Origin of the sequence: Streptomyces tauricus (genome assembly GCF_014650955.1) — a bacterium.
Taxonomy (GTDB): domain Bacteria; phylum Actinomycetota; class Actinomycetes; order Streptomycetales; family Streptomycetaceae; genus Streptomyces; species Streptomyces tauricus.
In genome coordinates this window covers 115,344-171,678 of record NZ_BMVY01000011.1, presented here as the reverse complement: position 1 = coordinate 171,678, position 56,335 = coordinate 115,344, and the positions used below count along the sequence as shown (strand labels likewise).

General features: G+C 72.0%; 54 protein-coding genes (2 of these 54 only partly in view). 26 read left to right on the top strand and 28 right to left on the bottom strand.

Going from position 1 to position 56,335, the window contains the following annotated elements:
• Positions 1-109, top strand: partial view of an MFS transporter gene (locus tag IE278_RS19435; protein ID WP_189773977.1) — the end only. Its footprint begins 1,403 nt before the window's first position; the window shows 109 of its 1,512 coding nt (coding positions 1,404-1,512); its start codon lies beyond the left edge, outside the window; the stop codon is at positions 107-109.
• A gap of 101 nt (positions 110-210) precedes the next feature.
• A complete protein-coding gene (locus IE278_RS19430) occupies positions 211-495 on the top strand; it encodes a DUF6332 family protein (protein ID WP_189773975.1) in 285 nt (94 codons plus the stop codon).
• Here IE278_RS19430 and IE278_RS19425 read toward each other — a convergent pair.
• From IE278_RS19425 to IE278_RS19415, 3 genes are all read right to left on the bottom strand, one after another.
• Complete coding sequence (locus IE278_RS19425; protein WP_189773973.1) at positions 456-1,121, bottom strand: response regulator; 666 nt, start codon at positions 1,119-1,121, stop codon at positions 456-458. The genes IE278_RS19430 and IE278_RS19425 overlap by 40 nt on opposite strands.
• The gene (locus tag IE278_RS19420) at positions 1,118-2,401 is read right to left on the bottom strand and encodes a sensor histidine kinase (RefSeq protein WP_246570404.1); all 1,284 of its coding nucleotides are present in this window, start codon (positions 2,399-2,401) and stop codon (positions 1,118-1,120) included. The genes IE278_RS19425 and IE278_RS19420 overlap by 4 nt, the downstream gene beginning before the upstream one ends.
• A 166-nt stretch (positions 2,402-2,567) precedes the next feature.
• On the bottom strand, positions 2,568-3,782 hold the full coding sequence (locus tag IE278_RS19415; RefSeq protein WP_189773969.1) for a geranylgeranyl reductase family protein: 1,215 nt from the start codon (positions 3,780-3,782) through the stop codon (positions 2,568-2,570).
• A gap of 175 nt (positions 3,783-3,957) precedes the next feature.
• On the opposite strand from IE278_RS19415, the gene IE278_RS19410 reads away from it, so the two are divergent.
• A complete protein-coding gene (locus IE278_RS19410) occupies positions 3,958-5,316 on the top strand; it encodes a dipeptidase (RefSeq protein WP_189773967.1) in 1,359 nt (452 codons plus the stop codon).
• A gap of 210 nt (positions 5,317-5,526) precedes the next feature.
• Here IE278_RS19410 and IE278_RS19405 read toward each other — a convergent pair whose 3' ends face one another.
• The gene (locus tag IE278_RS19405; RefSeq protein WP_189773966.1) at positions 5,527-6,567 is read right to left on the bottom strand and encodes an NUDIX hydrolase; all 1,041 of its coding nucleotides are present in this window, start codon (positions 6,565-6,567) and stop codon (positions 5,527-5,529) included.
• Between the two features lie 167 nt (positions 6,568-6,734).
• Positions 6,735-6,935: a hypothetical protein gene (locus IE278_RS19400; protein WP_189773963.1), complete on the bottom strand. Its 201-nt coding sequence runs from the start codon at positions 6,933-6,935 to the stop codon at positions 6,735-6,737.
• Positions 6,936-7,284: 349 nt separating this feature from the next.
• Here IE278_RS19400 and IE278_RS19395 point away from each other — a divergent pair, with 349 nt between their 5' ends.
• Positions 7,285-9,387 (top strand): NPCBM/NEW2 domain-containing protein, encoded by a 2,103-nt coding sequence (locus tag IE278_RS19395; protein ID WP_189773961.1) that lies wholly within the window; start codon positions 7,285-7,287, stop codon positions 9,385-9,387.
• Between the two features lie 600 nt (positions 9,388-9,987).
• Here the strand turns inward: IE278_RS19395 and IE278_RS19390 are convergent.
• Positions 9,988-10,941, bottom strand: a complete 954-nt coding sequence (locus IE278_RS19390) for an ROK family protein (RefSeq protein WP_189773959.1) — start codon at positions 10,939-10,941, stop codon at positions 9,988-9,990.
• 220 nt (positions 10,942-11,161) lie between these two features.
• Here IE278_RS19390 and IE278_RS19385 point away from each other — a divergent pair, with 220 nt between their 5' ends.
• Together IE278_RS19385 and IE278_RS19380 are read left to right on the top strand one after the other, a co-directional pair.
• On the top strand, positions 11,162-12,199 hold the full coding sequence (locus IE278_RS19385) for a LacI family DNA-binding transcriptional regulator (RefSeq protein ID WP_189773956.1): 1,038 nt from the start codon (positions 11,162-11,164) through the stop codon (positions 12,197-12,199).
• 13 nt (positions 12,200-12,212) lie between these two features.
• Positions 12,213-13,049: a hypothetical protein gene (locus IE278_RS19380; RefSeq protein ID WP_189773954.1), complete on the top strand. Its 837-nt coding sequence runs from the start codon at positions 12,213-12,215 to the stop codon at positions 13,047-13,049.
• On the opposite strand, the gene IE278_RS19375 is transcribed toward IE278_RS19380, so the two are convergent.
• Positions 12,995-14,818, bottom strand: coding sequence for a serine/threonine-protein kinase (locus IE278_RS19375; protein WP_373312031.1), 1,824 nt, complete (start codon positions 14,816-14,818; stop codon positions 12,995-12,997). The two genes, IE278_RS19380 and IE278_RS19375, sit on opposite strands and share 55 nt — an antisense overlap.
• Positions 14,819-14,914: 96 nt before the next feature.
• Positions 14,915-16,219 carry a DUF6986 family protein gene (locus tag IE278_RS19370; protein ID WP_189773952.1) on the bottom strand — a complete coding sequence of 435 codons (1,305 nt, stop codon included), beginning with the start codon at positions 16,217-16,219 and terminating at the stop codon, positions 14,915-14,917.
• Positions 16,220-16,498: 279 nt separating this feature from the next.
• Here IE278_RS19370 and IE278_RS19365 point away from each other — a divergent pair, with 279 nt between their 5' ends.
• Entirely contained in the window at positions 16,499-17,401 is a 903-nt protein-coding gene (locus tag IE278_RS19365) for an endonuclease/exonuclease/phosphatase family protein (protein ID WP_189773950.1), read from the top strand.
• A gap of 72 nt (positions 17,402-17,473) precedes the next feature.
• Here IE278_RS19365 and IE278_RS19360 read toward each other — a convergent pair whose 3' ends face one another.
• The 4 genes from IE278_RS19360 to IE278_RS19345 form a co-directional block, all read right to left on the bottom strand.
• Positions 17,474-18,448, bottom strand: coding sequence for an electron transfer flavoprotein subunit alpha/FixB family protein (locus IE278_RS19360; RefSeq protein WP_189773948.1), 975 nt, complete (start codon positions 18,446-18,448; stop codon positions 17,474-17,476).
• Positions 18,449-18,503: 55 nt separating this feature from the next.
• Positions 18,504-19,289, bottom strand: a complete 786-nt coding sequence (locus tag IE278_RS19355; protein WP_189773946.1) for an electron transfer flavoprotein subunit beta/FixA family protein — start codon at positions 19,287-19,289, stop codon at positions 18,504-18,506.
• 243 nt (positions 19,290-19,532) lie between these two features.
• Positions 19,533-20,042 carry a flavin reductase family protein gene (locus tag IE278_RS19350; RefSeq protein ID WP_189773944.1) on the bottom strand — a complete coding sequence of 170 codons (510 nt, stop codon included), beginning with the start codon at positions 20,040-20,042 and terminating at the stop codon, positions 19,533-19,535.
• Between the two features lie 260 nt (positions 20,043-20,302).
• Entirely contained in the window at positions 20,303-20,725 is a 423-nt protein-coding gene (locus IE278_RS19345; RefSeq protein WP_189773942.1) for a TlpA family protein disulfide reductase, read from the bottom strand.
• A gap of 74 nt (positions 20,726-20,799) precedes the next feature.
• Between IE278_RS19345 and IE278_RS19340 the strand changes: the two genes are divergently transcribed.
• Positions 20,800-21,216 (top strand): DUF4395 domain-containing protein, encoded by a 417-nt coding sequence (locus IE278_RS19340; RefSeq protein ID WP_189773940.1) that lies wholly within the window; start codon positions 20,800-20,802, stop codon positions 21,214-21,216.
• 191 nt (positions 21,217-21,407) lie between these two features.
• On the top strand, positions 21,408-22,136 hold the full coding sequence (locus IE278_RS19335; RefSeq protein ID WP_189773937.1) for a lysophospholipid acyltransferase family protein: 729 nt from the start codon (positions 21,408-21,410) through the stop codon (positions 22,134-22,136).
• A 90-nt stretch (positions 22,137-22,226) separates the two neighbouring features.
• On the opposite strand, the gene IE278_RS19330 is transcribed toward IE278_RS19335, so the two are convergent.
• The 4 genes from IE278_RS19330 to IE278_RS19315 form a co-directional block, all read right to left on the bottom strand.
• Positions 22,227-22,799, bottom strand: coding sequence for a transglutaminase-like domain-containing protein (locus IE278_RS19330; protein WP_189773935.1), 573 nt, complete (start codon positions 22,797-22,799; stop codon positions 22,227-22,229).
• Positions 22,800-22,897: 98 nt separating this feature from the next.
• Positions 22,898-23,968, bottom strand: a complete 1,071-nt coding sequence (locus tag IE278_RS19325) for a threonine aldolase family protein (protein ID WP_189774131.1) — start codon at positions 23,966-23,968, stop codon at positions 22,898-22,900.
• Between the two features lie 38 nt (positions 23,969-24,006).
• On the bottom strand, positions 24,007-24,771 hold the full coding sequence (locus IE278_RS19320) for an SDR family NAD(P)-dependent oxidoreductase (protein WP_189773933.1): 765 nt from the start codon (positions 24,769-24,771) through the stop codon (positions 24,007-24,009).
• Positions 24,772-24,809: 38 nt separating this feature from the next.
• Positions 24,810-26,207 carry a DUF6421 family protein gene (locus IE278_RS19315; RefSeq protein WP_189773931.1) on the bottom strand — a complete coding sequence of 466 codons (1,398 nt, stop codon included), beginning with the start codon at positions 26,205-26,207 and terminating at the stop codon, positions 24,810-24,812.
• 413 nt (positions 26,208-26,620) lie between these two features.
• On the opposite strand from IE278_RS19315, the gene IE278_RS19310 reads away from it, so the two are divergent.
• Positions 26,621-27,304: a glycerophosphodiester phosphodiesterase gene (locus tag IE278_RS19310; RefSeq protein WP_189773929.1), complete on the top strand. Its 684-nt coding sequence runs from the start codon at positions 26,621-26,623 to the stop codon at positions 27,302-27,304.
• Positions 27,305-27,374: 70 nt separating this feature from the next.
• Here IE278_RS19310 and IE278_RS19305 read toward each other — a convergent pair whose 3' ends face one another.
• Complete coding sequence (locus tag IE278_RS19305) at positions 27,375-27,914, bottom strand: GNAT family N-acetyltransferase (RefSeq protein WP_189773927.1); 540 nt, start codon at positions 27,912-27,914, stop codon at positions 27,375-27,377.
• Between the two features lie 81 nt (positions 27,915-27,995).
• Here IE278_RS19305 and IE278_RS19300 point away from each other — a divergent pair, with 81 nt between their 5' ends.
• Positions 27,996-28,382, top strand: coding sequence for a VOC family protein (locus IE278_RS19300; RefSeq protein WP_189773925.1), 387 nt, complete (start codon positions 27,996-27,998; stop codon positions 28,380-28,382).
• A 48-nt stretch (positions 28,383-28,430) separates the two neighbouring features.
• Here IE278_RS19300 and IE278_RS19295 read toward each other — a convergent pair whose 3' ends face one another.
• The 4 genes from IE278_RS19295 to IE278_RS19280 form a co-directional block, all read right to left on the bottom strand.
• Complete coding sequence (locus tag IE278_RS19295; RefSeq protein ID WP_189773923.1) at positions 28,431-28,820, bottom strand: VOC family protein; 390 nt, start codon at positions 28,818-28,820, stop codon at positions 28,431-28,433.
• A 50-nt stretch (positions 28,821-28,870) separates the two neighbouring features.
• Positions 28,871-29,836: an LLM class F420-dependent oxidoreductase gene (locus tag IE278_RS19290; RefSeq protein ID WP_189773922.1), complete on the bottom strand. Its 966-nt coding sequence runs from the start codon at positions 29,834-29,836 to the stop codon at positions 28,871-28,873.
• Between the two features lie 104 nt (positions 29,837-29,940).
• Complete coding sequence (locus tag IE278_RS19285; RefSeq protein WP_189773920.1) at positions 29,941-30,450, bottom strand: flavin reductase family protein; 510 nt, start codon at positions 30,448-30,450, stop codon at positions 29,941-29,943.
• Between the two features lie 23 nt (positions 30,451-30,473).
• The gene (locus tag IE278_RS19280) at positions 30,474-30,857 is read right to left on the bottom strand and encodes a DUF6479 family protein (protein WP_189773918.1); all 384 of its coding nucleotides are present in this window, start codon (positions 30,855-30,857) and stop codon (positions 30,474-30,476) included.
• A 93-nt stretch (positions 30,858-30,950) separates the two neighbouring features.
• Here IE278_RS19280 and IE278_RS19275 point away from each other — a divergent pair, with 93 nt between their 5' ends.
• On the top strand, positions 30,951-32,006 hold the full coding sequence (locus IE278_RS19275; RefSeq protein ID WP_189773916.1) for a Ppx/GppA family phosphatase: 1,056 nt from the start codon (positions 30,951-30,953) through the stop codon (positions 32,004-32,006).
• Positions 32,007-32,112: 106 nt separating this feature from the next.
• On the opposite strand, the gene IE278_RS19270 is transcribed toward IE278_RS19275, so the two are convergent.
• Complete coding sequence (locus IE278_RS19270; protein ID WP_189773914.1) at positions 32,113-33,534, bottom strand: glycoside hydrolase family 10 protein; 1,422 nt, start codon at positions 33,532-33,534, stop codon at positions 32,113-32,115.
• 114 nt (positions 33,535-33,648) lie between these two features.
• Here IE278_RS19270 and IE278_RS19265 point away from each other — a divergent pair, with 114 nt between their 5' ends.
• Complete coding sequence (locus tag IE278_RS19265; protein ID WP_189773912.1) at positions 33,649-34,704, top strand: LacI family DNA-binding transcriptional regulator; 1,056 nt, start codon at positions 33,649-33,651, stop codon at positions 34,702-34,704.
• A gap of 74 nt (positions 34,705-34,778) precedes the next feature.
• On the opposite strand, the gene IE278_RS19260 is transcribed toward IE278_RS19265, so the two are convergent.
• From IE278_RS19260 to IE278_RS19250, 3 genes are all read right to left on the bottom strand, one after another.
• Entirely contained in the window at positions 34,779-35,690 is a 912-nt protein-coding gene (locus tag IE278_RS19260) for an N-acetyltransferase (protein WP_189773910.1), read from the bottom strand.
• Positions 35,691-35,951: 261 nt separating this feature from the next.
• Complete coding sequence (locus tag IE278_RS19255) at positions 35,952-36,542, bottom strand: MarR family winged helix-turn-helix transcriptional regulator (RefSeq protein WP_189773908.1); 591 nt, start codon at positions 36,540-36,542, stop codon at positions 35,952-35,954.
• Positions 36,539-38,332, bottom strand: coding sequence for an FUSC family protein (locus IE278_RS19250; RefSeq protein ID WP_189773907.1), 1,794 nt, complete (start codon positions 38,330-38,332; stop codon positions 36,539-36,541). Before IE278_RS19250 ends, IE278_RS19255 begins: the two co-directional genes overlap by 4 nt.
• Before the next feature lie 183 nt (positions 38,333-38,515).
• On the opposite strand from IE278_RS19250, the gene IE278_RS19245 reads away from it, so the two are divergent.
• From IE278_RS19245 to nhaA, 6 genes are all read left to right on the top strand, one after another.
• Positions 38,516-39,052, top strand: coding sequence for a DUF5134 domain-containing protein (locus tag IE278_RS19245; RefSeq protein ID WP_246570399.1), 537 nt, complete (start codon positions 38,516-38,518; stop codon positions 39,050-39,052).
• Positions 39,053-39,142: 90 nt separating this feature from the next.
• Positions 39,143-40,075: a M56 family metallopeptidase gene (locus IE278_RS19240; RefSeq protein ID WP_189773905.1), complete on the top strand. Its 933-nt coding sequence runs from the start codon at positions 39,143-39,145 to the stop codon at positions 40,073-40,075.
• Positions 40,076-40,190: 115 nt separating this feature from the next.
• On the top strand, positions 40,191-40,874 hold the full coding sequence (locus IE278_RS19235) for a phosphatase PAP2 family protein (protein WP_189773904.1): 684 nt from the start codon (positions 40,191-40,193) through the stop codon (positions 40,872-40,874).
• A 65-nt stretch (positions 40,875-40,939) separates the two neighbouring features.
• Positions 40,940-41,728 carry an SAM-dependent methyltransferase gene (locus tag IE278_RS19230; RefSeq protein WP_189773903.1) on the top strand — a complete coding sequence of 263 codons (789 nt, stop codon included), beginning with the start codon at positions 40,940-40,942 and terminating at the stop codon, positions 41,726-41,728.
• 208 nt (positions 41,729-41,936) lie between these two features.
• Complete coding sequence (locus tag IE278_RS19225) at positions 41,937-43,274, top strand: SGNH/GDSL hydrolase family protein (protein WP_189773902.1); 1,338 nt, start codon at positions 41,937-41,939, stop codon at positions 43,272-43,274.
• 63 nt (positions 43,275-43,337) lie between these two features.
• A complete protein-coding gene (nhaA, locus tag IE278_RS19220; protein WP_189774130.1) occupies positions 43,338-45,236 on the top strand; it encodes a Na+/H+ antiporter NhaA in 1,899 nt (632 codons plus the stop codon).
• Here nhaA and IE278_RS19215 read toward each other — a convergent pair.
• Positions 45,211-45,780: a TetR/AcrR family transcriptional regulator gene (locus tag IE278_RS19215; RefSeq protein WP_189774128.1), complete on the bottom strand. Its 570-nt coding sequence runs from the start codon at positions 45,778-45,780 to the stop codon at positions 45,211-45,213. The genes nhaA and IE278_RS19215 overlap by 26 nt on opposite strands.
• Positions 45,781-45,802: 22 nt before the next feature.
• Positions 45,803-46,639, bottom strand: a complete 837-nt coding sequence (locus tag IE278_RS19210; protein WP_189773900.1) for an alpha/beta fold hydrolase — start codon at positions 46,637-46,639, stop codon at positions 45,803-45,805.
• 584 nt (positions 46,640-47,223) lie between these two features.
• On the opposite strand from IE278_RS19210, the gene IE278_RS19205 reads away from it, so the two are divergent.
• The 4 genes from IE278_RS19205 to IE278_RS19190 all read left to right on the top strand — a co-directional run bounded on the left by IE278_RS19205 (position 47,224) and on the right by IE278_RS19190 (position 51,617).
• Positions 47,224-47,922: a hypothetical protein gene (locus tag IE278_RS19205; protein WP_189773899.1), complete on the top strand. Its 699-nt coding sequence runs from the start codon at positions 47,224-47,226 to the stop codon at positions 47,920-47,922.
• A gap of 454 nt (positions 47,923-48,376) precedes the next feature.
• The gene (locus IE278_RS19200) at positions 48,377-49,639 is read left to right on the top strand and encodes an ice-binding family protein (protein WP_189773897.1); all 1,263 of its coding nucleotides are present in this window, start codon (positions 48,377-48,379) and stop codon (positions 49,637-49,639) included.
• Between the two features lie 279 nt (positions 49,640-49,918).
• Positions 49,919-50,491, top strand: coding sequence for a DUF5819 family protein (locus tag IE278_RS19195; protein WP_189773895.1), 573 nt, complete (start codon positions 49,919-49,921; stop codon positions 50,489-50,491).
• Positions 50,492-50,522: 31 nt separating this feature from the next.
• Positions 50,523-51,617, top strand: coding sequence for an HTTM domain-containing protein (locus IE278_RS19190; RefSeq protein ID WP_246570398.1), 1,095 nt, complete (start codon positions 50,523-50,525; stop codon positions 51,615-51,617).
• On the opposite strand, the gene IE278_RS19185 is transcribed toward IE278_RS19190, so the two are convergent.
• Entirely contained in the window at positions 51,606-53,150 is a 1,545-nt protein-coding gene (locus tag IE278_RS19185) for a hypothetical protein (protein WP_246570397.1), read from the bottom strand. The two genes, IE278_RS19190 and IE278_RS19185, sit on opposite strands and share 12 nt — an antisense overlap.
• A gap of 216 nt (positions 53,151-53,366) precedes the next feature.
• On the opposite strand from IE278_RS19185, the gene IE278_RS19180 reads away from it, so the two are divergent.
• The 3 genes in view from IE278_RS19180 to IE278_RS19170 are tightly spaced (each overlapping or abutting the next) and all read left to right on the top strand, a layout consistent with a single transcriptional unit that may run on beyond the window.
• A complete protein-coding gene (locus IE278_RS19180) occupies positions 53,367-54,278 on the top strand; it encodes a pseudouridine-5'-phosphate glycosidase (RefSeq protein WP_246570396.1) in 912 nt (303 codons plus the stop codon).
• The gene (locus IE278_RS19175) at positions 54,275-55,027 is read left to right on the top strand and encodes an HAD family hydrolase (RefSeq protein ID WP_189773885.1); all 753 of its coding nucleotides are present in this window, start codon (positions 54,275-54,277) and stop codon (positions 55,025-55,027) included. The genes IE278_RS19180 and IE278_RS19175 overlap by 4 nt, the downstream gene beginning before the upstream one ends.
• Positions 55,024-56,335: the 5' portion of an MFS transporter gene (locus tag IE278_RS19170; RefSeq protein ID WP_189773883.1), read on the top strand. 161 nt of this gene lie beyond the right edge of the window; the window shows 1,312 of its 1,473 coding nt (coding positions 1-1,312); its start codon is at positions 55,024-55,026; its stop codon lies beyond the right edge, outside the window. Before IE278_RS19175 ends, IE278_RS19170 begins: the two co-directional genes overlap by 4 nt.

Here is a 56,335-nt window from a genome sequence, read left to right as displayed (position 1 = left end):
GCGTACCCCGCAGACCACGATCCTGGTCGCCGCGTCCGAGCCCGCCCCGCAGGCGGCGCGGAAGACACGGGAGCGGCAGGACGACGACCGCGTGACGGTACGCGACTGACCCCCGGCCTCCCCCTTCACATCACCCCGGGATCGACCTCGGCGTCGTGCGTCCGGAGGGCCTTGTTGCCCTGCCGGGCGCACAGCTGTGACACTCCCCGCATGGAACACACCAGGGGGCACCGGACACAGTCCGAGCGGGACGCGATCACCGTGGAGATCGGATACGCCCTGGCCAGCGCCGTGTTCGCGGCGGCCGTGCTGTTCGGGGTCCTGGCCGGTCCCGCACTGCTCTTCGACCTGCCGACGGCCGCCGAGAAGGTCCTGCTCGTCGCCGGCACGGCGCTCGCGGCCGCCCTCTTCCTCCTACGGGTGATCTCGGTGCTGGTCCGCTTCCGTCAGGGGCCTCAGCCCAGCCAGCCCGGCCGTACCAGCCCCGACTCGTAGGCCAGCACGACCAGTTGGGCGCGGTCGCGGGCGCCCAGCTTCACCATCGTGCGGCTGACATGGGTCTTGGCCGTCAGGGGGCTCACGACAAGGCGCCGCGCGATCTCGTCGTTCGACAGTCCGATGCCGACCAGCGCCATCACCTCCCGCTCCCGCTCGGTGAGTCCGGCGAGCACGTCCGCCGCGGCCGGCTCCTTCGACCGGGCCGCGAACTCGGCGATGAGCCGACGTGTCACACCCGGCGAGAGCAGCGCGTCACCGTCGACCACCGCCCGGACGGCACGCAGGAGTTCCTCCGGTTCGGTGTCCTTGACGAGGAAGCCGGACGCCCCGGAACGGATCGCCTCGAAGACGTACTCGTCGAGTTCGAAGGTGGTGAGCATGACGATCCTGATGTCCGCCAGGTCCGGCACGTCGGTGATGCGGCGCGTCGCGGCGAGGCCGTCGAGCACCGGCATCCGGATGTCCATCAGGACGACGTCGGGCCGCAGTTGGCGTACTGCCCGCAGAGCCTCCGCCCCGTCCGCGGCCTCTCCGACCACCTCGATGTCCGGCTGGGCGTCCAGGAGCGCCTTGAAGCCCGCGCGGACCAACGACTGGTCGTCGGCGAGCAGTACGCGGATCACCGGTCCTCCTCGGGCATGCGGGACTTCTTGAGCGGCAGCACGGCAAGCACCCGGAATCCTCCGTCGTCCCGCGGTCCGGCCTCGATGGTGCCACCCAGGGCCGCCGCGCGCTCCCGCATTCCGGCGAGTCCGTTGCCGCTGCCGCCCGCCTCCTCGCCGGTCGCCGGGCCGTCGTCGTCGATCCGCAGCCGCAGGGCGTCGCCCGTCCGCTCGACGCGCACGCGCGCGTGCCGCGACCCGGAATGCCGTACGACGTTGGTCAGCGCCTCCTGGACGATGCGGAAGGCCGCGAGATCGGCGCCCGGCGAGAGGTCCCGGCTGCCGTCCCGGTCCTCGACGGCGACGGTCAGACCGGCGCCCGCGGCCTGCTCCACGAGTTCGGGGAGCCGGTCGAGGCCGGGCGCCGGAGCGCGGGGCGCGTCCCCGGGCGTGCGGAGCGTGTCGAGCACCTGGCGCACCTCCCCCAGCGCCTCCTTGCTCGCGGCCTTGATGGTGGTGAGCGCGGTCCGTGCCTGTTCCGGGTCGGAGTCGAGCAGCGCGAGGCCGACTCCTGCCTGGACGTTGATGACCGAGATGCTGTGCGCCAGCACGTCGTGGAGTTCGCGGGCGATCCGCAGCCGTTCCTCGTCGGCGCGCCGCCCGGCCGCCTGCCGGCGTTCCGCCCGGTCGCGGTCCCACTGCTCGCGGCGTGCGCGGGCCAGTTCGGAGACCGCGAGGATCGCCACGATCCAGGCGGCGAGGGCGACCTCCTCGCCCCAGGAGGAGGCCGGGTCGCCGTCTGGCGGCAGCCGGCGGTAGAGCCAGTGCCCCACCAGGAGATGGACCGTCCACAACGTGCCGAGCGCGGCCCAGGCGAGCCGGCGGTGCCCGGCGAGGACCGCGCTGAAGCAGGCGAGCGCGACCGTGAGGAAGACCGGCCCGTACGGGTATCCCGCGCTGAAGTAGACGAGGGCCGAGGCCGCGGTGCCGCACATCACGAGCGCCGGGTACCGCTGCCGCCACAGGAGCAGGAGGGCGCCGCCGAGGAGCAGCGACCGAGCGAGGGCGTCGAGTTGCTCCCGGGCCGGCTGCGCCTCGGCGGCGAATTTGCTGCCGACCATGACGAACGCGGCGAGGAGCAGCGTCGAACGCCACGGCCACCGGGTGCGGGCGCCGCCCTCTTCCTCCGCCCCGCGGTGGTTCCACCACGGGGGCCCCTGCCACCGGCTCCCCGGTGGACCGCCCCTGGCCCAGGGGGGTCCGCCGCACCGGCGTCCGCGCTGCTCCTCCATGTCCGCCACGCTAGACGTCACGGCCCACCGGGGCGTCCGTCGAGCGTGGTGATCGCGCGTACTCCCGGCGGAGTACGCGCTCGTCCCACACCGGCGGCCGACCGTCGGCGACCGACCGACCGGCCGCCGTCAGCGGTTGGCGGTCACCCGTCAGCGGCCAGCGGCCAGCTAACCGTCAGCGGTCGATCCTGCTCAGGGCCCGCTCCGCCATCGGGTGCGAACGGACCATGTCGCCCAGCGAGGTCGAACCGCGGGTGATCCCCGCGAACGCCTTCCACGCGGGTCTGAAACCGGTGAGCGCCGCATGGAACACCCCGGGGCGGCGCTCGAAGATCGTGAGCATCCGCCGGCCGATGCTCATTTCCACGCCCAGCCCCGCCTTGATCGCGAAGGCGTAGTTCAGCGCCTGCCGCCGCGTGTCCACGGCGTCGTGGGCCTCGGCGATCCGCACCGCCCACTCCCCCGCGAGCCGCCCGGAACGCAGCGCGAAGGAGATGCCCTCGCGGGTCCACGGCTCCAGGAGCCCGGCCGCGTCCCCGCACACCAGCACCCGGCCCCGCGACAGCGGCGAGTCGTCGGCGCGGCAGCGGGTCAGATGCCCGGAAGAGATGCTGGGCTCGAAGCCCGCGAGGCCGAGCCGGGCGATGAAGTCCTCCAGGTACCGCTTGGTGGCGGCGCCTTCGCCCCGCGCCGAGATGACTCCGACGGTGAGGGTGTCGCCCTTGGGGAACACCCACCCGTAACTCCCGGGCAGGGGGCCCCAGTCGATGAGGACCCGGCCCTTCCAGTCCTCCGCGACCGTCTCCGGCACCGGGATCTCCGCCTCCAGGCCGAGGTCGACCTGGTCGAGCTTCACGCCGACGTGCGCTCCTATGCGGCTGGCGCTGCCGTCCGCGCCGACCACCGCACGCGCCAGCAGCGTCTCGCCGTCCTGGAGGACGACCGCGACCGAGCGCCGGTCGGGAACCGCCGAACCGTGCTGTTCCACCCGCGAGACCGTGGCCCCCGTACGCAGTTCGGCGCCCGCCTTCTGCGCGTGCTCGACGAGCTGCTGATCGAACTCCGGCCGGTTGATGAGCCCGAAGAGCATCTGCTTGGAGCGCCGCGTCCGCGTGAACTTGCCCTCCAGCGAGAACGTGACCGCGTGCACCCGGTCCCGGAACGGCAGCTCGAAACCGGGCGGCAGCGCGTCACGCGTGGGTCCGATGATCCCGCCGCCGCATGTCTTGTAGCGGGGCAACTCCGCTTTCTCCAGCAACAGGACCCGGCGCCCCGCGACCGCCGCCGCATAGGCGGCCGAGGCGCCGGCCGGTCCCGCCCCGACCACGACGACGTCCCACACCTGCTGCCCGTCGTCCTGTCCGTCGTCCGAAGAGTTCTCGCTGCTCACGATGGTCTGCTGCTCCGATCCAGCCGCCTGCCGCACCTACTCCACGCATCCTACGGCGGCGTCCGGCGAAGACCGCTGTGGGAGGATCGGCAGCGTATGCAGCGCGCACATCCGTTCGCGCGCTCACCGCAGCCGTACCCACTCGTACAACGTCGCACCCACGAGGAGCGTGCCCATGTCGTCGAATCCGGTCGCCGAGACCGTCGTCTCCCTGATGCCCAGGGCGAAGACGGAGCTGACCGAGCTCGTGGCCTTCGCATCGGTGGCTGATTTCGACCAGTTCCCCCGGAGCGAGAGCGAGGGCGCCGCGAACTGGGTGGCCGACGCGCTGCGCGCCGAGGGCTTCCAGGACGTCGCCCTGCTCGACACACCTGACGGCACACAGTCGGTGTACGGCTTCCTGCCGGGCCCCGAGGGCTCGAAGACCGTTCTGCTGTACGCGCACTACGACGTGCAGCCGCCGCTCGACGAGGCCGGCTGGGAGACGCCGCCCTTCGAGCTGACCGAGCGGGCGGACGGCCGCTGGTACGGGCGCGGGGCCGCCGACTGCAAGGGTGGCCTGATCATGCACCTGCTGGCGCTGCGCGCGCTCAAGGCGACCGGTGGCGTCCCGGTCGGTGTCAAGGTCATAGCGGAGGGCTCGGAGGAGCAGGGCACGGGCGGTCTGGAGCGGTACGCCGAGGAGCACCCGGAGCTGCTGGCGGCCGACGCGATCGTCATCGGCGACTCCGGGAACTTCCGGGTCGGGGTGCCGACGGTCACCACCGCGCTGCGCGGTATGACGCTCGTCCGCGTCCAGGTCGACACCCTCGAAGGCAATCTGCACTCCGGCCAGTTCGGCGGCGCGGCACCCGACGCGCTGGGCGCGCTGATCCGCGTCCTCGACTCGCTGCGCGCCGAGGACGGCTCGACGACGGTCGACGGGCTGACGGGCGGTTCGTCGTGGGAGGGGCTGCAGTACGACGAGGAGCAGTTCCGCAAGGACGCCAAGGTGCTCGACGGTGTGGAGCTGATCGGCTCCGGCACGGTCGCCGACCGCATCTGGGCGCGGCCCGCCGTGACCGTGCTCGGCATCGACGCCCCGCCGGTGGTCGGCGCCACCCCGTCCGTGCAGGCCGGCGCACGGGCGCTGGTCAGCCTGCGGGTGCCGGCGGGCGTGGACGCCGTCGAGGCGACCAAGCTGCTCCAGGCCCACCTGGAGGCGCACACGCCGTGGGGCGCGCGGGTGAGCACCGAGCAGATCGGGCAGGGCCAGGCGTTCCGCGCCGACACCACGAGTCCGGCGTACGCGGCGATGGCCGAGGCGATGAGCGCCGCGTACGACGGGGCGGAGATGCAGTACGCGGGACAGGGCGGGTCCATTCCCCTGTGCAACACCCTCGCGTCGCTGTATCCGCGGGCGGAGATCCTGCTGATCGGGCTGAGCGAGCCGGAGGCGCAGATCCACGCCGTGAACGAGAGCGTGTCGCCCGACGAGCTGGAGCGGCTCGCCGTGGCGGAGGCGCTGTTCCTCCGGAATTACGCGGCGTCCTGATCGGGTACGCCCCTTGGCCGGGCGTGCCCGGGGTTTCTGGGGGCTGCGCCCCCAGGCCCCCCATCGGCCTGAACGGCCTCGTCCTCAAACGCCGGACGGGCTGAAGAGCAAGCGCCCCGCGGCCTGGGAAGCGAAGACCCGACGGGCCGAAAGGCAGAAGTCCGGCGGCCTGGAAGGCGGGGGCCCTACAGGCTGACGGACGCGCGTCCGTCAGCCCTGGGGTACCCCTGCCTCCAGGTACAGCGCGGATCCCCGCTCCCTCGCCCGTAGGGCCCAGCGCAGGCGCTCGTAGCGGATGGAGGGCAGGAGCGTGGCGGCCTCCTCCTCGGTGACGAAGCGCCAGTCGCGCAGTTCGGGGCCCGGCAGCACCATCTGCCGGGCCTCGCCGCCGCCGAGCCGGCCTCCGTCGTACAGGAGGCGCAGACCGCCGTACCCGGGCGGTACCGGTGGCTCCCAGTCGACGACCAGCAGGCGGGGTACGCCGGTCAGCCGGATGCCGGTCTCCTCGGCGACCTCGCGGATGCCCGCGCGCGCGGGTGCCTCGCCGGACTCGACGACGCCGCCGGGGAACTCCCAGCCGGCCTTGTACGTCGGGTCGACGAGCAGCACCCGGTCCCGTTCGTCGAAGAGGAGCACGCCCGCCGCGACGGTCTCCGAGGTGGGCTCAGGGGTCTGCACGATGTCGCAGACCGGCACGGATCCGCTGTTCACGGCCTCGGCGACGCGCACGGCCGACTCGTACGGGGTGAGGGTGCCGTTGTCGACGGGGTGGGCGTCCGCGGTGAGCCAGCCGGCCAGGGCGGCACGGTACGGCTCGATCTGGTCGTACGACCACTGGCGCACCCGTATCTCCCCGTCGGGGAGGTCCGGCGGGACCTCCCGGCCGGCTATTCGTTCGCGCAGGATCGTTTCCGCCGGGGCGAGAAGCACATGGCGTACCGCGATCCTGCGGGACGCGAGTCCGCCGAAGATCTCGTCGCGGTAGTCCTGGCGGAGCAGGGTCATGGGGACCACGAGCACGCCCCCGAGTTCGGAGAGCATCGCGGCCGCCGTGTCCACCACGAGCCGCCGCCAGATCGGCAGATCCTGGAAGTCGCCGACCTCGGCGAGGCGCTTGGCGGGCAGCAGGTGCGCCAGCCCGGTGCCGATCAACTCGGGGTCGAAGAGTGTGCTGTTCGGGATCAGGTCGATCAGTTCCCGTGCGGTGGTGGTCTTCCCCGCACCGAACGCACCGTTGATCCAGACGATCACGGTTCCCCCCTCTGCTGTTGGCCCCCTGAGGCTTGCCCGCTCCACCCTGCCACGGAAACCAGGTCCTGATGAGTGCGTGTTCGAGGGGTCGAACACGCACGGAAGCCCGGCCCACGACGGGCCGGGCTTCGGGTCGCAACAGGACGGAGCGGGCGGGAACGGCCCGGTCAGCCGTCCTGCCCCGGGGTCTCGTCCGTCGCCAGGCTGCCTTCGCTGACCGTCTGGTCGACCGTGCTGAGGGTGTCCTGGAGGTCGAGTGTGCTGAGGCTGGTGAGGGCGTCGCCGTCGAGGGAGTGGGACGGGGTGACGGCCGCCACCACGAAGCCGGTGGCGAGGGAGGCGATGGCGAGCATGCTGCGCTTCTTCATGCCCCACTCAACTGCCGACCCGCCCAGGGGTCACGGCCGGGCCTTCCGGAACCCACGGTCGGCTTTTCACCGAGGTGGCTGACATCCGATGTCCTGACTCGTTGTCAGGCGCCATATACGGGACGAGTGCTGACCGCGCCCGAAAACCTTCCCATGGCTCAATCCAACACAAGCGCACGCGCGGTCCGGAGCTCTTGCTCCAAGAGACATGGTCAAGGGATTTGACGGGATATCGAACCACCACGACCGCATCCCTTCCACCACAGTGCAACAGGTCCTACCGTAAACGCGCATGGATGACGCGGACATGCGGACATCCAACCTTTCGCGAGTACGGAGGAACGTAACGATGCGTCACCTTCCCACCCGCACAACTCGCCGAAGAGCGGTCGGAGCACTCACCGCGGGACTGCTCGGCGCCCTGGGCCTGACCGGCACCTGGGGGACGGCCGGACCGGTCCAGACCGCCGGCGCCGCGACATCGGCCGTGTCGGCGACCGCCGGGTCAGCGTCCGCCGTGTCGGCGTCGGCGTCGGCCGCTCCGGGCCTGGACGACGGTCTCGCGCTCACTCCGCCCATGGGCTTCAACAACTGGAACTCCACGCACTGCCGTGCGGAGTTCGACGAGGCGATGGTCAAGGGGATCGCGGACATCTTCGTCGAGAAGGGGCTCAAGGACGCCGGGTACGAGTACGTCAACCTCGACGACTGCTGGGCGCTGCCCGCCCGCGACGCGAACGGCAAGCTGGTCCCGGACCCGGTCCGCTTCCCCGGCGGGATCAAGGCGGTCGCGGACTACGTGCACGCCAAGGGGCTCAAGCTCGGCATCTACACCAGCGCGGGCACGAAGACCTGCAACGACGCGGGATTTCCCGGCGCGCTCGGCCATGAGTACAGCGACGCCCAGCAGTTCGCCGACTGGGGTGTCGACTATCTGAAGTACGACAACTGCAACAACCAGGGCGTGGACGCCAAACTGCGCTACACGACGATGCGTGACGCCCTGAAGGCCGCGTCCGAGACGACCGGCCGCCCCATCGTCTACAGCATCTGCGAGTGGGGTGAGAACAAGCCCTGGGAGTGGGCGGCGGACGTCGGCCATCTGTGGCGCACGACCGGGGACATCAGCGACAACTGGGGTTCGATGCTCTCGATCATGAAGCAGAACCTGCCGCTCGCGCCGTACGCCGGGCCCGGGCGGTGGAACGACCCCGACATGCTGGAGGTCGGCAACGGCGGGATGACGGACACGGAGTACCGCACCCACTTCTCGATGTGGTCGGTCATGGCCGCGCCGCTGCTCATCGGCTCGGACCTGCGGTCCGTGTCCGACGAGACCTTCGACATCATCGGCAACAAGGAAGTCATCGCGGTCGACCAGGACCCGCTCGGGAAGCAGGGCGCGGTGGTCTCCTCCGAGGGCGGCCGCTGGGTGGTCGCCAAGGAGATGAAGGACGGCAGCCGCGCGGTCGCCCTCTTCAACGAGACCGGCAGTCCGCAGCGTGTCGCCACCAGCGCGAAGGCCGTGGGACTGCCCGAGGCGGACGCCTACACGCTGCGGGATCTGTGGCAGCACCGGAGCTACCACACGGCGGGCACGATCTCGGCGACCGTCCCCGCGCACGGCACGGTCCTCGTCCGTGTCTCGGCCGACGGCCGGTGGGCCGTGCACCCGCCCGCCGTGGAACTCGGCGTGGACGGCAGCACCTTGACCGAGGCGGGCCGGGCGACCGCCCTGACGACGTCGGTCACCGATCTGGGCCGCACGCCCGCGAAGCGCGTCTCCGTGTCCCTGAGCGGACCCGAGGGGTGGCGGGTGCGGGCCACGTCGCCCACCACGGCGGGCTCCCTGCCGACCGGCAGGGCGTTGCGCACCGGGTGGACGGTGACCGCGCCCGCCGGTACGCCTGCGGGGTCGTACGACGTGACGCTGAAGGCGGCCTACCGCTCTCCGAGCGGGGTGCGGGCCGAGAGCGTGCTGCCGCTCACGGCGACCGTGGCGGTGGCGCCGCCCTCCGGCACGTCAGATCTCGGCCGTCTTCCCTGGCTGTCGGCGAGCAACGGCTGGGGGCCGGTCGAGCGCGACACCAGCAACGGCGAGAGCGCGGCGGGCGACGGCGGGCCGCTCACGATCAACGGGGTCGTGTACGCCACCGGGCTCGGCGTCCATGCGGAGAGCGCCGTCGAGTACTACACCGGTGAGGCGTGCGAGACCGTCAGCGCGCAGGTCGGGGTCGACGACGAGGAGGGTGCGGACGGGTCCGTCGCGTTCGAGATCTGGGCCGACGGTACGAAGGTCGCCTCGACCGGGGTCCTCACCAACGCGGACGCGGCGGTGGGCCTTTCGGCCGACGTGCGCGGGGCGGAGGTGGTGCGCCTGGTCGCCACGGACGGCGGCGACGGGATCACGTCGGACCACGGCGACTGGGCATCAGCCCAACTCGCCTGCTGACGGCACCGCCCGGGGAGCGCCGGCCTCCCCGGGCCCGGGCCCGCGGCAACTGCTCGCGCAGTTCCCCGCGCCCCTGAAGCCCCTCTCGGCGGCGACGGCCTGGCGGGTGCGGGTCCGTCGCGGCTGGGTGCGCAGTTCCCCTCGCCCCTGGGGCCCCTCGGCCGCGACGGCCTCGCAGGTGCGGGTCCGTCGGGGCTGAGCGCGCAGTTTCCCGCGCCCCTGAAGCCCCTCGGCCGCGGGCCCGCTCCCGGAGGCAGCCACCCACAACGCCACCACAGGCACTGTGGCCTCCCGGGTGCGGGTCCGTCGTGGCTGGGTGCGCCGTTCCCCGCGCCCCCAAGACCGCGGGGCGGGCCCGCCCCGCGGCCACCCGCAGCGCGACCCCCACGGGCACGGTCGTCTCCAGGGTGCGGGTCCGTCGCGGCTGAGCGCGCAGTTCCCCTCGCCCCCAAGGCCCCCGGACGCGGGCCCATCCCGTAGAGCCGGCCCCGCCCCAACCCCCTAGGGGCGCGGGGAACTGCGCGGCCAGCCCTCATCGGCCCGCACCATGTCACGTCGCATCACGGCAGCCGGAGGCCCCTCCAGAAAACGGCGGGCGGCTCAGCCGACGACGGCCGTGGGGCTGGGGCGGACGCTCAGCGCCGCCGACGCCGCGCCCACGAGCCCCGCGTCCGTTCCCATCTGCGCGGGCGTCACCGTGAGCCGCTGGACGAACGACAGCGTCGCGTAGTCGCGCAGCGCGGCCCGCAGCGGCGCGAACAGCACCTCGCCCGCCTTGCCCACTCCCCCGCCGATCACCGCGATGTCGATCTCCACGAGGGTCGCGGTCGCCGCGATGCCCGCCGCCAGCGCCTGCGCGGCCCGTTCGAAGGAGGCCGTCGCGACCGGGTCGCTGGCCCGCGCCGCCACCGCCACCGCCGCCGCGGAGGCGTCACCCTCGGGACCCGGCCGCCAGCCGCCCTCGATGGCGCGGCGCGCGATGTTCGGCCCGCTCGCGATGCGCTCGACGCAGCCACGGGACCCGCACGGACACAGGTCTCCGTCGAGGTCCACGCTGATGTGACCGATGTGGCCGGAGTTGCCCGTGGGCCCGGGGTGCAGCTTGCCGCCGAGGACCAGCCCGCCGCCCACACCCGTCGAGACGACCATGCAGAGCGCGTTGTCGTGCCCCCGCGCCGCCCCCTGCCAGTGCTCGGCCGCCGTGATCGCCACCCCGTCGCCGATCAGCTCGACGGGCAGCCCGCCCGTCACGGCGCGGACCCGCTCGACGAGCGGGTAGTCGCGCCAGCCGGGAACGTTCACCGGACTCACCGTGCCCGCCGAGGCGTCCACGGGCCCGGCGCTGCCGATGCCGACCGCCGTCACCCCGCTCCACAGCGGCGAGGCGGTCAGCTCGCCGAGTACGGCCTCGACGGCCCGGATGACGATGTCGCCGTGCTCCTGCGCGGGCGTCGGCCGCTGGGCGCGCAGCAGGATCCGGCCGTGGCCGTCCACCAGCGCTCCGGCGATCTTGGTGCCGCCGATGTCGAGCGCGGCCACGAGGTCGGTGTGCATCAGTGTCAGTTCTCCCGATCGGATCCCGATTGGACCATGAGGAAAGGGCAGGCCGGTCGCGCGGTGGGGAGAGCGGGCCGGAGAAAGCGATGGACAGTCTCTCTCGCATCTGACAACGTTGTCCAGGCTCTATGCTCGACGCCACATCCCGATCCGGGTGCCCATCGGGCCCGTCACGTCCGACGCGGCCCCACAGGACTACAGGACAGGACAGCGCATCGTGGCCGAGACCGCCCGCCGAACCGAGAGCCGCTACGGCAACCGCCCGACGATGAAGGACGTCGCCGCGCGTGCCGGGGTCGGCCTGAAGACGGTATCGCGCGTAGTCAACGGCGAGCCCGGGGTGACCCCCGACACCGAGCGCCGGGTGCAGGAGGCCATCGACGCGCTGGGCTTCCGGCGCAACGACAGCGCGCGCGTGCTCCGCAAGGGCCGTACCGCGAGCATCGGCCTGGTCCTGGAGGACCTGGCGGACCCGTTCTACGGTCCGCTGAGCCGCGCGGTGGAGGAGGTGGCCCGCGCCCACGGCGCCCTGTTGATCAACGGTTCCAGCGCCGAGGACCCGGACCGCGAGCAGGAACTGGTCCTCGCGCTCTGCGCGCGCCGCGTGGACGGCCTGGTCGTCATCCCCGCCGGGGACGACCACCGCTATCTGGAGCCCGAGATAAAGGCGGGCGTCGCCACGGTGTTCGTGGACCGGCCCGCCGGGCAGATCGACGCGGACGTCGTACTCTCCGACAGCTTCGGCGGTGCGCGCGACGGCGTCGCCCATCTCATCGCGCACGGCCACCGCCGGATCGGGTTCATCGGCGACATGCCCCGCATCCACACCGCCGCCGAGCGGCTGCGCGGCTATCGCGCCGCGATGGAGGACGCCGGCATCCCGGTGGAGCCCGACTGGATGTCCCTGGGCGTCACCGGCCCGGAGCGGGTCCGTCTGGCGGCCGAGACCATGCTCTCGGGCTCCTCCCCCGTGACCGCGGTCTTCGCGGGCAACAACCGCGTGACGGTCACCGTCGTACGCGTCATCGCCGAGCGCGCCCGCCCGGTCGCCCTGGTCGGCTTCGACGACATCGAACTGGCCGATCTCCTCCAGCCCGGGGTCACCGTCGTCGCCCAGGACGCGGCCCAGCTCGGCCGCACCGCCGCCGACCGTCTCTTCCGCCAGCTGGACGGCTCCCTCGTGCTGCCCGAGCGCATCGAACTCCCGACGCGTCTGATCACCCGTGGCTCGGGTGAACTGCCGCCCGCCGCCTGATACCGCCCGATACATGGGAGAGCCCCGGCAGCACCCCGCCGACCGCACGCTCGAAGCCCTCGGCCTGTCCGTGGCACCGCGCGAACACCCTCTGGTCTACCCCGGCGCCTGGCCCGCGGAGTCGGGGCTCCTCGACGGGGACCGGCTGCTGCCCCTGACCCGGCGCACGTTCCCGGGCCGGGTGCCCGTCCTCGCGGTCGGCTCGAACGCCTCCCCCGCGCAACTCCGGCACAAGATGCGCCAGTACGAGCTGTCGTCCCCGATCCCCCTGGTGAAGGCGCGGGTCACCGGTCTGGAGATCGGCGTGTCGGCGCACGTCAGCGCCCTGGGATACGTGTCCGCCTCGCCCTTTCGCGCCCCCGGGCACACCCGGGAACTGTTCATCACCTGGCTGGACCCCGCACAGCTGGCCGCGATCGACGCGAGCGAGGGAGTCACGCGGCCGTCGGGCGCGTACGATCGCGTGCTGCTGCCTTCGACCGGCTTCCGCGTCGAGCCGGAGCCGAGCGGGCCGGGCGAGCTCGGTGGGCGGCCGCTCGACGGTGTGCATCTCTATGTGAACCGTCACGGTGTCCTCCAGGACGGCACGGGGACCCCGCGCGAGCACCCCGGTGAGCGTCGGCTGCTCACCGAACTGCTCGCGGAGTCACCGGGCTTGCGGAAGCTGTTCGGGGCCACGCCCGAGGAGTTCTGCTCCCGGGCGCGCGGCGACCTGCGGCTCTGCGCCGAGGGGACGCGGCTCTTCGCCCGGGAGGGGCGCACGACGGCTTCCGGCCTGGAGAAGTACGTACGGGGTCAGCAGACGGGCAGTCCGGGCACCGGTGAGTCGTTGTCGCCGCCCTGGATGTAGACGTCGCTGACGTAGACGCCGGTGTTGCCGCTGTCGTCGTCGGTCCTCGCCCACCAGGTGTTCGTCCACTTCCCGGAGGTCTCGCGGCGCCCGAGGTCCTGCTGGCAGTAGAAGTAGTTGGTGCCGGCGTAGAGGGTGCCCGCCCGCGCTCCCGCGGCGGTGTACGACGTCGCGGTCTTCCAGACCTGGCAGTTGTACTTGCCGCCTCCGATGGCGTGGCAGACCGGTGCGGAGCTCGCGGTCTCCCCTCCGCCCGAACCCGTCGTGCCGCCCTTGGTGGACTCGGGCGAGGGAGCGGTGGCCTTGTCCTTGGGGTCGGCGCCGTCGGTGTCCCCGGCGCCGCCGGCGTCCGCCGTGCGGTCCGGCTTGCCGCTCGGGGACGGGGACTTCTCCTTGTCGCCCTGATCCGCGGGCTTCTTGTCGTCCGTCAGGTCGACCGAGCCGCGGGTGGCCCCCGGGGAGGCGGTGCCGTCCACGCCCCTGGAGGCCCCGGTCCTGGCGGCGGACCCGGAGTCGTCGGAGCCCGTCAGGTGGGCGACGATGACGCCGGTCGAGGCCAGTACGACGGCGACGGCCGCGCCGACGAGCCACACACGGCCCCTGCCGCGACGCGAGCTCGCGGCCGTGGCCGGGACGACCGGGTCCGCCGGGGTGGCCGCCCGCGGCATCGACTGCGGCACCGGCTGCGACATCGGCTGCGACATCGGCTGCGGCGGCCCGAAACCCGGTGGTATCACCGGTACGCTCCGCTCGGTCGCCTCCCGTACCGGCGGCGCGGGCGCCCTCAGCCCGCGCGTCGCCGAGTCCTGGACGACCGGGTCCTGGGCGACCGGGTCCGGGCCGGTCGCGTCCTGGGCGGTCGCCGCCGCTACGGCTTCCAGGAGCTCACTGGCGCGGCCGGCGGCCGGACGGGTTTCGGGCTGCTTGTGCATCAGCTGGCGCAGTACGGGACCGAGGGGTCCGGCCCGGCGCGGTTCGGGCAGCGGTTCGACGACGATCGCCGTGAGCGTGGACCACGTGGACGTGCGGCGGAACGGCGAGGACCCCTCGACGGCCGCGTACAGCGTGGCGCCGAGGGCCCAGATGTCGGACGCGGGGCCCGGCTCGTACCCCTGAGCCCTTTCGGGTGCCATGTAGTCCAGCGAGCCGACCAGTTCACCGCTGCGTGTGAGATGCGCGGTGGAGCCGTCGCCGGGGTCCTCCATGGTGGCGATGCCGAAGTCCGTGAGGACGACCCGGCCCGAGCGGTCGAGCAGGATGTTGCCCGGTTTCACGTCGCGGTGCAGGACTCCCGCGCGGTGGGCCGCGGCGAGCGCGTCCATGACCTTCGCGCCGATCCCGGCGGCCTCGCGGGCGCCGATCGTGCCGCGCTCACGCAGGACGTCGTCCAGGGACGGGCCGTCCACCAGTTCCATGACGATCAGCGGGCGGCCGTCGACCTCCGCCACGTCGTGCACCGCGATCACGCCGGGGTGGCGCACCCTGGCCGCCGCGCGGGCCTCGCGCTGCATACGCAGCCCCAGGTCGGCGAGTTCGGGTCCGTCCGCGTCCGTGTAGGTGCGCAGCTCCTTGACCGCCACCTCACGGCCGAGCACCTCGTCACGGGCCCGCCACACCACGCCCATGCCGCCGCGGCCCAGCGGGGCCACGACGCGGTAGCGGCCGACCAGGAGCCGCCCGGCCCCTTCGGGCTGTTCCGTTTCCCCGGGCTGTTCCGTCTCCCCGGGCCGGGCCTTCTCCCCCGGCTGCTGGTTCTCCCCCGCAGACACCGCTGCCCCGTTCCTGTGACATGTCAATGAAGTGCCGCCCACAGTACGGGGCCCGGGTGACGGCGAGGGCCGGTGGCGAGGGCTGTGACAGGGCCGCTACTTGGCCAAGACGGTCAGGTCCGCCCGCCTCGGTACCGCGAAGCCCTCCAGGTCCGTGCGCGTGAGCCCGGTCGCCCGTGCCACCTCGGCGATGCCGAGGGCCCCGCAGTCCAGGCCGCGCAGCAGATAGCCGCTGAGCGCCTTGGCGGTGGCGGGCTCGTCCATCACGTCGCCGCCGGCCCGGTTGGCGTACGCGACGAGGCGCGCCGCGGCCTGCTCGAACCCCTCGCGGTAGAAGGCGAACACGGCCGCGTACCGGGTCGGGAGGTGCCCGGGGTGCATGTCCCAGCCCTGGTAGTAGGCGCGGGCGAGGGCGCGTCGGGTGAGGCCGAAGTGCAGGCGCCAGGCGTCGTGGACCTTCGCCGTCGGGCCGACCGGCAGCACGTTGGTGGAGCCGTCCGAGACCCGTACGCCGGTACCGGCGGCCGCGACCTGCATGATCGCCTTGGCGTGGTCGGCGGCCGGGTGGTCGCTCGCCTGGTAGGCGGCCGAGACGCCGAGGCAGGCGCTGTAGTCGAAGGTCCCGTAGTGCAGGCCGGTGGCGCGGCCCTCGGCGGCCTGGATCATCCGGGCGACGGTCGCCGTGCCGTCGGTGGCGAGGATGGACTGGCTGGTCTCGATCTGGATCTCGAACCCGATCCGGCCCCGCTCCAGCCCGTGGGCCTTCTCGAACTCCTCCAGGAGCCGCACCATCGCGGTGACCTGCTCCGGGTACGTGACCTTCGGCAGGGTGAGCACCAGTCCGCCGGGCAGCCCGCCGGCCTCCATCAGGCCGGTGAGGAAGATGTCGAGCGTGCGGATGCCCCGGTCGCGGACCGGCGCCTCCATGCACTTCATCCGGATGCCCATGTACGGGGCCGCCGTGCCGTCCTGGTAGGCCTGCGCGATGAGCCGGGCGGCGCGGGCTGCCGCCTCGTCCTCCTCGGCGTCGGGACGCGGTCCGTAGCCGTCCTCGAAGTCGACCCGCAGGTCTTCGATCGGCTCACGCTCCAGCTTGGCGCGTACGCGGGCGTACACGGGCTCCGCGAGGTCGTCGGAGAGGCCGAGGACGGCGGCGAGGGAGGCGGCGTCGGGCGCGTGCCGGTCGAGGGCGGTGAGTGCCTGGTCGCCCCAGGAGCGGACGGTGTCCGCGGTGAAGGCGTCGCCCGGTACGTACACGGTGTGGACGGGCTGGCGGGTGCCGGGGTCTCCGGGGTAGCGGCGCTCCAACTCGGCGTCGACCGGGGCGAGGGAGGCGCTGATCTCCTCGCTGACGGCGCCGGTGAGGCTGGTCGCCACCTTCTCCTGCTGACCCTGACCCATTCCGCACCCTCCTGTTTTCCGCTCAGCGGAATCAACAATCCGTAGAGCGAAGTTATCCGCGACTTTCAGGCTGGTCAACACCCGCATTCCACCCCGCTCGCCCTGCGATCCTCCCCCAGGTCCCTCCCGGAACACGCGCGGACTTCCCCCGGGGTCCATCCCGGCATCTCGACATGTTCACGCCCAACTTCGAGACTGCATGGCGCACGACTCGACCGGCATCCGTCGCAGAAACGGTCCGCACCACAGACCGGCATTTGGCCACAGAAGGAGCATCCCGTGCCCCGTCACAGCCGAGTCACGCGCCGCCTGGGACTCAAGACCGCGCTCGCCGCCGCGGTCGCCCTGCCCCTGTCCAGTACAGCGCTCTCCAGGTCGTCCGCCTCGGCGGCGGACCGCCGTGACCACCTGGACGTCATGTCCTTCAACCTGCGGTACGCGAGCACCGCCGAACCCAACAGCTGGGCCGTCCGCCGCCCGGTCACGCGCGAACTGCTGCGCCGGGAGCGGCTGCACGTCATCGGCACCCAGGAAGGCCTCTACCAGCAGGTGCGCGACATCGCGACGGATCTCGGCGCGCACTACGACTGGATCGGCACGGGCCGCGCGGGCGGCAGCCGGGACGAGTTCATGACGGTCTTCTACGACACGCGCAGACTCGCCCCGGTGGAGTACGACCACTTCTGGCTCTCGGAAACGCCCTCCGTGATCGGCTCGAACACCTGGGGCGGCGGCTCCATCCGCATGGTGACCTGGGTCCGCTTCCGTGATCTGCGGGACGGGCAGCGGGAGTTCTACTTCCTCAACACCCACCTGGACAACGCCAGTCAGAACGCACGCGCGCGTGCCGCGGCCCTGATCTCCGAACGGATCGCGGGACTCGACCGTTCCCTGCCGCTGGTGGTGACCGGCGACTTCAACGTCGCCGCCCACAAGAACCCGGTCTACGACACGATGCTGGGCGCGGGCCTCGTCGACACCTGGGAGACGGCGGCCGAGCGGAGCAAGCTGTACGCCACGTTCCACGGGTACCGGCCGCTGACCCCGGACGGCGACCGCATCGACTGGATCCTCGCCTCGCCGGGCGTGAGCGCGCACCGGGCGTCGATCAACACCTTCTCCGTGGACGGGCAGTTCCCGAGCGACCATCTGCCCGTACAGGCGTCGCTGACCCTGGGCTGAGCCGGGCCCCGACGCGGCGAGGCCCCCTCGACCTGGCACGGTCGAAGGGGCCTCGTACTGCTGCGGGAGTGCTCAGCCCTTGCGGGTCTTGATCTCCTCGGTGAGCTGCGGGACGACCTCGAAGAGGTCGCCGACCACGCCGTAGTCGACCAGGTCGAAGATCGGGGCCTCGGCGTCCTTGTTGACCGCCACGATCGTCTTCGAGGTCTGCATACCGGCACGGTGCTGGATCGCGCCGGAGATGCCGTTGGCGATGTACAGCTGCGGGGACACGCTCTTGCCGGTCTGGCCCACCTGGTTGGTGTGCGGGTACCAGCCGGCGTCCACGGCGGCGCGCGAGGCGCCGACGGCCGCGCCGAGGGAGTCGGCGAGCGCCTCGATGATCGCGAAGTTCTCGCTGCCGTTGACGCCACGGCCGCCGGAGACCACGATCGCGGCCTCGGTCAGCTCCGGGCGGCCCGTCGACTCGCGCGGGGTGCGGCCGGTCACCTTGGTGCCGGTGGCCTGCGCGGAGAAGGTGACGGACAGCGCCTCGACGGCGCCCGCGGCCGGGGCGGCCTCGACGGGGGCCGAGTTGGGCTTGACGGTGATGACCGGGGTGCCCTTGGAGACCCGGGTCTTGGTGGAGTACGAGGCGGCGAACACCGACTGGGTGGCCACCGGGCCCTCGTCGTCGGCCTCGACGTCGACGGCGTCGGTGATGACACCCGAGCCGATGCGCAGCGCGAGACGGGCTGCGATCTCCTTGGCCTCGGCGGACGAGGGGACCAGCACGGCGGCCAGGGAGCCCGCGGCGGACACCACCTCGACGGCGGCCTGCAGCGCGTCCACCTTCGGTACGACGAGGTAGTCCGCGTACTCGGCGGCCTCGTCGGTGAGCACCTTGACGGCGCCGTGCTCGGCGAGCGTCGCGGCGGTGTTCGCGGCGCCGTTGCCCAGCGCGACGGCGACCGGGTCGCCGAGGCGGCGGGCCAGCGTCAGCAGTTCCAGGGTGGGCTTGCGGACGGCGCCGTCCACGTGGTCGACGTAGACGAGAACTTCAGCCATGGGACTTCTTCTCTCCTGCTTGCGAAAGATGCGGGGCGGGCGGCAACAGTCGGGCTCAGATGAACTTCTGGCCCACCAGGAACTCGGCGAGCTGCTTGCCGCCCTCGCCCTCGTCCTTGACGATCGTGCCCGCGGTGCGCGCCGGGCGCTCGGTGGCGGAGTCGACCTTGGTCCAGGAGCCTTCGAGACCGACCTCGTCGGCCTCGATCTCCAGGTCCTCCAGGTCCCAGGACTGAACGGGCTTCTTCTTGGCGGCCATGATGCCCTTGAAGGACGGGTAACGCGCCTCGCCCGACTGGTCGGTGACCGACACGACGGCGGGCAGCGAGGCCTCGAGCTGCTCGGAGGCGCTGTCGCCGTCACGGCGGCCCTTCACGACGCCGTCCGCGACGGAGACCTCGGAGAGCAGCGTGACCTGCGGGACGCCCAGGCGCTCGGCGAGCAGGGCCGGGAGCACGCCCATGGTGCCGTCGGTGGAGGCCATGCCGGAGATGACCAGGTCGTAGCCGGCCTTCTCGATCGCCTTGGCCAGCACCAGCGAGGTGCCCACCGCGTCGGTGCCGTGCAGATCGTCGTCCTCGACGTGGATGGCCTTGTCCGCGCCCATGGACAGCGCCTTGCGCAGCGCGTCCTTCGCGTCCTCGGGGCCCACGGTCAGCACGGTGATCTCCGCGTCGTCCGCTTCGTCGGCGATCTGCAGGGCCTGCTCGACCGCGTACTCGTCGAGCTCCGACAGCAGGCCGTCCACGTCGTCACGGTCGACGGTCAGGTCCTCGGCGAAGTGCCGGTCGCCAGTGGCGTCGGGCACGTACTTCACAGTGACAACGATCCTCAAGCTCACGCCGGCTCTCCTACTGCATCGTCTTTTCTGGGCTGCCTGCCTACGGGCAGCATAGGCGCCTGAAGCGGCCGTTCCCGGTGGGGGCGACCCGCGCTCCGGGCGAAATATTACTCGCCAGTACGCGCTTCTACGGTCCCGTAGCTGGTTCCCTCTAAGCAAGCGCTTTGAACTGTGACCTTCGCAACGCAGCGTAATCGGAACTCGGCGCCCGCGCAGTCGACGTGAGCCGGGCGGACCGGTGCCTCATTCCCGGAGAGCGTTGAACCGCCCCTGGTGGTACAGCAGCGGGCGGCCGGCACCGGCGGGGTCCCCGAGCACCACCTCGGCCAGCACGACGCGATGGTCCCCGGCGGGAACGCGGGTGACGACCTTGCAGACGAGCCAGGCGAGGACGTCGTCGAGGACGGGGACGCCCTCGGGGCCCTCCCGCCAGGCGGTCGGCTCCCCGAAGCGGTCGGCGCCGCTGCGGGCGAAGGTGGCGGCCAGTTCCCGCTGGTGCTCGCCGAGCACATGGACGCCCACGTACTCCGTCCGGGAGATGGCCGGCCAGCTGGAGGCGCCGGTACCGATACCGAAGGAGATCAACGGGGGCTCGGCGGACACGGACGCGAGCGAGGTGGCGGTGAAGCCGACGGGGCCCTCGTCGCCGCGTGCGGTGATCACGGCGACACCGGCGGCGTGCTGCCGGAAGACGGAGCGGAGCAGGTCGGGGGAGGCAAGTCGGGAGGTGCGGAGATCGGGCGTGGCCGTCATGGAATGGGTCCTTCTGCGCGAAGCCGGCGGCGGGGGTCCTGGGCTGCTCAGCAGCCCGGACAGCGCCCGCCCGCGCCGCGGACGAGGGCCGCGGCGCGATGGCGTTCACGCTCGAAGAGCTCGGGGAGCGCAGAAAGAGGGAGTTCCGTGGGCATACGGTCAGACTGACGATAGCTGGCGTATGCAGTCAAGTACGTCCCGGCATGTGGGAGCTGCGTCACCGAGGGCCTCCAGCCTCATGATCAGGGGCTTCCGGACGATCAGGTGGTGCCGACCGCCTCGCCGAGCGCGGCGATCACGTCCGCCTTGCGCGGCTGTCCGGTGGCGCGGCGCACGATGCGCCCTTCCGCGTCGAGGACGAACACGGTCGGCGTCTTGAGGATCTCCAGTTCGCGGACGAGTCCGAGACGGCTCTCGGCGTCGATCTCGACGTGCCGCACGCCCGGAACGAGTTCGGCGACCTCGCCGAGCACCCGGCGGGTCGCCCTGCACGGCGCGCAGAAGGCGCTGGAGAACTGCACGAGCGTGGCCCGCTCGCCGAGGTCCTCGCCCAACTCGGCCGCACCCAGCCGTTTCCCGCCGTCCCGCCCACGCACTCTGACTCTCCCGCTCCGACGTCGGTTCAGCACTCCGTAGGCGCTCGCCACCACGAGCACCGCCACACACACCGCAAGTCCGGTCATCCTCGGCTTCAGCGTTCACGAGGCTGCAAAGATTCCCGGGCCGGGGGAAGTCCTCCCTGCGGAATACTCGCTTCATGAACATCGACGCACGAGGGCCGCGCTTCGGCGCGGCCGTGACGGCCGTGGTCCTGGCGGTCGTACTGATCACCTCCAGCGCCTGGCTCCTGGCCTGGCAGACGCTGGCGTTCGCACTCGGCGCGGCGGGCGGCGTCGGCCGCTCCCCGTACGGTCTGCTGTTCCGCGGGGTGATCCGGCCGCGGATCGCGCCGCCGACGGAGTTCGAGGCGCCCGAGCCGCCGCGGTTCGCCCAGGCGGTCGGGTTCGCGTTCGCGGCGATCGGTCTCCTCGGCTACACGGTGGGCCCCGAGTGGCTGGGACTCGCCGCGACCGGCGCGGCGCTCGCGGCGGCGTTTCTCAACGCGGCGTTCGGGTACTGCCTCGGGTGCGAGATGTACCTGCTCGTACGGCGGGTGGCGGTTCGCGCAGAGTAAAGACGGCGTAAAACGCCGAGGTGGATCAAGGGGTGACGTGACGAGGATCTCGCCAATCTCGGGCACCAGGACTGGTCACTCGTCCGTTCTTCGGGCACGATCTGCGCAATGCCGTAAACCTACGGCAGCGTAAGTTTCCCGCCGGGAGCACCCCTTCCCAGGCAGAACAGAGAGAAGGGTCCACTCCGTTCATGGCTGAGCTTGCCTACCGTCCCGCCATCGGTCTCGCCCAGACGTTGTTCAAGGCCTGGGACCTGAAGATCGATCTCAAGGGGACGGAGAACATCCCGCGCACGGGCGGTGCGGTGCTGGTGAGCAACCACATCAGCTATCTCGACTTCATCTTCGACGGTCTCGCCGCCCTGCCGCAGAAGCGCCTCGTCCGCTTCATGGCCAAGGAGTCGGTGTTCCGGCACAAGATCTCCGGCCCGCTGATGCGCAACATGAAGCACATCCCCGTGGACCGCAAGCAGGGAGAGACTGCGTACGCCCACGCGCTGGCCTCGCTGCGCTCCGGTGAGATCGTCGGCGTCTTCCCCGAGGCCACGATCTCCCAGTCCTTCACGCTGAAGAGCTTCAAGTCGGGTGCCGCGCGCATGGCCCAGGAGGCGGGCGTCCCGCTGATCCCGATGGCCGTGTGGGGTACGCAGCGGCTGTGGACCAAGGGCCACCCGCGCAACTTCAAGCGCAGCCACATCCCGATCACCATCCGGGTCGGCGAGGCGATCGAGGCCTCCCGCGACAAGTACGCGGGCGCGATCACCCGGCAGGTGCGCGAGCGCGTACAGGAACTCCTGGAAGCGGCGCAGCGCGCCTACCCCGTACGCCCCAAGGGCCCGGACGACACATGGTGGATGCCGGCCCACCTCGGCGGCACGGCGCCGACCCCGGAAGAGGTAAAGGCCTCCGAGGCCCGCTGAGCGCTCCGCGGACAGGCAGGTGTGCCGTCCGCGGGCCCGCCGCGGCCCGACTCGCCGACCCACTGATCCACCGCCCCGCCGATCCACCGGTCAGAGTGCGACCGGCAGCAACTGCCACAGGTGTGGGCGGTCGTGGGCGGCTTTGAGGGCTTTCAGGACGGATGGGTGCGGAGCGGCGTACAGCGTCGGGTAGTCCAGTTCGCCGGAGGCCGGGTCGGGTGTGAAGGCCAGGCGTTCGCCGTCGAGGGAGAAACGGGCGTCGACGCCCGGTTTGTTGCCGCGGGGGTCCTGCCGGTGCCAGGCGCCGTTGAAGCGGACCGCGACGAGTCCGTGCACCACGTCGAACTTCTGGTAGCAGAACGCCGTCGGGATGTCCTCCGCTCTCAGCAGGGCTGCCAGGGCATGGGACTTGGCGTAGCAGATGCCCGTGCCCTGCTCCAGGACGTCGGAGGCGCGCCAGGTGACGCGGAGGTCGCCGGAGTCCTGTGAGTGCGGGATGGTGTCGCGCACGAACTCGAAGGCGGCCTGTGCATAGGCATACGAGTCGGCCACCTGGGCCGCCAGTCGCGCGGAGATCTCTCGCACGAGCGGATGATCGTGGTCTATGGCCTCGTCCGCGGCCAGATAGGCGGACAGGTCGGGGTCGTTCTGGATCAGCTCCATGCCTGCAGAGCATAGGAATACGATCACCCGGGGGTCAACTACTTTTCCGGGTGATCGTATATCTATGCAGCAGGCCGGTTGAGGCGCAGGGCGCGGCGCTAGGCCGCCATCTCCTCCTTGAGCGCCGCCACGAAACCGTCGACGTCGTCCTCGGTCGTGTCGAAGGCGCACATCCAGCGGACGTCTCCCGCCGCCTCGTCCCAGAAGTAGAAGCGGTAGCGCTTCTGCAGGCGTTCGCTCACGTCGTGGGGCAGCCGGGCGAAGACCGCGTTGGCCTGCACCGGGTACAGGATCTCGACGCCGTGCACCGCGCGCACACCCTCGGCGAGGCGCTGGGCCATCTCGTTGGCGTGGCGGGCGTTGCGCAGCCACAGGTCCTTGGCGAGCAGGGCCTCCAACTGCACCGACACGAACCGCATCTTGGAGGCTAGCTGCATCGACAGCTTGCGCAGGTGCTTCATGTGGCTGACGGCGTCGCGGTTCAGGACGACGACCGCCTCCCCGAACAGCGCGCCGTTCTTCGTACCGCCGAAGGACAGGACGTCCACGCCGACCGCGTTGGTGAACGCCCGCATCGGTACGTCCAGGGAGGCGGCCGCGTTGGCTATCCGGGCGCCGTCGAGGTGCACCTTCATGCCGTGCGCGTGGGCGTGCTCGCAGATCGCGCGGACCTCGTCGGGCGTGTAGACCGTGCCCAGTTCGGTGTTCTGGGTGATCGACACCACCTGCGGCATCGCCCGGTGCTCGTCGTCCCAGCCGTACGCCTGCCGGTCGATCAGCTCGGGCGTGAGCTTGCCGTCGGGCGTGGCGACCGTGAGCAGCTTGAGCCCGCCCATGCGCTCGGGAGCGCCGCCCTCGTCGACGTGGATGTGCGCGCTCTCCGCGCAGATCACCGCGCCCCAGCGGTCGGTGAGCGCCTGCAGCGCCACGACGTTGGCGCCCGTGCCGTTGAAGACGGGGAACGCCTCGGCGCCCGCGCCGAAGTGGCCGCGGATCACCTGCTGGAGATGGCCGGTGTAGTCGTCCTCGCCGTACGCGATCTGGTGCCCGCCGTTGGCGAGGGCCAGGGCGGCGAGCACCTCGGGGTGGGCCCCCGCGTAGTTGTCGCTGGCGAAGCCGCGCACCTGCGGATCGTGGCGCCGCCGGGCATCCGTCTTCGGCGGGTTCACGGCCTCCCGGTGGGGACGAGCGGTCTCCCGGCCGGGGTTCACGGCTTGTCGGTCAGCCACAGACGCTTTCCGTTCACTTCGGGGGCGGGCTTGTCCCAGACACCGGCGATGGACTCGGCGAGATCCTTGACGTCCGTGAAGCCCGCGAACTTCGCGTTCGGGCGCTCCGCGCGCATCGCGTCGTGCACCAGCGCCTTCACCACCAGGATGGCCGCCGCGGACGTCGGCCCCTCGGCGCCCTCGGAGATCCCGGCCTTGCGGAAGTAGTCGGCCATGGCCAGCGTCCACGCCTCGGCGGCGGCCTTGGCGGCGGCGTACGCGGCGTTGCCCGCGGTGGGCTTGCCGGCGCCCGCGGCGCTGATCAGGACGTACCGGCCGCGGTCGCTGCGCTGCAGGGCCTCGTGGAAGGCGAGCGAGGTGTGCTGCACGGTACGGATGAGCAGCAGTTCCAGCAGGTCCCAGTCGTCGAGGCTGGTCTTGGTGAAGGTCTCGCTGCCGCGCCAGCCGCCGACGAGATGGACCAGTCCGTCGACGCGCCCGAACTCCTTCTCGGTGCGCGCGGCCCAGTCCTTGGCCGAGTCCCGGTCGAGCAGGTCGACCGTGTCGCCGACGACGGTGGCGCCGCCGTGGGCGTAACGGGCCGCGTCGACGGCCTCGGCCAGCCGCTCCGGGTCGTTGTCGGACCCGACGACCACGGCCCCGGCCTCGGCGAGCCGCAGCAGGGTCGCCCGGCCCACCGGACCGCCCGCGCCGGCCACCGCGATCACCGCGCCGCTCAGTGCCCCGCCGTTACCGTTCCCCATGGTCTTCGCCTCCTGAGCAGTGGTACGGACGCGGTCGCTCACGCGGCCACCCGCTCGGCACTCGCAGCGGTGATGCCCCGGGTACTGGCGATCACGTTCTTCAGCTTCTTCGAGAGTGCCTCATAGAACATGCTCAGGGGAAACTCGTCCGGAAGCACCTCGTCCACCAGTTTTCGCGGCGGCAGCGTCAGGTCGAGGGCGTCGGGGCCCTTGGCCCAGCGGGAACCGGGGTGCGGGGCGAGGTACTGGGAGACCAGGTCGTACGCGGCGAACCAGTGGACCAGTTTCGGACGGTCGATGCCGTCGCGGTACAGCTTCTCGATCTCGGCGCACAGCTCGTTGGTGACCTGCGGGGCGCGCTGCCAGTCGATGAAGAGCTTGTTGTCGGTCCAGCGGACGACGTCGTGCTTGTGCAGGTAGGCGAAGAGCAGCTGTCCGCCGAGGCCGTCGTAGTTGCGGACGCGGTCGCCGGTCACGGGGAAGCGGAACATCCGGTCGAACAGCACCGCGTACTGCACGTCACGGCCCTGCGGGAAGCCGTCGGCCTCCAGCTTGACGGCCTCCCTGAAGGCGGTGAGGTCGCAGCGCAGCTCTTCGAGGCCGTACATCCAGAACGGCTGGCGCTGCTTGATCATGAAGGGGTCGAAGGGCAGGTCGCCGTGGCTGTGGGTGCGGTCGTGGACCATGTCCCACAGGACGAAGGCCTGCTCGCAGCGCGTCTGGTCGCCGACCATCTCGCGGATGTCGTCGGGCAGTTCGAGGCCGAGGGTCTCGACCGCCGCCTCGGTGACCTTGCGGAAGCGGGCGGCCTCGCGGTCGCAGAAGATACCGCCCCAGCTGAACCGCTCGGGGGCCTCGCGCACGGCGATGGTCTCCGGGAAGAGGACGGCCGAGTTGGTGTCGTAACCGGCCGTGAAGTCCTCGAAGGTGATGCCGCAGAACAGCGGGTTGTCGTAGCGGGTGCGCTCCAGGTCGGCCAGCCAGTCGGGCCAGACCATGCGCAGGACGACCGCCTCGAAGTTGCGGTCCGGGTTCCCGTTCTGCGTGTACATGGGGAAGAGGACCAGGTGCTGCAGGCCGTCCTCGCGGTGCGCGGCGGGCTGGAAGGCCAGCAGCGAGTCCAGGAAGTCGGGGACCTGGAACCCGCCGTCGGCCCAGCGGCGCAGGTCCTTGACGAGCGCCGCGTGGTACTCGGCGTCGTGCGGGACGAGCGGCGACAGCTCCTGGACGGCGTCCATGATGTGGCGCACGGCCAGGTCGGCGTCGGCCGGATCGGGGGCGCTCTCGGCGTCGAAGTCGATCGACCCGTCCTTGGACTGCCATGGCCGGATCCGCTCCACGGCATCCTTGAGCACGGGCCAGGCCGGGTGGCTCACCACCCTGCTCCGGGGAGGAATCTGCTCCTCCGCACCGACCTGCACAAGAATTTCCGTCATGACCCACCTTCCACGGGAGAACCTCGCGTATGGACACCGTATGCGTCTGAGACTCTCCGGGACAAGTGGAGTCTCGGGAGATTATCCTGCCCCCTCGCATCTTCACCGCTATTTTTCCTGTGGGAAACCGCGAGGGCGAATACTTCCGCCGTCAGTCGGGTAGACGCCGGAGTTCGGGCGACCCACTGCGGAAGCCCGGCCCGGCGTCCGGTCAACCCACCGGGGACTCGCCCACCGGGGGGTGAGGCGCACCGGGGGCGGCAGGGCGCGTTCGCCCAGTCGGCAGGCCTCATTCCCGGCCACCGGAGCGGGTACAAGCTCTCCCGGGACCATTAGGCTGCGGCCTTGCCGCGTGGGCACGGGACCGCCGCGCGCGGCAGCCGAGCCGCCGTCGACGGAAGCGGAGTCAACCCTTGAACTTCCTCACCATCGGTCATCGCGGGATCATGGGTGTCGAACCGGAGAACACCCTTCGTTCCTTCACCGCCGCCCAGCAGGCGGGCCTCGACCTGATCGAGCTGGATCTGCATCTGAGCAAGGACGGCGCGCTCGTCGTCATGCACGACGCCGACGTGGACCGTACGACCGACGGTTCGGGGCCGATCGCCGAGAAGACCCTCGCGGAGCTGCGCGTGCTGGACGCGGGACGCGGTGAGCGCGTACCGGTGTTCGAGGAGGTCCTGGACGCCGTCACGGCCCCGCTCCAGGCCGAGATCAAGGACGTGGCCGCGGCCCGGGCGCTCGCCGAGGTGATGAACCGGCGCGACCTGGTCGGCCGGGTCGAGGTGCTGTCGTTCCACGACGAGGCGGTCGCCGAGATCGCGCGGCTCGTGCCGGGGGTGCGTACGGCGCTGGTCGCCAGCCGCTATGGCATCGATGTCGTCGAGCGGGCGACCGCGGTCGGCGCCACCACCCTCGTACTGAACATCCGGCGGCTGACCCTGGAGGTCGTCGAGCGTGCGCGCAAGGCGGATCTGCGGATCATCGGCTGGGTCGTGAACACCCAGGACCATCTGCGGCTGGTCCGCGCCCTGGAGCTGGACGGCGCGACCACCGACTACCCGGAGATCAAGCGCACCGGCCGCTTCACGGCGTAGGCGTAGCCGTCGCCGACGCGGCGACCGGCGGCGCGACGATCGGCCGAGGGGACGACCGAGGGCGTAACGATTATGCGAGCGGCTTCGTCAGCAGCTCGAACTGCAGGTCGTCTCGCTGCGGCACACCGAACCGCTCGTCGCCGTACGGGAAGGGAGTCATCTTTCCCGTACGGCGGTAGCCGCGCCGCTCGTACCAGGCGATGAGGTCCTCGCGCACGGAGATCACGGTCATGTGCATCTCCTCGGCGCCCCAGGTCTCACGGGCCAGCCGCTCCGCCTCCGCGATGATCACCTTGCCGAGCCCCGCGCCCTGGAGTGCGGGACTGACCGCGAACATGCCGAAGTAGGCGTGCGTACCCCGGTGTTCGAGCTGGCAGCAGGCGACTACTGTGCCGTCGCGTTCGACGGTCAGCAGCCGGCTGTCCGGCGACTTGATGACGGCGAGGACGCCTTCCGGGTCCGTCCGCTGCCCCTGGAGGATGTCCGCCTCGGTGGTCCAGCCGGCCCGGCTGGAGTCCCCTCGGTAGGCCGACTCGACCAGCGCGACCAAGGCGTCCACGTCGGTGTCCACGGCGTCTCGGAAGGTCAGTCCGTCGGGAGCGGTGGGCATGGAACGGTTCTCCGATCTCGGGCGCGGCTCGGCCATGGACGAGGGTAACGCTCCCGTCCACTCCCCCTACGATCGGGACGCATGGTGCATGTACTGAGCAGCCGGACCTTGCTCCACCCCGCCGATCCCGAGCGCTCCCGTGCCTTCTACGGCGAGAAGCTGGGCCTGCCCGTCTACCGCGAGTTCGGTACGGGCCCCGAGCGGGGCACCGTCTACTTCCTCGGCGGCGGCTTCCTGGAGGTCTCGGGCCGCGCCTCGGAGCGGCCGTCACCCGCCGTCGGGCTGTGGCTCCAGGTGGCCGATGTGCGGGCGGCGTACGAGGAACTCGTGGCCGCCGGTGTCGAGGTGGACCGGCCGCCGGTGAAGGAGCCGTGGGGGCTCGTCGAGATGTGGCTCACGGATCCGGACGGCACGCGGATCGCGGTGGTGGAGGTGCCGTCGGACCATCCGCTGCGGTACCGGCCGTGAGATCCCGCCGTCCCCCGCTCTCAGTAACTCGCTCTCAGCCGCCCGCTCTCAGTCCTTCTGCTCCCGGTCCTCCTGGCAGAGGCAGAACGGGTGGCCCGCCGGATCCGCGTACACCCGGAAGCCGCGGCTGCCGCCCCGGTCGTCCAGGTCGAGCGGGGTGGCGCCGAGGGCCAGTACCTGGGCCTGCGCCGTGTCCATGTCCCGTACGTCGAAGTCCAGGTGCAGCTGCTGGGAGCCGCCGTCGGCGCTCGGCCAGTCCGGCGGGCGGTGGTCAGGGGCCCGCTGGAAGGAGATCCGGTGCCCGCCGGGCGCGTAGAGGTCGTACCAGTCGTCGTCGTACCGCTTGACCTCGCCGCCCAGGACGCTCGCGTAGAACTCCGCCAGGGCGGGCGGGTCCTGGCAGTCGAGTGCCACCAGGCCGTACGTGGCTATGGCCATGTCGTTCCCTTCGTTCAGGAGGCCGTCGAAGCTCAGGGAGCCGTCGCAGCTCAGAGGTCCTTCAGGGCGGGCAGCAGTTCCTTCTCGGCCCACTCCACGAAGGGGAACTGGTGGTCGCCCCCGATCTGGACGAGGGCGATCTCGGTGAAGCCCGCCTCCGCGTAGGGGCGGACGGCCTCGACGAAGGCGTCGACGTCGTCGCCGCAGGGGATGTTCTCGGCGATGTCCTCGGGCCGTACGTGCTGGGTGGCCCCGTCGAAGCTCGCCGGGCCGGGGAGTTCGGAGTTGACCGGCCAGCCGCCGAGCGACCAGCGGAACTGCTCGTGCGCCCGCGCCACGGCGGCGTCCTTGTCCCTGTCGAAGCAGACGGGCAGCTGGCCCACCCTGGGCTTGCCGCTGCCACCGTGCCGGTCGAAGGACTCGATCAGCTCGGCGTTCGGCTCGGTCGCGATCACCAGGTCCGCCAGCCGCCCCGCGAGGGCGCAGGAGCGTTCGCCGGAGACGGCGACACCGATGGGCGTCGGCTCGTCCGGCAGATCGAAGAGCTTGGCGTTCTCCACGTCGAAGTGCGCGCCGTGGTGGTTCACGTTCTTGCCCTCGAACAGCGCGCGGATGATCTCGATGGCCTCTTCCAGCATGTCGAGGCGCACATGTGCGGCGGGCCAGCCGCCACCCACCACGTGCTCGTTGAGGTTCTCCCCGGAGCCGAGCCCGAGCCGGAAGCGGCCCTCGGCGAGCAGCTGCGTGGTGGCGGCCTTCTGCGCGACAACCGCGGGGTGGTAGCGGGTCGTCGGGCAGGTCACGTACGTCATGAGGGGGATCGTGGAGGTGGCCTGCGCGGCGGCCCCGAGAACGCTCCACGCGTACGGCGCGTGTCCCTGCTCGGCCAGCCAGGGGAAGTAGTGGTCGGACGTGACCGAGAAGTCGAAGCCCGCCTTTTCCGCGGCCACCACGTGCTGGACGAGCTCACGGGGTCCGGCCTGTTCGGTCATCATCGTGTATCCGATTTGCACCATGTTCTCGGAGTAGCCGGTCGGGACCACCCGAAACGTTCTTCCCGCGCGTGGCACCCGAGTGCCCGTACGCCGACGAGCCGGCCGGGCGCGGGTCACGGTGCGGGTCAGTCGACCGGGTGGCCGGCGGCGATGTGGCTCACGTCGCTCAGCCGCAGCGGCTCCCCGCCGGTTCGGCCACCTCCGTCACGGCTTCCGGACGCGATCGAGGCGAGCAGGAAGCCCACGTGATCGCCGGCGTCCACGTGCCCCTCGACCTGCCCCACGAACCAGGCGGGCACGCCGTCCAGCACGGGGACACCGGAGGGGCCGGGGGTCCACTCCGCGCGGGCGAACTTGTCGACGCGGCATCCGTCCTCGTCGACGTCGTCGCCGGTCTCGCCGCCGAACAGTTCGGCGAGCGCGTACTGGTCACGGCCGAGCAGATGGACGGCGAGCCGCGGGGCCGAGCGCGCCACGCGGTAGGTGCGGTTGACCTTCGACAGCCACACCATGAAGCGGGCCGGCCGGATCGAGCACTGCGCGGCGAACCCCACCAGACAGCCCGCACACTCCCCGTCGGCCTCGGCCGTCACCACGTACACCGGGTGATCGAGCCGGTCGAGAAACGGCTCCATGGACATCCCCGCCCCCCGAGGGCTCAGTGGCTGCCGAGGCCGCCGCTCCCGAATCCACCGCTGTTGTTCCCGCTCCACCGGCGCCGCTTCTGATTCCTCGCGCGCCGCGTGGACATGTTGCCCGAGGAACGCAGTTCATGCGGGGTGAGGACACTTCCGTCGTGCGGCATCTCGTCGGGCTCGCGCATCTCCGAGACCTCGTACACCGCGCCCGTCTCGGGCAGCTTCGGATGGTCCTCGGCGCGCGGCGGGCCGGGTTCACCCCTGCGCACCCGCATGCCCCACCACACCGCGACGACCAGCATCGCCGTGACCAGAAGTCCCACCATGAGGGGTCCCACGACGAAGGGCTCCGAACCGGCCACGACCTCGTGCGGGATCACTCTGTCCCTGCCGAAGCTCACCATGGGAGGCGAGTACCCCCGCAGAACAACCCAAACAGGACATGATCCGTGTACGGGGCCCGGTGTGCCGGAGGCCGCCCGGGGTACGGGGAGGGGATGCGAATGGGTGTACTTGACGTCGGCTCGAACACGGTGCGGCTGATGATCGCCGAAACGGACGGAGCGGTTCCGCTTCCCGTGCACACCGCGAAGCGTCAGCTGCGCCTCTCCGCCCATGTGGAGCGGGGCGGCCACCTGCCGACAAAACAGGTGGACCGGCTGGTGGAAGCGGTGAAGGAGGCCAAGGAGGAGGGCAGGCGCTGGGGGGTCGCCCAGCCGTTCGCCTTCGCCACCGCGATCGTGCGGGACGCCCCGAACCGCGACAAGGTCCTCGCGCGGATCGCCGCCGAGGCGGGCGTGCCGCTGCATGTGCTGCCCGGCGAGGTGGAGGCCGAGCTGACCTTCCTGGCCGCCCGGCGCTGGATGGGCTGGCGCGCCGGACCACTGGCCCTGCTGGACATCGGCGGCGGTTCCTTCGAGGTGGCCTTCGGCCGGAGCAGGCTGCCCGACTTCGCCATCGCGCTGCCGCTGGGCGCCAACCGGCTGACCCGTGACTTCTTCCGCGGTCAGGACCCGCCGTCCCCGGACCGGACCCGCCTGCTGCGCCGGCACGTACGCCATCAGCTGCGCGATGTCGCGGCCCGTATCCGCTGGGAGGCGCCGCGGACGGCGGTCGTCACCTCGCGTACGTTCCAGCAGCTCGGCAGGTTGTGCGGCGCGGCCCCCGGCCGGTCCGGGCCCTTCACCACGCGGAGCATGACCCGCTCCGACCTGGGCAGGGCCGTGGAGCAGCTGGCGGCGCTGCCCGCCGCGGAACGCGCTCTGCTGCCCGGTATCTCCCTCGCGCGCGCCGGACAGTCCCTGGCCGGCGCGATCGTCGCGCACACCACGATGAAGCTGATGGGCATCGACGAGGTGACCATCTGCCCCTGGGCGCTGCGCGAAGGGGTGCTGCTGCGCTGCATCGAGGACGGCAGCTCCGACTGGTGGGACGCGTACGGCGTGGAGGCCCAGGAGAGCGCGGTGCCGTCCGCGAGGCCGCTGGTGCTCCGCCCCCTGCGCGAGGCCGGGGCGACGCCCGAGCCGGCCCCTTCGGCCTCCTCCTCACCCTGACCCTCGGCGGGGCGCGGGGGTGTCGGTGCCGAGGGGAAACGCTCCCGCTCGGCACCCGTCCCCTACGACTCGGTACGGCCCCAGGCCCCTAGGCCCCTACGACGGCCTACGACATCGTGCAGGCCGTCCCGTTGAGGGTGAAGGCCGTGGGCGCGGTGTTGCCGCCCGCCCAGGAGCCGTTGAAGCCGAAGGTGACCGCCGCGCCCGGGGCGATGGCCGCGTTGTAGCTCGCGTTGGCGGCGGTGACGGCGGCCCCGGACTGGGTGACGTTCGCGTTCCACGCCTGCGTCACGCTCTGCCCGGCGGGCCAGCTCCACGCCAGCCGCCACCCGCTGATGGCGGTGGTACTCGTGTTCCTGACCGTCACCTGCGCGGTGAAGCCGGTGTTCCACTGGCTCTGCACGGCGTACCCGACCGCGCACGCTCCCACCGGGTCGGGCGAACCGTCGTCGACCCAGCCGAGCGCCTCGGCGATGCCGTAATAGGCGGGCTTGGGCTGGAAGTTCTCGTCGTACGGGGTCGCCGCGCCGTAGCCGTCGAAGAAGTCCGGGATCCATGAGTCGGAGTCCGTGAAGCCCCAGACGGTGATGCCCTCGCAGCGCGCCACGGCGACACAGGCGGCGGTGACCGCCTTGTACTCGGCCTTCTGCTGGGCGAGTTGGGCGCTCGTGGGCGGGACGGTCATACGGATGTCGAGTTCGGTGATCGCCACGTCCACGCCGAGGTCGGCGAAGCGCTGGATGTTGGCCTGGAGCGTGGACGGCACCTGGCCGAGGATCAGATGGGCCTGCAGTCCCACCCCGTCGATCGGGACGCCCTGCTCCTTGAGGGACTTGACGAGGTTGTAGAGCGCGGTGCTCTTCGCGTTGACCCCCTCGACGTTGTAGTCGTTGACGTACAGCTTCGCGGCCGGGTCGGCGGCGCGGGCGGCCCGCAGCGCGTCGGCGATGTACGAGTCGCCGATCGCCGTCTGGAAGACCGACTGGCGGCGCGTACCGTCCTCGTTGAACGGCTCGTTGACGACGTCCCAGTGGTCGATGCGGCCCTGGTAGCGGCCTGCCTCGGTGGCGATGTGGTCGGTCATCACGGTCCGCAGGGTGTCGGCGGTCCAGGTGCCGTTGCTGACCCAGTCGGGCAGTTGGCTGTGCCAGACCAGGGTGTGGCCGCGGACCCTCTGGCCGTGTGCTTCGGCGAAGTCGACCACGGCGTCGGCGCCGGACCAGGTGAAGCTGCCGCGGGTCGCCTCGACCGAGCCCCACTTCATCTCGTTGCCCGGGGTGATGGAGTCGAACTGCTCGCCGGTGATCGTGCCGTAGGTGCCGTTGAGCTTGGAGGCCGTGACGGCCGTCCCGTAGTAGATGCCTTGTGCGGCGGCGAGGTCCCGCAGTACGGGCTCGGCGGCGGCCTGTCGGTCCGCGGCGGCCGGCTGCGGTCCGACGGCGGCGTGAGCGGAGGCGGCTCCCCCGATCACGAGCGAGGCCGCGGCCAGGATCGCGGACGCGGCTCTCCGTAAGCTCTGGGGCTTCATGGACGTCCCTCTCATGATGGCTTCACGTCGCTCCCGGAATTTCCGGAAGACCTCTGCAAAGTTTCGAGAGTGCGTCCGGAACGGTAGAGGCGTACGGGGTGACCGTCAACGGAGGTGGGGCAGTTGGCCGCAGAGGACGCCGTGGGCAGCGGGGCACGGGAGGGGCGGGGCAAGGTCACGATCACGGAGATCGCCCGGGAGGCCGGGGTCTCCGTGCCGACCGTGTCGCGGGTGGTCAACGGCCGGTCGGACGTGGCGCCGGACACCCGCGCCCGGGTGGAGGACCTCCTGCATCTGCACGGCTACCGCAGACGGCCGCCCGGCGCGCGGGTGCGGGCCGCGCTGATCGACCTGGTCTTCGACGACCTCGACAGCCCCTGGGCGGTGGAGATCATCCGGGGTGTGGAGGAGGTGGCGCACGCGGCGGGCGTCGGGACGGTCGTCTCCGCGATCCACGGGCGTTCGGGGGACGCGCGCCGGTGGATGACGAACCTGCGGGCGCGCGCCTCGGACGGCGTCATCCTGGTCACGTCCGTCCTGGAACCCGTCCTCCACGACGAGCTGCGGCGGCTCGGGGTCCCGCTCGTGGTGGTCGATCCGGCGGGCTCCCCCGCCCTGGACGCGCCCACGGTGGGTGTCACCAACTGGGCGGGCGGGATGGCCGCCACCGAGCATCTGGTGCGGCTCGGGCACCGCAGGATCGGGTTCGTCGCGGGGCCGCCCCGGCTGCTCTGCTCACGGGCCCGCCTGGACGGCTACCGCGCGGCCCTGGACCGGGCGGGGATCGCCGTCGACGAGTCGCTGATCGTGCCCGGCGACTTCTATCCGGAGTCCGGGTTCACCGGCTGCGCCGCGCTCCTGGACCTCGACCGGCCGCCCACGGCCCTGTTCGCCGCGAGCGACCAGATGGCGATGGGGGCCGTCGAGGCGCTGCGCAGGCGCGGGCTGCGCGTCCCGGAGGACATGAGCGTGGTGGGTTTCGACGACCTTCCGGAAGTCCGCTGGTCGGCTCCGCCGCTCACGACGGTCCGCCAGCCCCTCGCGGAGATGGGCAAGCTCGCGGTCCGCACGGTCCTGAGGCTGACCCGGGGGGAGAAACTGGACTCGCCCCGGGTGGAGCTGGCCACGGAACTGGTCGTACGGTCCAGCACTGCACCGGCACGGACCTGACTGCACGGACCTGACGGCGCGGCCTTCCGGAGCATGACCGCGTCGCCGTACGACTCCCCTCCTCATGGGGTCGTTCAGCCCGTCGGGCGGTGTTCCCAGCCGCGGTCCGTACGGGTCAGCTCGTGGAACCCTGCCGAGGTCAGCCGCCCGATCGCCGCCGCGTCCCCGGCGGACTCGTACGCGAGCAGGATGCGCACGCCGGAGAGCCGCAGCCAGCGGGCGGCTCGCGCGAGGAGCCAGGTCTCCAGGCCCGCCACCGGGCGCGCGAGATGGAGGTTGCCGATGTCGGCGAGGCCACCGCCGCGGGCGTGGCGCTCGGGGCGGTCGAGGGTGGTGTCGATCTCGACGAAGCCGAGTTCGTCGGCGTCGGAGCGGGCGGTGAACCTGGTCCCGCACTCCCCCACGCTCCGGTCGACGCGGACGGCGGCCGGCGGCGTGACCGAGGGCAGGTCCGCCACCTCCGCGATCAGCAGGACCTCCGTGTCGCCCGTGTGCCGGAATCCGGCGCGTTCGCAGGCGGCGCGGATGTGCGGCCAGGGGCGGGGAAGGCCGTACACCGCCGGGGCGGGCAGGGCCCCGTCGGCGTACCGGACGCGGACGTTCCAGCGGGCGAGCCGGGCCAGACAGGCCGCCATGAGCAGGTCTGCGGTCTGGTCGGCGTCCGGCCAGAGGGAGCCGGGCGGCCGGCAGACGAACCACTCGACGCACCCGGCGTTCCGGTACTGCTCCCCGACCCCGGTGTCGGCGCGGTAGCGCAGCAGATGCGCGCCGGCCACCAGGTGACCGCGCTGTTCGGCGACGAGTGTCGTGCGCTCGGCCACCCATGCGTCGGTGATGAACTCGTCGGGCTGCCGTGCCATGGCGCTGAGCACGGTGTTCACCGAGACGGAGAGACCAGGGACGACCGCCGCGACATGGGCGTTCACCAGCTCGGTGAGCTGGTCGCGATCGTCGCGGTGGAAGGGGCGCACCTGTGGCGCGGACATAGGGGACCTCCGGGTCTGGCTGTACGAGGAGGCCGCCATGAGGTGCGGTACGCGGGGGAGACTACGCCGCTCGGAGGACGCCGTCACGGCATTTTCGGCACACAGGGAGAAGCCACGCGGGCGGGTTCTGGCGGGATCCCGGGCAGAAGCCCGCGCAGGTGCCTGGGCAGAAGCCCGCGCAGGTTTCCGGGCGGATGCCCGCGCAGGTGCCTGGGCGGATGCCCGCGCGGGTTTCTGGGCCGATGGCCGCAGGCGCCCGGCTCAGGCGCGTGGGGCGCTGAGCCTGCCCTCCAGCTGGACGAGCAGGTCGCCGAGCAGGACCGCGAGTTCGCGCTGCCCGGTGCCGTCGACCCCGGAGAGGACCGCCTTCTCGTACGAGAGCTGCTCCGGGAGGATGCCGTCGACAAGGGCGCGGCCGGTGTCCGTGAGGCGGACATGGGCGACCCGCCGGTCGCGGGCGTCGCCCCGCCGGTCGACGAGACCGCGCTCGGTGAGCTGCTTGAGCCGTTTGGTGACGGCGGCACCGGAGGAGAAGGTCTCCCGGGCCAGCTCGCCGGGTGTCAGTTCGAGGCCCGTGCGGCGCAGTGCGCCGAGGAGGTCGAACTCGGGGCGGGTGAGTCCGGCGTGCCGCAGCGGCGCGTCCTCGGCCTGCTGGAGCAGCGCGGCACAGCGGTTGATGCGGCCGATGACCTCCATGGGTCCGGTGTCGAGGTCGGGATGGACCGTCCGCCACTGCCGGACCACCGCGGCGACCGTGTCGCCCGCGACGGGCCGCCCCGCCGTGCCGTCCCCGTGCGACTCGCCACCGGCGACGCCGGCTCCGACCGCCCTGTGACCGTTCGCTGCCGTCATGCCTCTGCGTCCTCCAGAACGTGCGGTCCCTGCCGTCGTACCGTCGCCGCGAGCGTACGGTGTCCGGCCTGCTCGGCCAGCATCACCCGCTCCTGCGGCAGGGCGCGCTGCCACCATTCGCCGGACGCCGCGTCGGTCGTGGCGCGCAGTTCGACGAGCGCGGCGGCCAGGCGCCGACGGGCGGCCTCCAAGGCGCCGGGGCCCGGGCCAGGACCGGAGCCGGAGCCGGAACCGGGACCGGAGCCGGGACCGGAGCCCGGACGCTCGGCGGCGATCAGTCGTGCCGCGTGCTCACGCGCGCGCTCCACGGTGTCGAGGGCGTCCTCGATGCGGTCTCCGGCGCGTCGGTTGGTGACGGCGACCGCGGCCACGAATCCGACGACGGCGCCGACCAGCGTGTCCACGACCCGGTCCGTGATCAGCCCGCCGGGCTCCTGGAAGCCGGTGAACTCGCTGATCAGCAGGGCCATCGGGGTCACGCAGACGCTGCCGAGCCAGTAGTTGCGGGTGATCAGTGCCTCCGCGCCGAAGTTGAAGGCGAGGCAGCACAGGACCAGGGCGGCGGGGCCGAGGTGGGCGAGCGGGGCGACGGCCGCGAAGAGGAGGACGCCGACGAGGTTGCCGACGACGCGCTGGACCCCTCGGCTCCAGGTCAGTGTGAGGTTCGCCTGATAGAGCGAGGCCGCGGTGACCAGGGCCCAGTACGGGCGGCCGACGCCGAGCGCCAGGGACACGTAACCGGCGAGGGCGCAGCCGAGCGCGGTCCGCAGGGCGAGCGGCAGGAGGGGGCCGAGCCCCTCCGTCCACCGCCTCTTGCCTCTCTTTCCGGCAGCCGGTCCGGCCGCCAGCAGTTCGACCTCGACGCCGAGCAGTTCGTCGGCGTCGCGGCCGGGCTCCGGACGGGGTACGGGGTGCGTGCCGCGCAGGTCGTGTGCCCAGGTACGCAGCCGGGCGGGATCCGTGTCGGCGGGGGCCGCGAGAGCGACCTCGGCCCGCACGACGAGCCGTTCGAGGGCGCGGCGGGGCCCGGGGCGCGCGCCGGCGGCGAGCAGCGACTGCCAGGCGGCGTGCACGGCGGCGGCAGCGGCGGCGCGGGCCCGTTCGTGGCCGGGGCCACTCGCCTCACCGCGCTCACCGCGCTCACCGCGCTCACCGCGCTCACCGGCAGGGAACACCGCCGCGTACGCGTCCACATACCCCGCGGCGGCGTTCAGGGCGCGGGCCGTGGCCCGGCGCTCAGGGCCGTGCGGGCGCACGAGGCCCGGTGCCATTCCGACGAGCCAGGCCCAGGCGCCCGCGGCGGCGGCGAGGGCGAGATGTCCGGGGACCTGGCCGAGGGTCTGGGGCGCGAAGAGGGAGGCGGAGCTGATGAAGGTGAAGATCACCGGTCCTGGCGGGCCGATCCGCGTCAGGTCGGTCACCGCCTTGTGCGCGGCGGCGAGCAGCGCGCCCACGGCTACCAGGACCACCGCGGAGGACGTGAGCGACGCCGTGACCAGGGCGATCGCGACCGAGACGAGCATGCCGAGGACGACCCGGGCGAGGGCGCGGCCACGGGCCGCGTACGGCAGGTTGTGCGCGTAGAGCGCGCAGAGCGAGCCGGCCATGGAGTACAGGGCGAGGTCGAGGCGGCCGAGGGCCAGCAGCGTCAGGTTCGGCACCCCGACCGCGACGACCACGCTCAGCGCGGGCTTGAACCAGATGTCGGAAGGGCGGTTGAGGCGCAAGGCGCCCGCGAGGGGCAGTCGGCGGACGGGGGTGGCGCGGTGGCGGAGGCGGGCACTGCTCATACCCATAAGGTTAGCAGGTGTTTTACTCGTAAAATATGCATGACGGCCGGGCCGCTGACCTGTGCCGCACTCCCGCACGCTCCCCGCGTACCCCCTTGCGCTCGTTCGCGCCCGCTTGTGCTCCGTCCGGCCGGGGCATCTCTTCGACCGGACTGTCGACACCGTCGAGCGGGGAGGTACGCGGTGCACGGACCGGGGGCGGGATCGTCCGGCTGGCTGCTCGTCGCGTTGTGCGCGGCGACCGGGGCCTACTGCCTGCTGCGCATGCGCAGCAGGGTCGAGGAGCAGCGCCGCACCGCGGGTGGCGAGGCGCTGATGGGCTTCGGCATGGCCGCGATGGCGGTGCCCGCGGCGGTGGCGCCACCGAGCTGGGCCTGGGCCGTCTACGCGGCCGTGTTCGGGGCGGCGGGGCTGCGCGCCCTGTGGGCGGCCCGGAGCGGCGCCCATCATCTGCACCACCTGGTGGGCGCCCTCGCCATGGTCTACATGGCCGTGCTGATGGCGGGCGGGTCACATGCCGGGATACCCGTCCTGACCGGGGTGCTGCTCCTGTACTTCACGGCGTATGTGCTGTGGACCGGGACGCGGCTCGTGCCGGTCGCGGCCGCCGCTCCGGCGGGAGATGTCCCCGCGCCCGGCTGGGGCGACCGGCTGGAGCTGGCGCGGGCGTGCCGGCTCTCCATGGGCATCGGGATGCTGGCGATGCTTCTCACCCTCTGAGGGGATTCACGACCGTACGCACCCGTGGTCTGCGTCACTTGCCGCGACCGGCCGTATCCGGCGGCGCCGCCGCGCTCATAGGCTGCGTCCATGATGGTCCCCGCGGCACTGTTGCTGCTCGGCGCCCTGGCCGCCGTCCTCGCTCCGCGGCTGCTCGCGCGGACCGACTGGCAGGACCGCGAACCGGTGGTCGCCCTGTGGGTGTGGCAGTGCGTGGTGGTGGCCGTCCTGCTCTGCTGCGCCCTGTCGATGGCGCTCAGCGCTGCCGCCGCCTGGCAGGCGGTGCGCGGCCGGCTCTTCGCCCCCGCCCCGCACGCCGTGGTGGAGGCATACGCGCTCGCCGGAGGCCCCTGGGCCGCCGCGACGGCGGTGACGCTGGCGCTCGGCGGTGTGTGGAGCGCGGCCATGCTGGCCCGCGAGATCGGCCGGGCCGCGGCCCGGCGCCGTCGCCGGCGCACCGAACTCCTCGTCCGCGCACCGCTGTTGCCCGGTGAGGAGCCGGGCGGTGAGCGGCTGGTCGTCCTGGAGGGGGAGCGTCCCGACGCCTGGTGGCTGCCCGGCGCGGCGCCCCAACTGGTGATCACCACGGCCGCGTTGCGCCGCCTCAAGGGGCAGCAGCTGGACGCCGTGCTCGCCCATGAGCAGGGGCACGCGCGCGCCCGGCACAACTGGCTGCTGCATTCCTCGGCGGCGCTGGCGGGCGGCTTTCCGCAGGTCCCGGTGTTCGCGGCGTTCCGCGACGAGATGCACCGGCTGGTGGAACTCGCCGCCGACGACATGGCGTCACGCCGGTTCGGCCGGCTGACGACCGCCCTCGCCCTGGTGGAACTCAACGAGGACCGCGGTGTGTTCGGCCCCTGCCCGACCCCTCACGCGCATGTCCCGCAGCGGGTCCACCGGCTGCTCACTCCCCCGGACCGCCTCCCGCCCACCCGTCGGCTGAAGCTCACGGCGGCGGGGGCGCTGGTGCCGGTGATCCCGGTCCTGGTGGCCTTCGGGCCGGGGCTGCGGGCACTCGGCTAACCGGGCCCGCGGACGCTCGGGGGACCAGGGCTGCGGGCGCTCAGGTGAACGGAGACAGCACACGCGGGAAACCCCGGGTTCGCCTCGGGGCCCGTCCGTCGGCGAGGATCGACGTATGCACTCTCCCGTCGACTCGCCGCCCCACGCGACCGGCCCCGGGATCGCCGCGCGCGTTGCCATGGCTCTCGCTCCGCCCACCGTGCTGTTGCTCGTCCTGGTCGCGGCCTCCTGGGACCCGCTCATGGCCCTCGACGGCGACATCGCCCGCACCACCCACCGCTGGGCCGTCGACGAGCCGGCCCTGACCCGGACGTTCCGCGTCCTCACCGACTGGGTGTGGGACCCCTGGACGATGCGGGCCCTGATCGCCGTCACCGTGCTCTGGCTGGTGCTGCACCACGGCGCGTGGTGGCTCGCCGTGTGGCTGACGGCCACCTGCCTCCTCGCCGGACTCCTCTCGCAGGGGATCAAGGCGGCCGTCGACCGCGAACGCCCCGTCTGGGCCGACCCGGTGGACTCCGCCCACTTCGCGGCCTTCCCCTCCGGGCACGCCATGACGGCCGCGGTGGCGTGCGGCCTGCTGCTGTGGGTCATGCGCCTGTACGGCGCCGGGCGCGTCCTGTGGCGTGTCGCGCTGGCCGTGGCGGTGGTGTCCGTCGTCGGTGTGGGGTTCACCCGGATCTGGCTGGGCGTGCACTGGTCGTCGGACGTGCTCGGCGGCTGGCTCCTGGGCGCGTTGGCGGTGGCGCTCGCGATGGTCTCGTACGCCCGGCGCTTCCCTCCCGCGCGTAGCACATGATGTACTCCCCTGACGTGATCGAATAGTTGATCCAACCCGTTCCTGGCGCGATGGAGTTGCTTGTCATGTCGACCGGCCCACAGCGGTTCTCGCAGATCGTTACCGACAAGGCACATCCCGCGCGGGTCTATGACTGGCTGCTGGGCGGCAAGGACAACTACCCGGTCGACGAGGCCGTGGGCGAGAAACTGCCGCCCGAGGCGAAGGACGCGGCCCGGCAGAACCGGCAGTTCATGCACCGGGCCGCTGCCTGGCTCGCCACCCAGGGCGTCGACCAGTTCCTGGACATCGGTACGGGCATCCCCACCGAGCCCAACCTCCACCAGATCGTCCAGGACATCGTGCCGACGGCGAAGGTCGTCTACACCGACAACGACCCGATCGTGCTGCGGCACGCCGAGGCGCTGCTCGTCAGCCGTCCCGGCGGAGTCACCGACTACATCGAGGCCGATGTGCGGCAGCCGGAGGCGATCGTCGAACACGCCCGGCGCGTCCTGGACTTCAGCCGTCCCGTCGCGCTGTCGCTGATCGCGCTGATGCACTTCATCCCCGACGAGCAGGACGCCCACGCCATCGTCCGCGACCTGGTCGCCACGCTCCCGCCGGGCAGCTATCTGGTGCTGTCGCACGCCGCCTCCGACCTGTATCCGGAACTGGCCGCCCAGGTCACCGCCGAGTACGCCAAGGGCGGTATCCAGCTCGGTTTCCGCACCCGCGCGGAGGTGGAGCGGTTCTTCGACGGCCTCGATCTCGTACCGCCCGGCCTGGTGACGGCGACCGAGTGGGACGCCTCGGGCAAGCTGGAGGCGGCCGAAGGCAGCGGCATCTACACGGGTGTGGCCCGCGTCTCGTGACCGCGGGCCCTCGGCGGGGGCCGGGCGGCGCTGCAACCCCCTGACGTTATCCGGTAGTTGGCGCCGGTCGTCGACGTGATCCGGTAATTGGCACCGGTCGTCACGTCTGACCCACGAGCCCCAGGGGCAGGTCATACGGGAGTGAGCCGCCGTGGTCCCGGCAGTTCCGCCTGTGCGCCGGGGCCGTACGACCCGAAGGGACTCCCCCATGCCCTCTTTCCGTACGTCCTCGCTGCGCCGTGCCGCGTCGGCCCTGGCCCTGACGCTCGTGGCGTCCGGGTCGGCGGTCTCCGCGACCACGGCCGCCACGGCGGACACCAGCCGGGCCGCCGCCCCCGCGTCCGCCTCTGGCGGCCGGCACTCGGCGGCGCCGGCCGGGCGCGCGTGGTTCACCTCCTGGGCCCAGTCCCAGCAGGAACTCGCCCCGACTCCCCTGCGCGATCAGTCCGTTCGCATGATCACCCGTCTCGGCCAGGGCGGCGGGGCACTGCGGGTACGGATCCAGAACACCTTCGGCACGACCCCGCTCACCGTGGACGCCGCCACCGTCGGCCGCAGCGGAGCGGGCGCGGCGGTCGAGGGTGACGTCCACGCCGTCACCTTCGACGGGCGGCGCGAGGTCGTCGTACCGGCCGGCGGCGAGGTGTGGAGCGACGCGGCGGCGCTGAGGACCCGTGCGCAGGACGACGTCGCCGTCTCCCTGTCGGTCTCCGGCACGGTCACACCGGGACGGCACACCAGCGCCTTCCGCACCAACTACCTGACCGCGCCCGGCTCCGGCGACCACACGGCGGAGGCGAGCGGCGCCGCGTACACGCAGACCGTCGGGTCCACATACCTGGTCAGTGCCGTCGACGTGCACAACCCGAAGCTCAGGGGCACGATCGTCGCGTACGGGAGTTCGGTGGTCGACGGGACCGGCAGCACCGACTGCGGGCCCGGCTGCACGCCCGACGGGACCGATCACCGCTGGACGGACGAGCTCGCCCGCCGGGTCACCGCCGAGCTTCCCCGCACCCGGCAGGTCGCGATCGCCAACGCGGGTATCGCCGGCACGACCAGTTCCGCCGACTGCCCGCGCAACCCCGCCGGGATACGCGGTCTCGACGCGGCGGCCCGGCTGGACCGCGATGTGCTCGCCCTGCACGGGGTGACCGGGGTCATCTACTACTACGGCACGAACGACCTCGCCAACGGCTGCGACGCCGACCTGATCCTGCGCAGCTACGACGAGGTGTTCCAGCGTCTGCGGGCCGCCGGGATCAAGGTCTACGTCACGCCCATCACCTCGCGTCCCGGCTACTCCGACCAGAACAACCTCGACCGCCACGCCGTCGGCACCCACGTCAAGAAGGGGAACACCTGCGACGGAACGTGCGACGGCGTCGTGGACTTCGACCAGGTGCTCAAGGACCCGCTGAAGCCCAACAGCATCAACCCGGCCTACGACACCGGCGACGGCGTGCACGCCAATGTCGCGGGCCAGCGGGCGCTCGCCGACTTCGTCTCCCTGCCGATGCTCCTGTCCTCCACCGCACACCGCTGACGTCGCCACCCCCCGCCCCGTGGGGTGCCGGATCATGAGTGGGGTCAGAATCAGGGGGTGACCGTGCCATCCGAGACCCCACCGCCGGCGCTGCAGACCCTGTGCGGCACCGCCCCCCGCAGCCCCCTGCGCGCCTTCCTGCAGACGGAGACCGGCAGTGCCGCGGTCCTGCTCGTCGGCGCGCTCGCCGCCCTCGTCTGGGCCAACATCGACGCCGGTTCGTACGCGTCCCTGTGGGAGACCGAGTTGTCGGTCCACCTCGGCTCGGGCGGAGTCTCCCTGGAGCTGCGGGAATGGCTGAACAGCGGGCTGATGACGCTGTTCTTCTTCGTCGTCGGCCTGGAGGCGCGCCGCGAGTTCGACATGGGCGAGCTGAGGGAACGCCGGCGGATCACGCTCCCGCTGCTCGCCGGGCTCAGCGGCATGCTCGTACCCGTCGCGATCTACCTGGCCCTCAACGCGGGCGAGGACTCCGTGCACGGCTGGGGTGCCGCCATGTCCACGGACACGGCCTTCGCGCTGGGCATGCTCGCCGTCTTCGGGACCCGGCTGCCCGCCGGCCTGCGGGTCTTCATCCTCACCGTGGCCGTCGTCGACGACTTCCTGGCCCTCGCCGTCATCGCCTTCGCGTACAGCGGAGCCATCTCCCTGCCCGCGCTGCTGACCGCGCTCGGCCTGTTCGCCGTTGTCCTGCTGGTGCGGCGCACACTCGGCATGCGCATCCCCTCCCTGTACGCGCTGCTGGGCGTGGCGATCTGGGTGGCGCTCCTGAAATCCGGGGTGGACCCGGTGGTGACCGGCCTCGCCATGGGACTGCTGACCTACGCCCGCCCGGCGGAGCGCGGCGACCTGGAGCTGGCCAGCAGACAGTTCCGGCGCTTCCGCGAGCAGCCGACCCCCGAACTCGAACGCACCGTACGACGCCAGATCGCCTCGACGCTCTCCCCCAACGACCGCCTCCAGCGCATGCTCCACCCCTGGACGAGCTATGTGATCGTGCCGCTGTTCGCCCTCGCCAACGCCGGCATCGCCCTCAGTGCCGACCAGCTGACCGGCGCGTTCACCTCACCGGTCACCCTCGGCATCCTGCTCGGGTACGTGCTCGGCAAGCCGGTCGGCATCATCGGCGCGACCTGGCTCACGACACGTGTCAGCAAGGGGCGCCTGCATCCGCCGGTCGGCTGGGGCGCCATCTCGGCGGGCGGCACGCTGGCCGGGGTGGGCTTCACCGTGTCCCTGCTGATCGCCACGCTGGCCTTCGACGGCGACCGGCTGGAGCAGGCGAAGATCGGCATCCTCGGCGCCGTACTCTGCTCGTTCCTCCTCGCCTGGCTGGTCACCGCGGTGACCGGCGCCCTGTCGGCGCCCTCCCGGGCCCGCGCCCTGCTGGGCACGGGCCAGACCATCGTCGACCTCAGCGACCCCGTCGACATGGACCGCGACCACGTACGCGGCCCCCGGGACGCACCCGTGACGCTGCTGGAGTACGGGGACTTCGAGTGCCCCTACTGCGGGCTGGCCGAGCCGGTGGTGCGCGAACTGCTCGCCGACTTCGGCGACGTGCGGTACGTCTGGCGGCATCTGCCGCTCCCGGACGTGCACCCGGGCGCGCAGCTCGCGGCGGAGGCCGCCGAGGCGGCCGACCGGCAGGGCAGCTACTGGGAGATGCACGAGCAGCTCATGCGGCACCAAGGGGATCTGCTGCCGAAGGACCTGCTCCGCTACGCCGAGGAGATCGGCCTCGACACCGACCGCTTCCGCGCCGACCTGCGGGCCGGAACGGGCGCCGCCCGGGTCGCCGCGGACGTGGAGTCCGCCGACCTCAGCGGGGTGTCGGGCACACCGACGTTCTTCGTCAACGGCCGCCGTCACCACGGCGCCTACGACATCGCCGCACTGTCCGCGGCGGTGCGCGCCGCACGGCAGCGGGCGTCGCTCACGGGGACGGGGCGGCGGAACTGACGTCGCCGGTCCGCACCGCGCGCAGGCCCCGGTCGGCGAAGGTGATGAGCCATTCGAAGCTCTCGTCGATGTCGGCGCTCCACTGGAAGCCGTCGGCCGCCTGCAGTGTGGCGAACCCGTGGCAGAGGCTGCGCAGCATGCGCAGGGCGTGGTCCACGTCGGGCTCCGCGATCTCGTAGCCGCGCAGGACCGCCGTGAACGCGCCGAGCAGCCGCCGGGCCGCGACGGCCATCGGGTCGTCCCGGTCGGCCGGTTCCACGCCGATCGTCGCGGCGTACCGGCCGGGATGCTCCAGGACGAAGGCACGGAAGGCGCGCGCGGCGGCCGCCAGGGCGTCGCGGCCCGCGTAGCCCTGGACCGCGCCGCCCACGGCGTCGGCGGCCTCGCTCATCGCCAGGGCCGCGATGCGCCGGTTGAGGTCGTCCTGGCCGCCCACGTGTTTGTACAGGGACGGCGTACGCACGCCGAGCCGTTGGGCCAGCAGGCCCATCGTCAGGTGGGCGAAGCCCACCTCGTCGGCGAGGGCGGCCCCGGCCGCGACCACGGCCGCCGGGTCCAGGCCGGCCCTAGGCACGGGCGGCGTCCGACCGCAGGAAGTCGAGCATGAGCGAAAGCACCTCGTCGGGGAACTGGTCGTGCGGATAGTGTCCGGCTCCCTCGATCATCTCAAGGCGGCCGAGGCCGGCCGGCAGGTCGCCGACGATCGCCGCCCCCTCGGCGTGCGGGTCGGCCCAGTCCGGGTCGAGGGTGCCCATCACGACCAGGACCGGGCAGCGCACGTTGCCGAGCTGTGCGCCCGCGTCGGTCGGGGCGCTGCGGCCCATACTCTGCATGGCCTTCATCCGGCCGGGCTCGCGCATCAGGGAGTCGATACGGCCGAGCCGCTCGGCCCAGTGGGCCGGCTTCGGGCCGGGGTAGGCCACGTCGAGGTACGAGCGCCACTGCCCCACGCTGCCGAACACGCCCGCGCCGAGCAGCCGCAGCATGCCCTGCCGGTAACGCCTGAGGCGCAGGTCGCCGAGGCGGACGGACTGCTTGCGGGTGAAAGGCGCCAGCTCGACGACCGCGGTGACCAGTGAGGGCTCCCGCGCCGCGGCGATGGTGGCGGCGCCCCCGGAGATCGAGTGGCCGACGAGGACGGCCGGGCCGCCGAGGTGCCGGATCAGGGCGAGCAGGTCACCGGCGATCGCGGTGCGGCTCCAGGCGGGCCAGTCGGTGCTGGATTCGCCGCAGCCGCGCAGGTCGACGGCGGCGACGCGGTGGCCCGCCGCCACCAACCGCGGGATCAGCGCGTGGTAGGCGGCGCGGCTGTCACCGATGCCGTGCGCGAGGACGACCAGCGGGCCGGACCCCGCCACTTCGTAAGCGATCGTGCCACCGTCGACGGCGAGGTACTCGGTCATGACGTCTCCCAGGACTCATTGGCTAATCTCGTTAGCTAAAAGCTAATGGCGTTAGCCGAACCTGTCAATGGCGGCGCCGGCAGTCGCACGACCTGGAAGCGGCCGAGCGGCTCGCGCGCGCGGCAGCCGACGCGGGCGCCACGACGGCGCTCACGGACTTCGCCCGGCACCGGGTGGAGGCGGGGAGTCCGGAGTGGAGCGGCTTCGAGCGGTACGGCCTCGAAGCGGACGGATCCGTCGCCGCCCCGTGGTGACGACAGCGTGCCTCCGTGGTGGCCGGCGCGCCTCCGTGGTCGTCATGGGCTCCGCTGTCACTCCCTCCTCGGAAGCAGGGCACAATGAAGCGGGGCGACGACGCCACCAACCGGTCCGCCCGCGGCTGTTCGAGACAGTTCACGACTGTCCGAGGCCGCCGATGCGAACGTCGGGCCGCGGTTCCGGCCGCGAGCCGCCAAGAGTGACAAGACTTTTCCTCTTCCGACCAATCCGTACGCAACGGTGGCAACGGATCACTTGAGCATGCTCATAAGGCGCAAGGCACGCCGCACGACGCACGAACCACATCACGGTGAAAGGGCAGTTGCATGACAGACAAGGCGGGCGAGGAAGGGCACATACGCCCGGAGCACGGGACGGACGTCATGGACCACGGCACGGAGAACCTGGCCGACCCGGCGGGCGGTGCGCCCGTGTTCGTCGATCCGAGCGGGCGGCGGGCCAGCCGGATGCGCCGCATGGGCTGGCTCGTAGCGGCCGGATGCGTGTGCTCGGCCGCCACCCTGGGCGTCGCGGTCGCCGGCGGCAACTCCACCGCACCCTGGCTCCAGATACCCGGCATGCTCGGCGGCTCCGGCCAGAACAGAAGCGTGGAGGAGGTACGGAAGCCGGTACAGCAGGGCCCCGTCTCCCCTTCCGCCGACAACCCCTCGCCCGCCGGCGTGGGATCGCCGTTCCGTGAGGGAACCGGCACCACGGCCACGGGTACGGCGGACGGCCGTCCGTCGGACAAGAAGGACACGGACAGCTCGACCGGCGAACCGTCCGCGGCCGGCCCGTCCGCCGGGGCGAGCGGCGCCGGGTCGGTGCCCGCGCGAGACACGGAGACGGTCGCCGGGCCGCCCGGCGGGGCGACCCCCACCGGTGCGGCGCAGGATCCGACGACCGCTCCGAGCGCGGCCGACCCCACCCCCCCGGCCCCCTCGACCGAACCCTCCCCGACCGGGACACCCACGGGCCTCCTGGACGGGCTGGCCGACGCCGTCTCCGACCTGTTCGGCGGGTGACGGCACAGCCCTCCGGCCCGTCGATCCTCCAGCCCTCCCGACCTACCGCCCTCCCGACCTACCGCCGTCCTGACCTCCAGCCGTCTGCCGTCACTTCACGGCGGGCGGCTCCTTCGTGTACACGCCGGAATTACTCTTTCGGCCGCCATCACGTAAGAGTGAATCGACCAATTTTCGATATTCCTACTGTCAGCACGGCTCGGCAGCTCTCATACTTCTCGTCGACGCAAGGAAACGATTTCCCGACGGGTTCGGGGGCCAGAAATCTGCGGCATCCGGCCCTTTAAGCATTCCTATGCATTTCATGCCTCTCTAATCTATTCAAGCAGAGCCGCTCTAATTGAACATTGCCGGATTCGTCATCTGCGTAATATGCCGACGACAGAAACAGGCGATTCCGTGTGACCGAGAACCGCCGGGCAGGCCCCATCCCCTCACAGGAGTTGGCCCCTCGATGACGTTGAATATTCCTGACGCCCCAACGCGGCGCACCATGTCGGCCTGGATCGCGGCGGTGACGGCCGTGGCCGTCGCGGCTGCCGTGCTCGCGATGATGCCGACACGCGCCAGCGCCATTGCCACACCCGTGCCTCTCGGTACGGCGGCCAGTTTCGCCGTTCTGGCCGGTTCCGAGGTCACCAATACCGGGCCCTCGCAGATCACCGGGGATCTCGGGGTGCATCCCGGTACGGCGATCTCGGGATTCCCGCCAGGAATCGTCCTGGGGACCCAGCATTCCGCGGACGCTGTGGCGGCCCAGGCAAAGAGCGACCTGGTCGCGGCCTACAACGACGCTGCGGGGCAGGCCACGGATGCCGCCCTTCCCGCGGACGCCGGTGGCCTGACGCTGGTACCGGGTGTCTACACCGCTTCCTCCACCCTCGGACTCACCGGCACCCTCACGCTCGACGCCGAGGGCGACCCCAACGCCGTCTGGGTGTTCCAGGTCGGCTCCGGTCTGACGACGGCATCCGCCAGCCGAGTGCTCCTCGTCAACGGCGCTTCACCGTGCAACGTGTACTGGAAGGTCGGCAGTTCGGCCACGCTCGGGACCGACTCCACCTTCGTGGGCAACATCCTGGCTCTGACCTCGATCAGCCTCACCACAGGCGCAAGCATCGACGGCCGGGCGCTGGCCCGTAACGGCGCGGTGACCCTGGACACCAACGTGATCGACCGGGGCACGTGCGCCGCGGGTTCGACCGGCGGAACCACCGGGGGAACTGCCGGTGGAACCGGTGGTCTCGTCTCGGGTGGTGTGATCGCCGGTGCCACGACGGGTGGCACCACAGCGGGCACCACGGGCAGCACCACAGTCGGGGTCATCGGCGGTGTGCCGACGGGTGGCGGAACCGGCGGCGCCCTGGGTGGGCTGCTCGGCGGTGTCCTGACAAGCGGCGGCACCACCGGCGGCGTCCTTGGCGGTCTCGTCGCGGGCGCCACCACCGGCGGTACCACAGGGGGTGCTCCCGGTGGCTCCACAGGTGGCGGCCATGGCGGCTCCACAGGTGGCGGTCACGGCGGCTCCACGGGCGGCGGTCACGGCGGCCACACAGGCGGCGGTCACGGCGGCTCCAGTGGTGGAAACGGCCACGACCACGGCGGGAAGCCGGACGATCACGGCGGCCACGACGGCCACGGTGGTCACGACGGCAAGCCCGGTCATCCCGACGGGTACGGCGGCGATCACAAAGGTCGCCACGAGAAGGCCGCCTAGCTCGATGTGAGCGAGGAGGACGGACGGCGCGCGGCGGATCGGATCGGCATCGATTCCGTCGCGCGCCGTCCGTGGAGGCCCAGGAGAATCGGAGAAGCCGGGATGGAAAGGCCGGGTGGGGCCGTGCTAGGCGGCGTTGAAAGGGTGGAGACGGACGAAGCGGGCCGGACGGCGGTCGAGCCGGCTCCCGATGAGGGTGGGAGACCCCCCGCAGACCGAGTGGCTCCGCAGCGCACGTCATGGCCCGCGCGGGTCCTGAAGGCGGGCTCGGGAGCCGCCGTGGTCCTGTGCCTGGCGACGGCGCTGATCCACGTGCTCCTGGTGTTCTTGCACGTGGCACCTCCCAACCCCCTCTCACAGCAGTACAACCGGCAGGTCGACGCGTGGGTCTTCCCACTGTTCGAACAGAACTGGCGGCTCTTCGCACCGGATCCCGAGTCGGTCAACCACCAGATCTCCGCGAGGACCCTGCACACCGCGCCGGACGGCAGTGTGCGGGTGAGCGGCTGGTCCGACCTGACCGCCGTCGACAACTCCGCGGTGAGGCACCAGCCCTTCCCGAGCCACACGGCCCAGAACATGCTGCGCCGGGCCTGGAGTTCGTACCTGGAGACCCAGGGCGGCGACGACCAGCCGCGCTCGCAAAGGGCGTTGATGATGCAGCGGTATCTGACCAACATCGCGGCGGACCGCCTCACCGCCCACCGTGGCGGCGCCTTCGAGTCCGTCCAGCTGCGGGTCGTCACCGTGCCGATCGCCCCGGCAGCCGGCCCCGGTTCGCCCACCGCTGCTCCGAAGCCCGCCGATACGCGGTATCTGCCCTGGTGGAAGGTCGACTCCCGTGGAAACTGAGCAGCCACTCACACCGCGCCCGCGTGGGCCCGTGGGGGCCGACACGAGCGTGCCGTATCGGGCGCCGGAGCGGATCAGCGCGTTTCTCGGCGTCCTGACCGAGCGGCCGGTCAGTCTGTACGCCGCCGCGGTGCTGCGCATCGGCTACGGATTTCTCTACCTTGTCTTTCTGCTGAGGGAGATGCCGCACCGAAACGAGATCTGGGGCCCCGGATCGCCGTGGACCCCCGAGCTGGCCGCTCAGCTGTTCGACCAGACAGGGTGGGCGAGCATCCTCACCCTGTCCGACAGCCGGCCGTACTTCGAGGCCTGCTACGCGGCGGCCGTCGTCACGGCCGCACTGTTCATGCTGGGCTGGCGCACCAGAGCGGTGTCCGTGCTCTTCGCGGTCGTGGTCGCGTCCTTCCACGCCAGAGCCATCTTCATGACCGACGGAGGAGACAACCTCATCCTCCTCATGGCGGTGTACCTGGTCTTCACCGCGTGCGGCCGTCGCTGGTCCCTGGACGCCCGCAGGGCCCGGCGGCGAGCCTCCGCGGGCGGGACGAGGACCGGGTCGGCGGTTCTGGACACGGGCGCCCTCCAATATCAACTGGAGCAATCCCGAACGACGTTGACAGCGGTGCTTCACAACTGCGGCATGTTCGTCATCGCGGCCCAGGTCTGCTTTCTCTACGGATCGGCGGGGCTCTACAAGGTGCAGGGCGGCTCCTGGGGCAACGGGACCGCCCTCCACTACGTCCTCAACCTCGGCCTCTTCAGGCCCTGGCCGGAGCTCTCGGTCCTGGCGGACGAGCACGACGTACTGATCGCCGTGGCCTGCTATCTGACCGTGCTGTTGCAGGTCGCGTTCCCGTTCGTCCTGTTCGGACGGCTCAAATACCCGGTGCTCTCCATGCTGTTGGGTATGCACCTGGGTATCGCGGTGCTCATGGGACTCCCCCTCTTCTCCGGCGCGATGATCGTGGCGGACGCCGTGTTCCTGCCGGACCGCTTCTACCGGCGTCTGGGACGGTCGGTGCGGTACGTCGGCCGGTGGACCCGTGGCCGGCGGGCGGCGGCTTCGACCGGCGGAACGACGGCACTGGTGCCGCGGCAGCAGCCCGCGCCCCGGTCAGCTCCGTAGCAGGCGGATGCCCAGCGCCCACGTGCACAGCGTGTCGGGTGACCACACGCCGTGGTCCTTCGAGCCCGATCTGACACCGGGGTTCGTGCCGTCCGCCGTCGGTTCCAACTGCCACAGCAGGGAGCCCGGTTCGGTGGGGAGTGCCTCGGCGCCGATGCCGGTCAGTACGTGTCCGTTCGCGGGGAGCGGCAGCGCGGCGGACGGATGCGGCACCGGGCCGCCGTCGCTCTCGGCGAAGTCCGTCCAGACGTCGACGCGGTACCGGACGCCGTCGATCACGAACGAGGACTTCAGGCAGACCGCGTAGGCGTCGATGGTGCAGGGGCTGGACAGCTGGTGGTCCTTGGAACGCACCGTCCAGGCGCCTCCCGCCCGCGGGAACGAGGCGGTGGCGAGGTTGCCCTCGGTGTGACCGCCTCTGGGATCGCGCCAGTTGACGCGGAAACCCCCGCCGATCAGCGTGTGCCCCTCCGGGACCCGGGCGGAGGCGAAGGGGTGGGCCGCGTGCGCGCTCCGGGTGCGGACGACGGTCAGCAGCTCCCCTGCCAGCCGTTCACGGCTGACTCCTGCGATCCTCATGCCGATCGCGAAGGCGGTCAGCCGGTGCGGCTGCGGGATGTTGTGGTCCTTGGACGACGCCAGCCAGGCCGAGCCGTCGTCCGCCGGGTACGAGGCGGTGAGCAGGGCGCCCTGCGGTGAGTCCACGGCGGTGGCGCCGCCGCCGATCGCCACCATGTCGCCGTCGACCTCGGCGGCGAGGTCGGTGAAGTGCTGCTGGTCACGGCCGGCGCGGTGGCGGAAGACCGCGGTGGTGACCAGGCCGGAGGCGTCTGCGCGCCGGAACAGCTCACCGCTCCGCCGGGGCTCGACCCGCGCACCCGACAAGGGCTTCACCGGCGTGCGCAAGGGCTCGACCGGCGCGTTCAGGGGTGCTGCACGGTGTTCGCCGAGGGGCGTGAAGCCCGGTTCGTACGCGGCGGAGGGCGGGGCCGCCGGCGGCCGGAGGTCCGTCAGGTGGCGGACCGTATCCCGGACCGCCTCCCGGGTCGCGCGTGTGCCGTAGTGCTTGAAGGCGAACCGGCGGGCCCGCTCGGGGGAACGGTCAATCAGACAGCGGAGCAGGGAGGGGGCGGCTCCCGGGGCCGAGGCGTCACTCGCCCGCCAGTTGGCGTCGCCCGTCTCCCGCCAGATCGCGGCGGCCATCAGCCGCTCGTCGCCCAGGCAGTCGCACGAGGCGTCCTCCAGGATCCGCCACAGCGCCTTGGGGATGTCGTCCAGCACTCCGGGCCGCCCCTGCCCCGGTTCCTGATGCCAGTGCAGCATCGCCCCGGCCTCGCAGAAGCCGACGCGCAGCCACCGGCCGTCCGGGTGCCGCAGGTGTGCCGTCTGCGACCCGTTCCCCGACACGGCGCAGGTGCAGCCCCGACGGGCGGGATCCGGTTCGAGGAGCGCGTGCAGGACCGCCAACGAGCCGCAGCGGTCGAGGACTTCGGCGGTGCCCGGCAGCCGCAGCGCGACATCGTGGAGGTTCATGCCGCCATTCAAGCGCCCGCCACCGACACCGCGGGAAGGCGGGCGACCGCGGGGTGGGAACGGAACGGGAACGGGGTTCGGGACAGTCGCGGTGACTCGGAGGGCGGCACGCTCCGGCGCCACCCGGGTCGCACGCACCGCCTCCGCCCCCCAACCGCCGTTCGACGAACCGTTCAGGAGACCCTCGTGCACCCTTTGCTGCGTACAAGTGAGGAAGTGGGTGACGCGCTGGCCGAGAACCGGCCCGTCGTCGCCCTGGAATCAACGGTGATCGCGCACGGACTGCCCTATCCGGGCAACGTGGAGACCGCGCTCGCCATCGAGAAGGCGGTCCGCGAGTCGGGTGCCGTGCCGGCGACCGTCGGGCTGGACGGCGGCCGGTTCACCGTGGGCATGTCCCCCGACGACATGGAACGCTTCGCGGTCGGCCCCGATGTGCCCAAGGTGTCCAGCCGCGATGTCGGGGTCGTACTGGCCGGTGGCGGCCTGGGTGCCACCACGGTGGCCTCGTCGCTCGTCGCCGCGGATCTCGCGGGCATCCCGTTCTTCTCCACGGCGGGCATCGGCGGTGTCCACCGCGGCGCGGGCGAGAGCTTCGACATCTCCGCCGACCTCGTGCAGTTCACACGGAGCAAGGTGGCCGTCGTCTGTGCCGGCGCCAAGAGCATCCTGGACCTGGGGCTGACCCTGGAGTACCTGGAGACGCTCGGCGTTCCGGTGATCGGCTACCGCTTCGACCACTTCCCCGCCTTCTACTGCCGCTCCAGCGGCCTGCGCGTGCCCCAGCGGATCGACGACCCGGGCGACATCGCCCGCGCGGTACGGATGCACTGGGCGGCCGGTCTGCCCGGCGGCGCCTTGATCACCGCGCCCATCGACGAGGAACACGCCCTGGACAGCGACCTCATGGAGGGTGTCATCCAGGAGGCGCTGCGCGCCGCCGAGGACGACGGAGTGCGCGGGCCCGCAGCGACCCCGTACCTGATGAAGGCCGTCTCGCGGGCCACGGAGGGCCGTTCCGCCGCCGCCAACCGGGAGGTCCTCATCAGCACCGCCCGGCTCGCCGGACACCTCGCGGTCGCCTACGCCGCCACCGCCGAGCCGGCCGGGAAGGCGGCTGCGGTATGACCTCCGCGTTCGTCTTCGACATCGACGGCACCCTCGCCGACACCCCGTCCGCCATCGCCGAGCTGATCGGCGACGTGGTGCGCGGCCTCGGCGCCGATCCCTCCCACGCGGACGTGCTGGCCACGGTCGGCAAGCCGCTGGAGGCCTCCCTCGCGGGGCTGTTGGGCACGTGCGTCCACGACACCGTGACCGCCGAGGCCGCCGCCCGCTACCGCCGCCGCTTCACCACGGACGTCCTCAGCCGGGGGCCGGAGCTGCTGCTGCCGGGCGTCGCCGAAGGACTTGACCGGCTGCGCTCGGCGGGGCGGCCCCTCGGTATCGCCACGTCCAAGATCTACGCCAGCGCCCACGCGCTGCTGGACGCCACCGGCATCCTCAACCGGTTCGACACCGTCATCTGCCACAACATGGTCGAACGCGGCAAGCCCCACCCCGACATGGCGCTGCGGGCCCTCGCCGACCTCCGCGCACAGGCCTCGCTGTCCTGGTACGTCGGCGACACCGTCACCGACATGACGATGGCCCGCGCCGCCGCCCTGCGGACCGTGGCCGTCTCCTACGGCGTCGACACCGCCGAGGCGCTGGCCGCCGCCGGTGCCGACCATGTCGTGGCCGACTTCCCGTCGGTGATCGACGTTCTCCTGCGCGGAACACCGCTCACCGCCCGCGTCACGCCCCGTGCCACGACCCGAGTCACCACCCGAACCCTCACCGGGACCAGCCCGGAACCGACCGGAGCCCTGTCATGACCACCGCCCAGACCCCCCACACCTCCACCAAGACCTCCGACCCCGCCCCCGCGCCCTCCCCCGCTCCCCCGTCCACCCGGTTCACCGGTCGTATGGTGGCCGCGCTGCTGGCCCTGTCCATCGCCCAGTTCCTGGTGGCGCTCGACTACTCGATCATCTACGTGGCGCTGCCCAGCATCGGATCGGGGCTCGGCCTCGCCCCGGAACGGCTCCAGTGGGTCGTGTCGGCCTACGCCGTCTTCTTCGCGAGTTTCCTCGTGGTCGGGGGCCGGGCCGCCGACCTGACCGGGCCACGCCGGCTCTTCCTCGGCGCGCTGGCGCTGTTCGGTCTCGGCTCGCTCGCTGCCGGACTGGCCGGGGACCAGTGGCTGCTGGTCGCCTCCCGGGCCGCCCAGGGCATCGGCGCCGCCGCCCTGACCCCGGCCATGCTGGCCCTGATCGGTGCCGCGTTCCCGGCGGGTCCCGTCCGTTCCCGGGCGCTCGCGATCTGGGGTGCGATCGGCGCGGTGGGACTCGCGGCCGGTGTGCTGATCGGCGGTGTGCTGACCGCGGCGCTCTCCTGGCGGTGGGTGTTCTTCGTGAACGTGCCGCTCATCCTGGTCACCGTCGCCCTCGCGCTGCGGGTGCTGCCGGCCGGCGCGCGGACCAAGGCCTCGGTCAGGCACCTCAACATCCCCGGCGCCGCCCTGTTCACCGGTGCCGTGCTCTTCCTGGTGGCGGCGCTCACCCAGGCCGCCGTCGACGGCTGGGCCTCCGCGTCCTGCCTCGGCTGCCTGGCCGCGGCCCTCGCGCTGGGCACGGCCTGGTCGGCGTACGACCGGCGTCCGGCCGCCACCCCGCTCATCCCGCCGGCCCTGCTGCGGGTGCGCTCGCTGGCCGGGGCGAGCACGATGTCGGCGCTCTACATGGCGAGCGTGGGCGCCGAGTTCTTCCTGATCACGCTCTTCCTCCAGGACGTGTGGGGGTACGGTCCGCTCGGCGCGGGCATCGCCTTCCTGCCGCTGGCGCTGAGCGTGGTGGCGGGCAACCTCGTCACCGGGCAGCTCGCCGGGTCCTGGGGCATCCGCCGCACCCTCGCCACCGGATTCGCGGTCGGCGCGGCGGGCCTCGCCCTCCTCGGCCTCGGGACGGGCGGCTCGGACTACTGGACGGCCGTACTGCCGGGCCTGCTGGTCAGTGGGCTCGGGCAGGGCATGGCCTTCGCGGGGATGTACATCGCGGGCACCAAGGACGTACCGGACAGCGAACAGGGCACCGCCTCCGCCGTGCTGACGACGACGCAGTACACGGGCGGCGCCATGGGACTGG

Excerpts from the sequence above, each read along its gene's own strand:
- IE278_RS19295 (WP_189773923.1), bottom strand. The coding sequence starts at position 28,820 with ATGGCCATAGCCACGTACGGCCTGGTGGCACTCGACTGCCAGGACCCG.
- IE278_RS19400 (WP_189773963.1), bottom strand. The coding sequence starts at position 6,935 with ATGAAGAAGCGCAGCATGCTCGCCATCGCCTCCCTCGCCACCGGCTTC.
- IE278_RS19250 (WP_189773907.1), bottom strand. The coding sequence starts at position 38,332 with ATGAGCAGTGCCCGCCTCCGCCACCGCGCCACCCCCGTCCGCCGACTG.
- IE278_RS19360 (WP_189773948.1), bottom strand. The coding sequence starts at position 18,448 with ATGGCTGAAGTTCTCGTCTACGTCGACCACGTGGACGGCGCCGTCCGC.
- IE278_RS19285 (WP_189773920.1), bottom strand. The coding sequence starts at position 30,450 with ATGGAGCCGTTTCTCGACCGGCTCGATCACCCGGTGTACGTGGTGACG.
- IE278_RS19240 (WP_189773905.1), top strand. The coding sequence starts at position 39,143 with ATGATGGTCCCCGCGGCACTGTTGCTGCTCGGCGCCCTGGCCGCCGTC.
- IE278_RS19300 (WP_189773925.1), top strand. The coding sequence starts at position 27,996 with ATGGTGCATGTACTGAGCAGCCGGACCTTGCTCCACCCCGCCGATCCC.
- IE278_RS19275 (WP_189773916.1), top strand. The coding sequence starts at position 30,951 with ATGCGAATGGGTGTACTTGACGTCGGCTCGAACACGGTGCGGCTGATG.
- IE278_RS19380 (WP_189773954.1), top strand. The coding sequence starts at position 12,213 with ATGGGAGAGCCCCGGCAGCACCCCGCCGACCGCACGCTCGAAGCCCTC.
- IE278_RS19315 (WP_189773931.1), bottom strand. The coding sequence starts at position 26,207 with ATGACGGAAATTCTTGTGCAGGTCGGTGCGGAGGAGCAGATTCCTCCC.
- IE278_RS19235 (WP_189773904.1), top strand. The coding sequence starts at position 40,191 with ATGCACTCTCCCGTCGACTCGCCGCCCCACGCGACCGGCCCCGGGATC.
- IE278_RS19390 (WP_189773959.1), bottom strand. The coding sequence starts at position 10,941 with ATGCACACCGACCTCGTGGCCGCGCTCGACATCGGCGGCACCAAGATC.
- IE278_RS19225 (WP_189773902.1), top strand. The coding sequence starts at position 41,937 with ATGCCCTCTTTCCGTACGTCCTCGCTGCGCCGTGCCGCGTCGGCCCTG.
- IE278_RS19320 (WP_189773933.1), bottom strand. The coding sequence starts at position 24,771 with ATGGGGAACGGTAACGGCGGGGCACTGAGCGGCGCGGTGATCGCGGTG.
- IE278_RS19410 (WP_189773967.1), top strand. The coding sequence starts at position 3,958 with ATGTCGTCGAATCCGGTCGCCGAGACCGTCGTCTCCCTGATGCCCAGG.
- IE278_RS19430 (WP_189773975.1), top strand. The coding sequence starts at position 211 with ATGGAACACACCAGGGGGCACCGGACACAGTCCGAGCGGGACGCGATC.
- IE278_RS19280 (WP_189773918.1), bottom strand. The coding sequence starts at position 30,857 with ATGGTGAGCTTCGGCAGGGACAGAGTGATCCCGCACGAGGTCGTGGCC.
- IE278_RS19200 (WP_189773897.1), top strand. The coding sequence starts at position 48,377 with ATGACGTTGAATATTCCTGACGCCCCAACGCGGCGCACCATGTCGGCC.
- IE278_RS19305 (WP_189773927.1), bottom strand. The coding sequence starts at position 27,914 with ATGCCCACCGCTCCCGACGGACTGACCTTCCGAGACGCCGTGGACACC.
- IE278_RS19345 (WP_189773942.1), bottom strand. The coding sequence starts at position 20,725 with ATGACCGGACTTGCGGTGTGTGTGGCGGTGCTCGTGGTGGCGAGCGCC.
- IE278_RS19255 (WP_189773908.1), bottom strand. The coding sequence starts at position 36,542 with ATGACGGCAGCGAACGGTCACAGGGCGGTCGGAGCCGGCGTCGCCGGT.
- IE278_RS19330 (WP_189773935.1), bottom strand. The coding sequence starts at position 22,799 with ATGGAGCTGATCCAGAACGACCCCGACCTGTCCGCCTATCTGGCCGCG.
- IE278_RS19205 (WP_189773899.1), top strand. The coding sequence starts at position 47,224 with ATGACAGACAAGGCGGGCGAGGAAGGGCACATACGCCCGGAGCACGGG.
- IE278_RS19185 (WP_246570397.1), bottom strand. The coding sequence starts at position 53,150 with ATGAACCTCCACGATGTCGCGCTGCGGCTGCCGGGCACCGCCGAAGTC.
- IE278_RS19335 (WP_189773937.1), top strand. The coding sequence starts at position 21,408 with ATGGCTGAGCTTGCCTACCGTCCCGCCATCGGTCTCGCCCAGACGTTG.
- IE278_RS19370 (WP_189773952.1), bottom strand. The coding sequence starts at position 16,219 with ATGGGTCAGGGTCAGCAGGAGAAGGTGGCGACCAGCCTCACCGGCGCC.
- IE278_RS19340 (WP_189773940.1), top strand. The coding sequence starts at position 20,800 with ATGAACATCGACGCACGAGGGCCGCGCTTCGGCGCGGCCGTGACGGCC.
- IE278_RS19395 (WP_189773961.1), top strand. The coding sequence starts at position 7,285 with ATGCGTCACCTTCCCACCCGCACAACTCGCCGAAGAGCGGTCGGAGCA.
- IE278_RS19210 (WP_189773900.1), bottom strand. The coding sequence starts at position 46,639 with ATGACCGAGTACCTCGCCGTCGACGGTGGCACGATCGCTTACGAAGTG.
- IE278_RS19230 (WP_189773903.1), top strand. The coding sequence starts at position 40,940 with ATGTCGACCGGCCCACAGCGGTTCTCGCAGATCGTTACCGACAAGGCA.
- IE278_RS19350 (WP_189773944.1), bottom strand. The coding sequence starts at position 20,042 with ATGACGGCCACGCCCGATCTCCGCACCTCCCGACTTGCCTCCCCCGAC.
- IE278_RS19175 (WP_189773885.1), top strand. The coding sequence starts at position 54,275 with ATGACCTCCGCGTTCGTCTTCGACATCGACGGCACCCTCGCCGACACC.
- IE278_RS19290 (WP_189773922.1), bottom strand. The coding sequence starts at position 29,836 with ATGGTGCAAATCGGATACACGATGATGACCGAACAGGCCGGACCCCGT.
- IE278_RS19260 (WP_189773910.1), bottom strand. The coding sequence starts at position 35,690 with ATGTCCGCGCCACAGGTGCGCCCCTTCCACCGCGACGATCGCGACCAG.
- IE278_RS19270 (WP_189773914.1), bottom strand. The coding sequence starts at position 33,534 with ATGAAGCCCCAGAGCTTACGGAGAGCCGCGTCCGCGATCCTGGCCGCG.